This is a genomic window from Paenibacillus senegalensis JC66, from assembly GCF_000285515.1.
Taxonomy (GTDB): Bacteria; Bacillota; Bacilli; order Paenibacillales; family NBRC-103111; genus Paenibacillus_L; species Paenibacillus_L senegalensis.
Genome location: NZ_HE610957.1, coordinates 916,745 through 974,415, shown reverse-complemented (window position 1 = coordinate 974,415; position 57,671 = coordinate 916,745). Strand labels below are relative to the sequence as shown.

At 48.8% G+C, this 57,671-nt stretch carries 53 protein-coding genes, 4 tRNA genes and 1 other annotated feature (1 of these 58 cut by a window edge); of the genes, 47 read left to right on the top strand and 10 right to left on the bottom strand.

The features are described from left to right. The 14 genes from ftsA to PSHG_RS04655 form a co-directional block, all read left to right on the top strand. Positions 1–971: the 3' portion of a cell division protein FtsA gene (gene ftsA / locus PSHG_RS04720; protein ID WP_010270115.1), read on the top strand. It extends 271 nt beyond the left edge of the window; 971 of the gene's 1,242 nt are visible here — the last part of the coding sequence; its start codon lies beyond the left edge, outside the window; the stop codon is at positions 969–971. 73 nt (positions 972–1,044) lie between these two features. Beyond that, positions 1,045–2,184 carry a cell division protein FtsZ gene (ftsZ, locus tag PSHG_RS04715; protein WP_010270112.1) on the top strand — a complete coding sequence of 380 codons (1,140 nt, stop codon included), beginning with the start codon at positions 1,045–1,047 and terminating at the stop codon, positions 2,182–2,184. A gap of 298 nt (positions 2,185–2,482) precedes the next feature. After that, the gene (spoIIGA, locus tag PSHG_RS04710; RefSeq protein WP_010270111.1) at positions 2,483–3,415 is read left to right on the top strand and encodes a sigma-E processing peptidase SpoIIGA; all 933 of its coding nucleotides are present in this window, start codon (positions 2,483–2,485) and stop codon (positions 3,413–3,415) included. 89 nt (positions 3,416–3,504) lie between these two features. Further along, positions 3,505–4,227 carry an RNA polymerase sporulation sigma factor SigE gene (sigE, locus tag PSHG_RS04705; RefSeq protein ID WP_010270110.1) on the top strand — a complete coding sequence of 241 codons (723 nt, stop codon included), beginning with the start codon at positions 3,505–3,507 and terminating at the stop codon, positions 4,225–4,227. 144 nt (positions 4,228–4,371) lie between these two features. Then, complete coding sequence (gene sigG, locus PSHG_RS04700; protein ID WP_010270107.1) at positions 4,372–5,154, top strand: RNA polymerase sporulation sigma factor SigG; 783 nt, start codon at positions 4,372–4,374, stop codon at positions 5,152–5,154. 254 nt (positions 5,155–5,408) lie between these two features. Then, positions 5,409–5,681 (top strand): YlmC/YmxH family sporulation protein, encoded by a 273-nt coding sequence (locus tag PSHG_RS04695; RefSeq protein ID WP_010270105.1) that lies wholly within the window; start codon positions 5,409–5,411, stop codon positions 5,679–5,681. Positions 5,682–5,825: 144 nt separating this feature from the next. Further along, positions 5,826–6,707 carry a peptidoglycan editing factor PgeF gene (gene pgeF, locus PSHG_RS04690; protein ID WP_010270101.1) on the top strand — a complete coding sequence of 294 codons (882 nt, stop codon included), beginning with the start codon at positions 5,826–5,828 and terminating at the stop codon, positions 6,705–6,707. Continuing rightward, on the top strand, positions 6,704–7,402 hold the full coding sequence (locus PSHG_RS04685) for a YggS family pyridoxal phosphate-dependent enzyme (protein ID WP_010270097.1): 699 nt from the start codon (positions 6,704–6,706) through the stop codon (positions 7,400–7,402). The genes pgeF and PSHG_RS04685 overlap by 4 nt, the downstream gene beginning before the upstream one ends. A 37-nt stretch (positions 7,403–7,439) precedes the next feature. Continuing rightward, a complete protein-coding gene (locus PSHG_RS04680; protein WP_010270094.1) occupies positions 7,440–7,883 on the top strand; it encodes a cell division protein SepF in 444 nt (147 codons plus the stop codon). A 5-nt stretch (positions 7,884–7,888) separates the two neighbouring features. Then, positions 7,889–8,176: a YggT family protein gene (locus PSHG_RS04675; RefSeq protein ID WP_010270093.1), complete on the top strand. Its 288-nt coding sequence runs from the start codon at positions 7,889–7,891 to the stop codon at positions 8,174–8,176. Further along, the gene (locus PSHG_RS04670) at positions 8,176–8,955 is read left to right on the top strand and encodes a YlmH family RNA-binding protein (protein ID WP_010270091.1); all 780 of its coding nucleotides are present in this window, start codon (positions 8,176–8,178) and stop codon (positions 8,953–8,955) included. The genes PSHG_RS04675 and PSHG_RS04670 overlap by 1 nt, the downstream gene beginning before the upstream one ends. Before the next feature lie 105 nt (positions 8,956–9,060). Then, entirely contained in the window at positions 9,061–9,540 is a 480-nt protein-coding gene (locus PSHG_RS04665) for a DivIVA domain-containing protein (RefSeq protein WP_010270088.1), read from the top strand. Positions 9,541–9,680: 140 nt separating this feature from the next. Then, positions 9,681–9,919: a binding site (T-box leader), on the top strand. A 172-nt stretch (positions 9,920–10,091) separates the two neighbouring features. Continuing rightward, positions 10,092–12,863 (top strand): isoleucine--tRNA ligase, encoded by a 2,772-nt coding sequence (ileS, locus tag PSHG_RS04660; RefSeq protein WP_010270085.1) that lies wholly within the window; start codon positions 10,092–10,094, stop codon positions 12,861–12,863. A gap of 11 nt (positions 12,864–12,874) precedes the next feature. Then, entirely contained in the window at positions 12,875–13,201 is a 327-nt protein-coding gene (locus tag PSHG_RS04655) for a DUF5665 domain-containing protein (RefSeq protein WP_010270082.1), read from the top strand. 41 nt (positions 13,202–13,242) lie between these two features. Here PSHG_RS04655 and PSHG_RS04650 read toward each other — a convergent pair whose 3' ends face one another. Next, the gene (locus PSHG_RS04650; RefSeq protein WP_010270080.1) at positions 13,243–13,947 is read right to left on the bottom strand and encodes a TraR/DksA C4-type zinc finger protein; all 705 of its coding nucleotides are present in this window, start codon (positions 13,945–13,947) and stop codon (positions 13,243–13,245) included. A gap of 146 nt (positions 13,948–14,093) precedes the next feature. Here PSHG_RS04650 and lspA point away from each other — a divergent pair, with 146 nt between their 5' ends. The 10 genes from lspA (at position 14,094) to pyrE (ending at position 26,074) form a co-directional block, all read left to right on the top strand. After that, positions 14,094–14,636, top strand: coding sequence for a signal peptidase II (gene lspA, locus PSHG_RS04645; RefSeq protein ID WP_010270078.1), 543 nt, complete (start codon positions 14,094–14,096; stop codon positions 14,634–14,636). A gap of 44 nt (positions 14,637–14,680) precedes the next feature. Continuing rightward, a complete protein-coding gene (locus PSHG_RS04640; RefSeq protein WP_081505084.1) occupies positions 14,681–15,586 on the top strand; it encodes an RluA family pseudouridine synthase in 906 nt (301 codons plus the stop codon). A gap of 169 nt (positions 15,587–15,755) precedes the next feature. Then, entirely contained in the window at positions 15,756–16,997 is a 1,242-nt protein-coding gene (locus PSHG_RS04635) for an LL-diaminopimelate aminotransferase (RefSeq protein WP_010270074.1), read from the top strand. 327 nt (positions 16,998–17,324) lie between these two features. After that, positions 17,325–17,849, top strand: a complete 525-nt coding sequence (pyrR, locus tag PSHG_RS04630) for a bifunctional pyr operon transcriptional regulator/uracil phosphoribosyltransferase PyrR (RefSeq protein ID WP_010270073.1) — start codon at positions 17,325–17,327, stop codon at positions 17,847–17,849. Between the two features lie 14 nt (positions 17,850–17,863). Continuing rightward, positions 17,864–18,772, top strand: a complete 909-nt coding sequence (locus PSHG_RS04625; protein ID WP_010270071.1) for an aspartate carbamoyltransferase catalytic subunit — start codon at positions 17,864–17,866, stop codon at positions 18,770–18,772. Between the two features lie 44 nt (positions 18,773–18,816). Continuing rightward, positions 18,817–20,106, top strand: coding sequence for a dihydroorotase (locus PSHG_RS04620; RefSeq protein WP_010270068.1), 1,290 nt, complete (start codon positions 18,817–18,819; stop codon positions 20,104–20,106). Positions 20,107–20,234: 128 nt separating this feature from the next. Beyond that, entirely contained in the window at positions 20,235–21,401 is a 1,167-nt protein-coding gene (locus tag PSHG_RS04615; RefSeq protein WP_010270066.1) for a carbamoyl phosphate synthase small subunit, read from the top strand. Next, positions 21,388–24,609, top strand: a complete 3,222-nt coding sequence (carB, locus tag PSHG_RS04610; RefSeq protein WP_010270063.1) for a carbamoyl-phosphate synthase large subunit — start codon at positions 21,388–21,390, stop codon at positions 24,607–24,609. Before PSHG_RS04615 ends, carB begins: the two co-directional genes overlap by 14 nt. A 107-nt stretch (positions 24,610–24,716) precedes the next feature. After that, complete coding sequence (gene pyrF / locus PSHG_RS04605) at positions 24,717–25,412, top strand: orotidine-5'-phosphate decarboxylase (protein WP_081505083.1); 696 nt, start codon at positions 24,717–24,719, stop codon at positions 25,410–25,412. Continuing rightward, the gene (gene pyrE / locus PSHG_RS04600) at positions 25,409–26,074 is read left to right on the top strand and encodes an orotate phosphoribosyltransferase (protein WP_010270060.1); all 666 of its coding nucleotides are present in this window, start codon (positions 25,409–25,411) and stop codon (positions 26,072–26,074) included. Before pyrF ends, pyrE begins: the two co-directional genes overlap by 4 nt. 286 nt (positions 26,075–26,360) lie before the next feature. On the opposite strand, the gene PSHG_RS30380 is transcribed toward pyrE, so the two are convergent. Continuing rightward, on the bottom strand, positions 26,361–26,522 hold the full coding sequence (locus PSHG_RS30380) for a hypothetical protein (protein ID WP_157213424.1): 162 nt from the start codon (positions 26,520–26,522) through the stop codon (positions 26,361–26,363). 166 nt (positions 26,523–26,688) lie between these two features. Beyond that, a complete protein-coding gene (locus PSHG_RS04590) occupies positions 26,689–27,204 on the bottom strand; it encodes a 2'-5' RNA ligase family protein (RefSeq protein WP_235782007.1) in 516 nt (171 codons plus the stop codon). Positions 27,205–27,374: 170 nt separating this feature from the next. Here PSHG_RS04590 and PSHG_RS04585 point away from each other — a divergent pair, with 170 nt between their 5' ends. The 5 genes from PSHG_RS04585 (at position 27,375) to PSHG_RS04570 (ending at position 29,499) form a co-directional block, all read left to right on the top strand. Continuing rightward, positions 27,375–27,983, top strand: a complete 609-nt coding sequence (locus tag PSHG_RS04585; RefSeq protein WP_010270055.1) for a phosphatidylglycerophosphatase A family protein — start codon at positions 27,375–27,377, stop codon at positions 27,981–27,983. A gap of 982 nt (positions 27,984–28,965) precedes the next feature. After that, entirely contained in the window at positions 28,966–29,130 is a 165-nt protein-coding gene (locus PSHG_RS31010) for a hypothetical protein (RefSeq protein ID WP_162830516.1), read from the top strand. A 78-nt stretch (positions 29,131–29,208) separates the two neighbouring features. Then, positions 29,209–29,285: transfer RNA gene (locus PSHG_RS04580), tRNA-Met, on the top strand. Positions 29,286–29,298: 13 nt separating this feature from the next. Beyond that, a tRNA-Ile gene (locus PSHG_RS04575) sits at positions 29,299–29,375 on the top strand. 35 nt (positions 29,376–29,410) lie between these two features. Beyond that, a tRNA-Leu gene (locus tag PSHG_RS04570) sits at positions 29,411–29,499 on the top strand. Positions 29,500–29,787: 288 nt separating this feature from the next. Here the strand turns inward: PSHG_RS04570 and PSHG_RS26585 are convergent. The 3 genes from PSHG_RS26585 to PSHG_RS04550 all read right to left on the bottom strand — a co-directional run bounded on the left by PSHG_RS26585 (position 29,788) and on the right by PSHG_RS04550 (position 33,049). Further along, on the bottom strand, positions 29,788–30,756 hold the full coding sequence (locus tag PSHG_RS26585; protein ID WP_010270052.1) for an S-layer homology domain-containing protein: 969 nt from the start codon (positions 30,754–30,756) through the stop codon (positions 29,788–29,790). A 501-nt stretch (positions 30,757–31,257) separates the two neighbouring features. Next, the gene (locus PSHG_RS26580) at positions 31,258–32,529 is read right to left on the bottom strand and encodes a hypothetical protein (RefSeq protein WP_148497637.1); all 1,272 of its coding nucleotides are present in this window, start codon (positions 32,527–32,529) and stop codon (positions 31,258–31,260) included. Positions 32,530–32,566: 37 nt separating this feature from the next. Next, entirely contained in the window at positions 32,567–33,049 is a 483-nt protein-coding gene (locus PSHG_RS04550) for a hypothetical protein (protein ID WP_010270048.1), read from the bottom strand. Positions 33,050–33,669: 620 nt separating this feature from the next. On the opposite strand from PSHG_RS04550, the gene PSHG_RS04545 reads away from it, so the two are divergent. The 16 genes from PSHG_RS04545 to PSHG_RS04470 all read left to right on the top strand — a co-directional run bounded on the left by PSHG_RS04545 (position 33,670) and on the right by PSHG_RS04470 (position 52,079). Next, positions 33,670–34,143 carry a hypothetical protein gene (locus PSHG_RS04545; protein ID WP_010270047.1) on the top strand — a complete coding sequence of 158 codons (474 nt, stop codon included), beginning with the start codon at positions 33,670–33,672 and terminating at the stop codon, positions 34,141–34,143. A 221-nt stretch (positions 34,144–34,364) separates the two neighbouring features. Continuing rightward, on the top strand, positions 34,365–35,183 hold the full coding sequence (locus PSHG_RS04540; protein WP_010270046.1) for a YveK family protein: 819 nt from the start codon (positions 34,365–34,367) through the stop codon (positions 35,181–35,183). After that, entirely contained in the window at positions 35,164–35,862 is a 699-nt protein-coding gene (locus PSHG_RS04535) for a CpsD/CapB family tyrosine-protein kinase (protein ID WP_010270045.1), read from the top strand. Before PSHG_RS04540 ends, PSHG_RS04535 begins: the two co-directional genes overlap by 20 nt. A gap of 172 nt (positions 35,863–36,034) precedes the next feature. Further along, positions 36,035–36,943, top strand: coding sequence for a UTP--glucose-1-phosphate uridylyltransferase GalU (gene galU / locus PSHG_RS04530; protein ID WP_042121400.1), 909 nt, complete (start codon positions 36,035–36,037; stop codon positions 36,941–36,943). Next, positions 36,944–37,630 carry a sugar transferase gene (locus tag PSHG_RS04525; RefSeq protein ID WP_010270043.1) on the top strand — a complete coding sequence of 229 codons (687 nt, stop codon included), beginning with the start codon at positions 36,944–36,946 and terminating at the stop codon, positions 37,628–37,630. Continuing rightward, positions 37,630–38,898 carry a glycosyltransferase family protein gene (locus tag PSHG_RS26575; RefSeq protein WP_010270042.1) on the top strand — a complete coding sequence of 423 codons (1,269 nt, stop codon included), beginning with the start codon at positions 37,630–37,632 and terminating at the stop codon, positions 38,896–38,898. Before PSHG_RS04525 ends, PSHG_RS26575 begins: the two co-directional genes overlap by 1 nt. A gap of 16 nt (positions 38,899–38,914) precedes the next feature. Next, the gene (locus tag PSHG_RS04515) at positions 38,915–40,021 is read left to right on the top strand and encodes a glycosyltransferase family 4 protein (protein ID WP_010270039.1); all 1,107 of its coding nucleotides are present in this window, start codon (positions 38,915–38,917) and stop codon (positions 40,019–40,021) included. Beyond that, a complete protein-coding gene (locus PSHG_RS04510; protein WP_010270038.1) occupies positions 40,018–41,202 on the top strand; it encodes a glycosyltransferase family 4 protein in 1,185 nt (394 codons plus the stop codon). Before PSHG_RS04515 ends, PSHG_RS04510 begins: the two co-directional genes overlap by 4 nt. Positions 41,203–41,232: 30 nt before the next feature. Then, positions 41,233–42,114 (top strand): UDP-N-acetylmuramate dehydrogenase, encoded by an 882-nt coding sequence (gene murB / locus PSHG_RS04505; protein ID WP_042121394.1) that lies wholly within the window; start codon positions 41,233–41,235, stop codon positions 42,112–42,114. A gap of 71 nt (positions 42,115–42,185) precedes the next feature. Continuing rightward, a complete protein-coding gene (locus tag PSHG_RS04500) occupies positions 42,186–43,523 on the top strand; it encodes a UDP-N-acetylglucosamine 1-carboxyvinyltransferase (protein WP_010270034.1) in 1,338 nt (445 codons plus the stop codon). A 20-nt stretch (positions 43,524–43,543) separates the two neighbouring features. Continuing rightward, positions 43,544–44,860: an oligosaccharide flippase family protein gene (locus PSHG_RS04495; protein ID WP_010270030.1), complete on the top strand. Its 1,317-nt coding sequence runs from the start codon at positions 43,544–43,546 to the stop codon at positions 44,858–44,860. 35 nt (positions 44,861–44,895) lie between these two features. Continuing rightward, positions 44,896–45,903, top strand: coding sequence for a glycosyltransferase (locus tag PSHG_RS26570; protein WP_010270026.1), 1,008 nt, complete (start codon positions 44,896–44,898; stop codon positions 45,901–45,903). Then, positions 45,824–47,257, top strand: a complete 1,434-nt coding sequence (locus PSHG_RS26565; RefSeq protein WP_010270023.1) for a glycosyltransferase — start codon at positions 45,824–45,826, stop codon at positions 47,255–47,257. Before PSHG_RS26570 ends, PSHG_RS26565 begins: the two co-directional genes overlap by 80 nt. Continuing rightward, entirely contained in the window at positions 47,258–48,643 is a 1,386-nt protein-coding gene (locus tag PSHG_RS04480; protein ID WP_010270021.1) for a sugar phosphate nucleotidyltransferase, read from the top strand. 93 nt (positions 48,644–48,736) lie between these two features. Next, positions 48,737–50,068: a UDP-glucose dehydrogenase family protein gene (locus tag PSHG_RS04475; RefSeq protein WP_010270018.1), complete on the top strand. Its 1,332-nt coding sequence runs from the start codon at positions 48,737–48,739 to the stop codon at positions 50,066–50,068. A gap of 262 nt (positions 50,069–50,330) precedes the next feature. After that, a complete protein-coding gene (locus tag PSHG_RS04470) occupies positions 50,331–52,079 on the top strand; it encodes a hypothetical protein (RefSeq protein WP_010270015.1) in 1,749 nt (582 codons plus the stop codon). Between the two features lie 238 nt (positions 52,080–52,317). On the opposite strand, the gene PSHG_RS04465 is transcribed toward PSHG_RS04470, so the two are convergent. Both PSHG_RS04465 and PSHG_RS04460 read right to left on the bottom strand, forming a co-directional pair. Continuing rightward, positions 52,318–52,674, bottom strand: coding sequence for a helix-turn-helix domain-containing protein (locus PSHG_RS04465; RefSeq protein ID WP_026021188.1), 357 nt, complete (start codon positions 52,672–52,674; stop codon positions 52,318–52,320). 260 nt (positions 52,675–52,934) lie between these two features. Beyond that, the gene (locus PSHG_RS04460) at positions 52,935–54,230 is read right to left on the bottom strand and encodes an adenylosuccinate synthase (protein ID WP_010270009.1); all 1,296 of its coding nucleotides are present in this window, start codon (positions 54,228–54,230) and stop codon (positions 52,935–52,937) included. 142 nt (positions 54,231–54,372) lie between these two features. On the opposite strand from PSHG_RS04460, the gene PSHG_RS04455 reads away from it, so the two are divergent. After that, positions 54,373–55,278, top strand: a complete 906-nt coding sequence (locus PSHG_RS04455) for a LysR family transcriptional regulator (RefSeq protein ID WP_010270006.1) — start codon at positions 54,373–54,375, stop codon at positions 55,276–55,278. 95 nt (positions 55,279–55,373) lie between these two features. Then, positions 55,374–55,446, top strand: a tRNA-Val gene (locus PSHG_RS04450). 215 nt (positions 55,447–55,661) lie between these two features. On the opposite strand, the gene PSHG_RS04445 is transcribed toward PSHG_RS04450, so the two are convergent. After that, on the bottom strand, positions 55,662–56,516 hold the full coding sequence (locus tag PSHG_RS04445; RefSeq protein WP_010270003.1) for a manganese catalase family protein: 855 nt from the start codon (positions 56,514–56,516) through the stop codon (positions 55,662–55,664). A gap of 424 nt (positions 56,517–56,940) precedes the next feature. After that, positions 56,941–57,459, bottom strand: a complete 519-nt coding sequence (locus PSHG_RS04440) for a DUF3231 family protein (protein ID WP_010270002.1) — start codon at positions 57,457–57,459, stop codon at positions 56,941–56,943. Between the last annotated feature and the right edge of the window lie 212 nt (positions 57,460–57,671).

Below are 57,671 nucleotides of genomic sequence, written 5' to 3'. Positions count from 1 at the left end.
GAGTAGTTGCCGTTTCCAATGAAGATAGGGAAATCGGAGAAGAAGATATAGATCGGGTCTTACAAGCTGCAAGAGTAATCGCACTGCCGCCGGAGCGGGAAATTATCGGCATTGTGCCCAAACAGTATTTAGTAGATGGGCTGGAAGGGATCCAGGACCCCAGAGGAATGATTGGAGTTCGTCTGGAGGTGGAGGCCACCATTATTACGGGAGCCAAAACCGCTATACATAATTTACGCCGTGTAGTGGAGAAGGCCGGACTGAATGTGGCCGATCTTGTCCTCATGTCTTTGGGTTCAGGCTATATGACTCTTTCTAAGGATGAGAAGACGATAGGTACGATTCTTGCAGATATTGGCGCCGGAGCGACCACCATCTCCGTTTTTGAGAACGGCAATTTAGCGGCTACTTCGACCTTGCCGATAGGCGGCGAGTTCATAAGCAACGACATTTCCATCGGCCTTCATACCCAGATGGAGAATGCCGAGAAAATCAAGTTGAAGTTTGCTTGCGCCTCGATTAATGATGCTTCTAGCGATCAGGTATTTAAGGTTCCTAGAATTGGCAGCAACTCCGAAAAGGAGTTTAATCAAGTAGATTTGGCGAATATTATCGAGCCAAGAGTCAGGGAGATCTTCCAATTGATTCGTGCTGAGGCGGCCCGCATGGGTTACGAGGATGCACTGGGAGGATACGTATTAACCGGAGGAACGATGACTATGCCGGGTATTTTGAACGTGGCACAAGAAGAGCTATCGGCTTCAGTCCGAATCGCTTCCCCGGATTTTATTGGTGTACGTGACCCTTCCTTTACAGGCGGGGTTGGCATTATTATCTTCCTTACCAAAACTTTGCGCAACCGTAGCGCTGCGGCCCCGGCCAAGAAACTGCCTTCCAAAAAAGCCCAGCCTGCCGATAAGGAGCAGGGATGGTTTGAAAGATTCAAAAACTGGTTAAGCGAATTAATTTAGAGATAGATCACGACATCTCGGTCGAACACATTGCAGATGTGATCACAGTATGGGTGAGGAGGATAACAATCGTATGTTTGAATTCGATTTGGATTTGGAACAAATGGCTACGATAAAAGTCATCGGTGTAGGTGGCGGCGGTAGCAATGCGGTTAACCGTATGATAGAAAACGGAATTCAAGGTGTAGAATTTATTACGGTCAACACGGATGCCCAGGCGCTTAATCTGGCTAAATCCGAGACTAAGCTGAAAATAGGCGAGAAGCTTACAAGAGGGCTTGGCGCCGGTGCAAACCCCGAGGTAGGCAAAAAAGCGGCAGAAGAGTCTCGAGAAGCTATCACTCAAGTGCTGACAGGAGCCGATCTGGTGTTTGTTACGGCTGGTATGGGCGGGGGAACTGGAACAGGTGCTGCCCCGGTCATCGCTGAAATTGCCAAGGAGTGCGGAGCGCTAACCGTAGGTGTCGTCACTCGTCCATTCACATTTGAAGGGCGCAAGCGTCAAGGACAGGCTGAGTATGGAATCAATGCCTTGAAGGAAAAGGTAGATACCTTAATTGTGATTCCAAATGACCGTCTGCTAGAGATTGTCGACAAGAAGACCCCGATGATCGAGGCGTTCCGCGAAGCGGATAACGTTCTGCGTCAAGGGGTTCAAGGCATTTCTGACTTGATCATGGTGCCGGGATTGATCAACCTCGACTTTGCCGATGTCAAGACCATTATGACGGAACGGGGTTCGGCATTGATGGGTATCGGTTGGGGCACAGGCGAGAATCGTGCGGCTGAAGCGGCGAAGAAGGCAATCATGAGCCCGCTTCTGGAAACCTCTATCGAAGGTGCCAGAGGGGTCATCATGAACATTACCGGCGGCTCCAATTTGAGCTTGTACGAGGTAAATGAAGCGGCTGAAATTGTTATCGGCGCTTCTGACCCCGAAGTGAATGTCATTTTTGGTGCGATCATCGATGAAAGCTTGAAAGAGGAGATCAAAGTAACTGTCATTGCAACCGGATTTGAAACCAAACCGGGTGGACAAACCGTGCCTCAGCGAAAGCAGCCGGGTGCTTCTCCGGAAGGTCAGGACAATCGGAACTACCAAAGTCAGAGCCCGTCCAACAACATCCGTCCTTTCGGTAATCAGCCAAGCAATGATCAGCTCGATATTCCTACTTTCCTTAGAAACCGCGGCAAGAACCATTTGAACGAATAGCAGAATTGGCCTTGATTATTCAAGCGTTTTGCAGGCAAGCGTGCCTGCAGAGCGCTTTTTTAATGCTTATACAGCATATAACTCGAAATTAGTGCAAAGCCGCAGCAAGCGGTAACGTTATTCCCGGAAAAATCTGCCCCTCCTTTTTCCAAGACCGGGTCATGAATCCGGATTTTCCGCATATACTTATTTAACTTCGACAAAAAAACAGCGCTTACGTCACCAAGGTTAGACAGACTTTGTAATCCGAAAGCTTTATACTGGACACAACCGTCGCGAAAGCTAGGAGGATAGGAAAATGACCGTTTATGTGGATCTTATTTTCCTATTTAACTTCGTTATTGACGGAATCCTTTTATTGACTACAGCTTGGACAAGGCGGCTGGAAATCAAAGGGGTTCGTTTGGCCGCGTCTGCAGCGGTAGGAGCTTCTTATACTGTGTTTATGCTGTTCCCCGGCCTTTCTGCTCTCTACACGTTTGCGGCCAAATTGGCATTTTCCGTGCTGATGCTGCTCATCGCTTTTCGTTATCGGGGGTGGGTGCCCTTTCTTAAAACGATGGCAGCTTTTTACTTGATCAATTTTGCCGCTGGCGGAGGAATTATTGGAATCCATTATTTTCTTCTCCCTTCCTTGGAGATCTGGAACGGAATCGGCTTTACCCGTTCCGGCGGGCTGCACTATTCTATGCAGATCCATTTAGGAGTAATCATCTTGGGCTTGATTGGGGTTTTATACTTCTATGTACGGTTGAGCCGCAGCCAGCAGAGACAGGATGAATTGAGCGAGTACCTTGCTGATATCCGGATCGTCATAGACGACTTCACTTTGTCGTGCAAGGGGCTTATCGATACGGGCAACCGACTATATGATCCGTTAACGAAAACGCCGGTGATGGTTACCCAGACATCGATTTGGGGGGACCGCTTTCCGCCGCAGTGGATCAAACAGATTCAGCGGGCGGAAGCCGAGCAAATCGTCACGACTATGGAGCATGACAATTTTCCGTGGGCCGATCGGCTGCGATTGATTCCGTACCGCGGAGTAAATAACGGTACGCGCTTCATGCTGGCACTTAAGCCGGATCAAGTCACTGTCGACCATCAGGGCAAACAAATAAACACCCATCGGGTTCTGATAGGACTCGATACCGGCCAGCTAAGTCCGGAAGGCAGTTATGAGGCTATTATTCACCCTGAATTGATCAGAGTACGGGACGCGGCTGTCTAATGCCCGCGCAACGGGTAGGTTGCAGCAGCAATAACGAAGAACACGAAGCCGGGAAGCCACAAAAGCAGTATTTGGAGGAGGATGCGAACATGTTTTACAAATGGAAACTGACCATGCAAATTCACTATTACCGCTTGTTGCTGCTTGTTGGGTTGAAGGCAGACGAAATTTACTATATTGGCGGAAGCGAGGCGCTGCCTCCGCCATTGTCGAGAGAAGAGGAAGAGTTCTTGCTGCAAAAGCTGCCTAGCGGCGATGCGGCCATCCGCGCCATGCTGATCGAGCGGAATTTGCGCCTTGTTGTTTACATTGCCCGCAAGTTCGAGAACACGGGAATCAATATTGAGGATCTGGTGTCCATAGGTGCGATAGGCCTGATCAAGGCCGTGAACACATTTGATCCGGAGAAAAAGATTAAGCTTGCCACTTATGCTTCCAGATGTATCGAAAACGAAATTCTTATGTATTTGCGCAGAAACAGCAAAATTCGTACGGAGGTATCCTTTGATGAACCGCTGAACATCGACTGGGACGGAAATGAATTGCTGCTCTCCGATGTGCTGGGTACCGAGAATGATACCATTTACCGGAATATCGAGGAACAGGTAGACCGCAAGCTCCTGCATAAGGCGCTTGAGAAGCTGTCAGAACGGGAGCGGGTCATCATGGAGCTGAGATTTGGCCTGCAGGATGGGGAGGAAAAAACCCAGAAGGACGTTGCCGACATGCTTGGCATTTCCCAGTCCTATATTTCGCGCTTGGAAAAGCGAATCATCAAGCGATTAAGAAAAGAATTTAATAAAATGGTGTAGGCGTTCTCAATCAGGAAATAACGGGATTTCCGGAACGGATGCAAGCTAAGGTCCATGCCCAGGTGAGCCCGATTTCATACACGCATAAAAAAAAATCCCAAGGAGATAATTAACATTAATGTTGCTCCCTGGGAGGTAATCACGGTGACACGAAATAAAGTCGAAATCTGTGGTGTCGATACTTCAAAGCTTCCGGTGCTGACAAACACCGAGATGCGCGAACTATTCGTTCGCCTTCAGACTAACAACGAGCAATGGTGTAGAGAAAAGCTGGTTAATGGCAATTTAAGACTGGTGCTCAGCGTCATTCAGCGGTTTAATAATCGTGGAGAATTTGTCGATGACCTGTTCCAGGTTGGCTGTATCGGACTGATGAAAGCCATCGATAATTTTGACTTAAGTCAGAATGTTAAGTTTTCGACTTATGCGGTTCCGATGATCATTGGTGAAATCAGACGCTATTTGCGGGATAACAATCCGATTCGGGTTTCCCGGTCGCTGCGCGATATAGCGTACAAGGCTTTACAGGTCCGTGATAACTTGACCAATGCGAATTCGAGAGAACCGACGATAGCGGAAATATCAGAAGTTTTAAATGTTCCTAAGGAAGATGTCGTCTTTGCATTGGATGCTATCCAGGACCCCGTCTCTTTGTTCGAGCCGATTTACCATGATGGTGGAGATCCTATCTATGTGATGGATCAAATCAGCGATGAACGCAACAAGGATGTTTCTTGGATTGAAGGTATCGCTTTAAGGGAAGGGATGAGAAAGCTGAATGATCGGGAGAAGCTGATCCTGTCCATGCGCTTCTATGATGGCAAGACGCAGATGGAGGTAGCTGAAGAAATCGGAATTTCCCAAGCCCAAGTGTCCAGATTGGAGAAGTCTGCAATCGCGCAGATGCAAAAGCATGTTAAGTCATGATATCCTGCTGGGATGATTGCAAAGCCGCAAGCTCTGTATTTCGGAGTCTGCGGCTTTTTCGGCTGCATAATACAGGAAATTAGCCAAAACAGGACATTTTTCACATCGCCCACATATATTTAAAGATAGGGATGACAGATTTTGTGTCGGTTCGACTTGAAAAGGTTTTGAGGCATAGCGCAACACAGCTTGCTGAAGGCGGGAGCAAGTCAGGCTGTGATCAAGGGATGAAAATACAGTGTGGTGGTGACGGCATGAAAATAACCGATTTTCAGTCGAAGGATGTCATAAATATTGTGGACGGAAAAAAGCTGGGAGTGATAACGGACCTGGAGCTCGATTTACGGCAGGGGCGTATTGAATCGATCGTAGTGCCGGCAAGCGGGAAATTTTTTGGTTTTTTTGGGGGCGGGGCGGACATCATCATTCCGTGGCGCAACATAGTAAAAATCGGCATGGATGTGGTTCTGGTTAAGCTGGATGAATCCAGGTCTTATCGACCTGCAGATGAGCATGAACCGGCATAAGGAGAGTGTGTTTTGCGGGGAATTGAACAGCAGGAGGTAACAGTTTGAGCCAATTAACCGAAGTTCTGCAAAAGAGCGTTCGTTTCTTGGCGAATCCTGTGGTAAAATTTACTGTAACGATATAGTTAGTTATCAGGGGGACATATGGAACCATTTCAATATGTAGAAGAACCTAACCGTCCGGCGCTTTTTTATCTCCGCAGCTGGATGGAGCAATTTCCCGGCCTTACAGCGGGGATTACTTCCCGGCATGGAGGGGTGAGCTCCACGCCCTACGCGTCATTGAATATGGGGCTGCATGTTGGGGACCGGCCGGCTGATGTAACGGATAACCGCAACCGCGCTGCCGATTCGGTTGGCCTGTCCTTAAGCAGCTGGGTCTTTGCAGAGCAGGTTCATGGAATCAACGTATCGGCTGTTGGAGCTCATGACCGGGGCAAAGGAACGGTCAGCCGCGAGAATGAGGTGCCGAGCTGTGATGCCTTAATGACGGATCAGCCGCAGTTAGTTCTCGCTGCTTTATTTGCAGATTGTGTTCCGCTGTATTTCGTTGATCCCTCTCGTCAAGCCATTGCCATTGCTCATGCCGGCTGGAAAGGCACCGTAGGCCGGATTGCTATGCAGGTGGTTGATAGCATGCGGAGGCATTACGGTTCAGCGCCCGGCGATCTGTATGCAGCTATAGGGCCATCAATCCGGGCATGCTGCTATGAGGTGGATGAGCGTGTCGCTGAGCCGGTTCGCAGCGTGTTGTCGGAAATTGCGGAGGACTCATCCGCGGGCCGTATCCTTCATTCATGCCTGACCGACCGGAAAAGCGGGGGGAAATACAGTCTTGACTTGCAACTGGTGAACCGACAAATTATGATAAAAGCAGGGATTTCGCCATCTCGCATCGAAATGACTACATGGTGTACTAGCTGTCATGTGGAACAGCTGTATTCTCACCGCAAGGAGTCAGGCCTAACCGGCCGTATGTGCGCATGGATAGGATGGCGTAGACAAGAAGGAGAGAATCGCAATTGAGTCTACAGGACAGAATTACCGAGGTGGAGGAGCGCTTATCCCGCGCCTGCCAACGAAGCGGCCGAAATCGCGATGACGTTGCGGTTATCGCTGTCACGAAGTATGTATCCTTGGAGACGACCCGAGCGGTGGTTGCTTCAGGTTACAAGCGGATTGGCGAGAACCGCTGGCAGGATGTGGAGCCCAAGTGGGAAGCGCTGAGCAATGAACAGCATGATGTAGAGTGGCACTTCATTGGTCATTTGCAAACCAACAAAGTTAAAGACGTTATTGGTAAATTTGCCTATATTCATTCGTTGGACAGACTGTCGCTGGCTAAGGAAATTAATAAACGTGCCTCCGGTATGGAGAATAAGATCAAATGCCTGATTCAACTGAACATATCCGGGGAAGATAGTAAGTATGGGTTAAATCCCGATGAGCTGTTCTCTTTTGCCGAGCAAGTCAGGGAATATCCTGCTATTGAAATATGCGGCTTGATGACGATGGCTCCCTTCGAAAGCGAACCGGAGCAAACCCGTCCCGTCTTTCGGCGCCTGAGAGAGCTGAGAGACGAGCTGAATGAACGAGCCATATTGGACAAGCCGGTAACCGAATTGTCTATGGGCATGTCCAATGATTTCGAAGTAGCGGTTGAGGAAGGCGCTACATGGGTACGTCTCGGCTCGCTGCTTGTAGGCAAGGAGTCTTTGTAAGCCGGGAATCATATACTCTGACGAGGAGGGAACTACTATGGGCGTGATGAACAAACTATTAAATTTTATCGGACTTCAGGAGGAAGAGGAGATCGTTGAGAAAGAGCGTATCGTTGATTCTTCTTCCGAGCAGGAACAGCCTGCGGGTGATTACAGGAAAACTAATAAAAACAATATTGTCAGCATCCACTCACAAAAAAATGTCAGAGTCATCTTAAGTGAACCCCGCTCGTATGATGAAACACAGGATATTGCCGATCATCTCCGTTCCCGGAGGACGGTTGTCGTCAATTTACAGCGCCTGCGTCAGGATCAGGCCGTTCGTATTGTGGACTTTCTAAGCGGTACCGTGTATGCTTTGAATGGTGCAATTTCCAAAGTGGGACCCGGTATTTTCTTATGTACTCCAGATACCGTAGAAATTCAGGGGGCTATCAAGGACCTTGTAGATGAAGAAGCGGATTACTCCAATCAGAGGTGAACAGTTTGAGTTTAGATCAAATTATCGGCTTTATTAGTAATCTTGTAACTATTTACATGTATCTCATTATTGCCTACGTATTGATGTCCTGGCTGCCTAATGCAAGGGAGAGCACTATAGGTGTACTGATTGGCAAGCTGGTGGAGCCTTACCTGTCCCCCTTCCGCAAGCTGATTCCTCCAATCGGCGGCATGCTGGATATTTCTCCTTTTATCGCCTTACTTGCACTTCGTTTTGTCGGTCAAGGCATAATAGCTATCGTCGAAATGATTGCGGGGCTGTTTATTAGCTAATGACTAAAGAATGGTTCCATCATTTTCATAAAGACGAGCACCCGTTTGTGAACAAGGCTTGGGAATGGATCGAAAAAGCAGAGCATCGACATGAGGTGCGGCTCACCGACTTTCTAGATCCGCGCCAGGCTTATGTTGTTTCTACTCTGGTGAATCGAACCACACAAGTCAAGCTGCATCTAAGCGGGGGCAGTGATGAAGCGGAACGGAAGCGGGCATGGATAGCACCGGATTATCTGCATCCTGCAGAAACAGACTTTTCCATGTGCGTGCTTGCGGTCGATGCGGGCGAAGAAGGACGAGCCTTGGATCATGGAGATTACATGGGGGCTGTGTTGGGGCTTGGGCTGAAGCGTGACAAGATTGGCGATATTCACGTTCAGGAGAGCGGCTGTCATTATGTCATAGCACAAGAAGTGGGCGATTATCTAAATCTGCATTTACGGCAAGTTCACCGTATTCATGTACATACGGAGCTGCTTCCTTTGAGTGAACTGAAGCCAACCACCAGCAAGCTGGAGGAGATGAGCTTTACCGTTGCTTCGCTGCGCTTAGATGCGCTCGTAGGCGACGTATTCAAGATGAGCCGGGCCAAAGCGCTGCAGCCGATCAAAGCGGGGCACTGCAAGGTCAACTGGAAGGAAGAGCCTGATCCAAGCACTCTATTGGAGACAGGCGACCTTGTTTCCTTGAAGGGATATGGACGGTTTAAAGTGATGGAGACGGAAGGCATGACAAAAAAAGGCAGAATCCGAATAAAAATCGGTCGCTATTGTTAAATTCTCCTTTATGATTGCAGGAAAATTGCCGGTTCTGTCGAATTATATAGTTCGTTAAACCATACCTGATGGTTAGAGGTAAGAATAGCCGTGGAGGTGCGAGTGATGCCATTAACACCATTGGACATACATAACAAGGAATTTAAGAGAGCTTTCAGAGGCTATGATGAGGATGAGGTTAATGAGTTTCTGGACCTTGTCATCAAAGATTACGAAGCCTTGATTCGCGAGAACAAGGAACTGCTGGATCAAGTGCAAACCCTTCAGGAGCGGCTGGATCATTTCACCAATATTGAAGATTCCTTAAGCAAGACCATCATTGTCGCCCAGGAAGCTGCTGATGAGGTGAAGATTAACTCTAAGAAAGAGGCGGAGTTAATTATTCGCGAGGCTCAGAAGAATGCCGATCGGATTATTAATGAATCGCTAGTCAAATCCGGCAAGGTAGCCCTGGAGATCGAGGAGCTCAAGAAGCAGGCGGCCGTATACCGGACGCGTTTCCGCACTTTGCTCGAAGCTCAGCTGGAGCTGTTGAATGGGGAAAGCTGGGACAAGATTGAAACCCGGACAGGAACGGACTCTTAAGAGCAGGTGAAGGGTCCTCGTTTATCAATCTGCCAAGCCCCTAGGAACAGCGGGTCAACCCCTCAGTTGACGATGTATTGAAATTTCGCTATACTTCCTTATGAAATCGGACGAAATTGATGTCCAGCTATAAATCAAACTGTAAAGCTATGACTGGAACGAGTACGATGCGTGGCATAAGATCAAGAGAGCCGGGGATGGTGGAAGCCTGGCATTATGTGCATCGGAATATCATCCAGGAGTGCCGCTTGAACAGACGCCTTTTACAGGTGTCTCAGTAGAGAGGGCCGGGTAATTCCGTTATCAATAATCAAGTGGGTTCGCTGATCTATCAGCCGGACTTAGCAGGGTGGTACCGCGAGAGCTTCTCGTCCCTTCAGGGATGGGAGCTTTTTTATATTTTATGGCTGAATCCATCTCATCACTGCGGCTGGGGTGTGTATTACAGCTTAAGATAACAACACTCGTGTACAGAATTATAATCGTCCTGAGAAATGAATCGCGTATTACCCCATACAATTTTGAGAAGAACAAAGGAGTGCAGGAAAGCTATGGACTATGGAAAAACGTTAAATTTACCGAAAACGGATTTTCCGATGAGAGGGAATTTGCCCCAGGCTGAACCGAAAGTACAGCAATGGTGGGATGAAATTAACATCTATCAGCAGGTGCAGGCAAAAAATCAAGGGAAGCCGAAGTTCGTCCTCCACGATGGCCCCCCGTACGCTAACGGAGATATTCATATCGGACATGCGTTAAACAAAATTTTGAAGGACATTATTGTCCGTTATAAATCTTTGCGCGGCTATGATGCCCCCTATGTTCCTGGCTGGGACACCCACGGACTGCCTATTGAGCAGGCGATTGCCAACAGCGGTAAAGTAGACCGCAAAAAAATGAGCATTCCCGAATTCCGTGAATACTGCAAGGAATACGCCCTGCAATGGGTTGATAAGCAGCGTGCCCAATTCAAACGCCTGGGGGTAAGAGGAGATTGGGAAAATCCCTATATTACCCTTCAGCCGGAGTACGAAGCGCTGCAAATTCGCGTATTCGGTGAAATGGTAAACAAAGGTTACATTTATAAAGGATTAAAACCGGTCTATTGGTCTCCATCATCCGAAAGCGCACTGGCCGAAGCGGAGATTGAGTATAAAGAAAAAACCTCCCCATCGATCTACGTAGCTTTTCCAGTGAAGGACGGCAAAGGCAAGCTGCCTGAAGATGCGGAAGTCATCATTTGGACAACGACACCATGGACGCTGCCGGCGAATTTGGGCATTAGCGTGCATCCTGAGCTTCCTTACGTTGTCGTGAATGTTGCGGGCCGCAAATTCGTGCTGGCCGAAGGTCTGCTGGAAACAGCGGCTAAGGCTATAGGCTGGGAAGCCTATGAGGTGATCTCTACGGTACAAGGAAGCGAGCTGGAGCATGTGGTCTGCCAGCACCCGTTTTACGACAGGGATTCGCTTGTTATGACGGGCGACCACGTTACCCTGGAAGCCGGTACCGGCTGTGTGCATACGGCTCCGGGTCATGGGGAAGATGACTTTGCTGTCGGCCAAAAATACGGAATAGGAGTTCTTTGTCCGATTGATGACCAAGGCAAGTTTACTTCCGAGGCGCCAGGCTACGAGGGAATGTTCTATGAGAAAGCGAACGCTCCGATTATGGATCTTCTGGAGCAGAAAGGGCGCTTGTTGAAGCAGGGAACGATTCAGCATCAGTATGCACATGATTGGCGGACTAAAAAGCCGGTCATTTACCGCGCTACAGAGCAGTGGTTTGCGTCCATTGATGGCTTCAGAGAGAAGATGCTGGAGGAAATCCGGAATATCAACTGGACCCCGAAATGGGGGGAAGTCCGTCTTCATAATATGATCGCCGACCGTGGAGACTGGTGTATCTCCAGACAGCGTGCCTGGGGAGTGCCGATTCCGATTTTTTACTGCCGCAGCTGTAATCAGCCATTAGTCAATGAGTCAACCATTGACCATATTGCTTCGATTTTTGCTGCAGAAGGCTCCAACGCCTGGTTTGCCCGCGACGAAAGGGAGCTTTTACCGGAAAATACAGCTTGTGAAGGATGCGGCCATCACGAATTCCGTAAAGAAACAGATATTATGGATGTATGGTTCGACTCGGGTTCAAGCCATGCAGCTGTATTGAGAGGCCGCCCTGAGCTGCAGTGGCCGGCAGATCTTTATCTGGAGGGCTCTGATCAGTACAGAGGGTGGTACAACTCCTCGTTGATTACATCGACAGCAGTTAACGGCAAAGCCCCCTACCGCGGTATTCTCAGCCATGGCTTTACGCTGGATGGAGAAGGCCGCAAAATGTCCAAATCACTCGGCAATACCGTTGATCCTTCCAAAGTGTGTGATCGTCTCGGTGCTGATATTTTGCGCTTATGGGTATCGTCAGTGGATTATCAGGCTGATGTGCGGATTTCGGACAATATTCTCTCCCAGATTAGTGAGGTTTACCGTAAAATCCGCAATACCTTAAGATTTTTCCTGGGGAACTTGCACGGGTTTGATCCGCGCAAGGATCAGGTGCCGTTTCAGGAGATGAATGAGCTTGACCGGTTTGCGATCATTCATTTGAACCGTTTAATTGAAAAAGTTTTGAAAGCATACGATGCTTATGAGTTTCATATGGTTTACCAAGCCGTCCATCATTTCTGTGCCGTGGAAATGAGCGCCTTCTATCTTGATATCGTTAAGGACCGCCTGTACACGGAAGCTCCTAACGATCCGGGGCGTAAGGCAGCCCAAACCGTATTATACGAGGCGTTAACGGTAATAACTAAATTAATTGCCCCGATCTTGCCTCATACCTCGGACGAAGTGTGGAAGCATATCCCGGGAATGACAGAGCTCAGTGTACAGCTTACAGAAATGCCTGAGCCGAATGAAGCGGTGTATGATTCTCGTTTGGAACACAAATGGTCCCGCTTTATGGCGGTCAGAGATGAAGTGTTCAAAGCGTTGGAGGAAGCCAGAAATCAGAAAGTGATTGGCAATTCCTTAGGCGCTGCCCTCAAGCTTTATGTCGATAGCGATACAGCCCAGCTGCTGGAGCAATTCGACCGTCTGGACCAATTGTTTATTGTTTCCGATGTTGGGGTCTTTTCAAAAGCCGATTCCGCTGCACAAGATGCCAAGGCCTTCGGTGATTTGCATATCAAGGTGCTTCTGGCGGAAGGAGAAAAGTGTGAGCGCTGCTGGGTGGTAACAACAGAGGTCGGGTCAAAGCAAGCTCATCCTACATTATGCCCGCGTTGCGCGGAAGTAGTGGACGCTCATTACGAAACGCAGTAAGGGGAGATACTATGGCCAAACCGAATGATGATAATAATGAACAGAACCGCATGATTGCCCAATTAATCGATAGAATTGATAAATTGGCTTTCAACCTGGAAAAAGCCCGGTTCGCTGAATACGTACAGCTGATTGAAAATCCAAAACGGCTTTTGTTCAACCATTTAATCGGAGGTGTGGCCAGAGGGGTAGGGATCGCAATCGGCTTTACGCTGCTAACCTCAACTCTCGTCTATGTGCTGCAGGCGCTGGGGGCATTAGACTTGCCGATTATCGGTGATTATATTGCTGAGATTGTGAAGCAAGTTCAAGCTCAGCTAAATGGGCGGCCTTATTAAGATTAAGGCCGGATCCGTATTTTAGAAGAGCAAGGCCGGCATTAAAATTCGCCGGCCGTTGCTTCATCATCGGGCTCAAGAAGCGGATCTCCTTCACCTTGCTCCATATAATGTTTGTACGCCTTATTTCGAACAACGGTTACGTGCCGACCATAAATATCGGTTGCCAGAAAGCTCTCCAGATCTTCAACGTAGCCATCATTTTCTTCGGATTCTATTTCCATATCGTCATAGCTGTCCGGCCTAGGATACTCCGCCATGGCGGGTGTATTCGAGGTGCCCCATTGCTCGACAATTTGCCAGGCATCTTCACCATCAAAGCCATTATAGCTGGACTGTTCGTCCAAGCTGGTGCGGCCGAATGGAGGGTCAAGTTCTTCTTCCTCGACTGGCCGGTAATCGGAAACAGACTTTTGGCTGGCATGAGTTTTACAGTATAATGTAGTAGGGACAGCCATCAGCCTTTCCCAAGGAATGGCCTGCCCGCAGACCGCACATCGGCCATAGCTGTCTGTATCAAGCTTGACCAGTGCTTGTTCGACTTCCATAATAGCTCGCTCAGCATGATCCATTAGAGCCAGGTCTTTTTCACGTTCATACAGTTCGCTGCCGAGGTCTGCAGGATGATTGTCATACGAGGATAATTCGGCTGTTTGTCGGCCAAGCGATTCGGACAAGCCGAACTTTTCGTTATGGTCTAACTGCTGTTTCAGTTCGTTTAATTGGATTTGCAGCTGCTGCCTCAACTCGTTTTTTGTTCAGCCGTTAAGGTTGGCATAAGATATCCCCCTTCTGGATAGGTACTTGGCCTATTGTTTGCGAAAAAGAAGCAGTTTAATGAAGGTAATTCCTTGTAGTTAGACATAAATTTAGGATCGGGAGGACTATCTCGTTGATTTATTATCTTATTGCCATTATTGTCATTGCTCTGGATCAATTCACCAAGCGATTGATTGTAAATAATATGGAGCTTGGCGATACGATTCCCGTTCTGGGTGATTTTTTCCAAATTACATCTCATCGCAATACAGGTGCCGCTTTCGGAATATTGGAGGGGCAGCGCTGGTTCTTCATCGTGACCACTACAGTCGTGGTTGTAGCTATTATCATTTACATGACTCGTTTGCTTAAAGAGAAGAAGAAGTTTTTGCCATTTGCCTTAGCCCTGTTGTTGGGGGGAGCGATTGGTAATTTTATCGACCGTTTGTTGTTTGGCGAAGTTGTGGACTTTTTGAAGTTTCGTTTCCAATTTAATTGGTTCGGCCAGTGGGTTGATTATACGTTTGCAATTTTTAATGTGGCGGATGCGGCTATTGTTGTAGGGGTCTTTTTGGTTATTGCCGAATCTTTCATCTCATGGCGCAGGGAACAAAAAGCATTAAAAGGCGGTGGCCCCCTGGGGGAACAGGCTGAGGAAGAGGGGGGAATGAAGTGAGCGATTCCTATCCAACGCAGACTTATGAGAGTGAAGAACGCACGATGGAATGGCTGGTTGCCGGCAGTGAGGCCGGTGAGCGGATAGACAAATGGATCAGCGGATTTATGGAAGAGGATGTATCCCGTACCCAGATCCAGGACTGGATTCGCAGCGGACATGTGCTGGTCAACGAGAAGCAGGTCAAACCCAATTACAAGCTTCAACTGGACGACCGGTTGCTACTCCAGATCCCCGAGCCCGAGGAGCTTTCTATTGAACCTGAGGACATAGCGCTTGATGTAGTATATGAAGACAGTGATGTGATTGTGGTCAATAAGCCGCGGGGAATGGTTGTGCACCCGGCTCCTGGGCATGCTTCCGGTACTTTAGTCAATGCGCTGCTGTATCACTGCAAGGATTTGTCCGGAATTAACGGAGTGTTAAGGCCGGGGATTGTTCACCGGATCGACAAGGACACGTCAGGCTTGCTGATGGCCGCCAAAAACGACAAGGCACACGCGAGCTTGGCTGCCCAGCTGAAAGAGCATTCCGTAAACAGAAAATACAAAGCTATTGTACACGGGACGGTCAGCCACGAGCAGGGGACGATAGAAGCGCCGATAGGACGGGATCCGTCGGACCGCAAGCTGTTTACGGTTACTGACCGCAACAGTAAGCATGCAGTAACTCATTTTGTGCTATTGGAGCAGATGAAAAATCATTGTTTGTTGGAATTAAAGCTCGAAACCGGAAGGACGCACCAAATTCGCGTTCATATGAAATATATCGGACATCCAATTGTGGGAGATCCGGTGTACAGCCATAGTAAACGAAGCGGTATTACAGGACAAGCACTGCATGCTGGTGTACTCGGATTTGAGCATCCCCGATCCGGGAAATGGCTGGAATTTGAAGCCCCCCTTCCTGATGATATGAACAAGCTCCTGCAAAGATTAAGGCATCAGTAGGCAGATAAGGCAAATTACGGAAGGAAACCTGACATGACTTGTAAGAAAATGGCGATTTATCCGTAAAAATCAAAAAAAAACTTAATTTCTGCGCTATAATGCGTTATTATGATTGGTGGTGGACAAAAGAGTCATTTATTTTTTGAATTCGTAAAAGGAGACATGCCTGATGAGTCAAGAAAGTTACATTCAATCATTGTTCGCTGAAAGAATTGGCGGATCGAATTATGGCAAAGGAACGGCCATTTACAAGTTTGAAAAAATTAAAAGAGCGAAAGCCGCGGCGCGCAAGGAGCATCCCGATGTAGAGCTGCTCGACTTGGGTGTAGGCGAGCCGGATGAAATGGCTGACGAGGGCATCGTAAGAAAGCTGGCAGAGGAAGCGGCGAAGCCGGAGAACCGCGGCTATGCTGACAATGGAATTGCCGAATTCAAAGAAGCGGCAGCCCGTTATCTGAAAAACGTGTTCGGCGTTGAAGGAATCGATGCAGATACGGAAATTTTGCACTCGATCGGTTCGAAGCCTGCATTAGCTATGCTGCCCAGCTGCTTTATCAATCCCGGCGATGTTACGATCATGACTGTGCCCGGTTACCCGGTGCTTGGTACGCATACGAAATATTTAGGCGGCGAAGTGTACAATGTTCAGCTGACTAAAGAAAACAATTTTCTCCCAGACCTCGATTCCATTCCAGCAGACATTTGCCAAAAAGCAAAGCTGCTCTATCTGAATTATCCTAACAATCCGACCGGAGCAAGTGCGACAGAGGCCTTTTTCGCCAAAGTTGTCGAGTTCGCGAAAAAGCATGATATCGTAGTGGTTCACGACGCTCCCTATTCGGCCCTCACTTATGACGGCTTGAAGCCGCTCAGCTTCTTATCCGTACCCGGTGCTAAAGAAGTTGGTGTAGAACTTCACTCCTTATCCAAATCCTACAATATGACTGGCTGGAGAATTGGTTTTATTGCCGGTAATCCGCTCGTAGTCAAAGCGTTTGGTGACGTCAAGGACAACAATGATTCCGGCCAGTTCATCGCTATTCAAAAAGCTGCAGCTTATGGCTTGGACAATCCGCAAATCACCGAAAAAATTGCTGAGAAATATTCCCGCCGTCACGATATGCTGGTAGCTGCCCTTAATGAGATCGGGTTTACGGCGGAAAAGCCGAAAGGCTCATTCTTCCTATATGTGGAAGCGCCGAAAGGGATTGAAGGCGGACAGCGCTTTGAAAGCGGGGAGGACTTCTCGCAATATTTGATCAGAGAAAAGCTCATCTCTACGGTGCCTTGGGATGACGCCGGCCGTTTCGTACGTTTTTCCGTTACCTTCCAAGCAAATGGGGAAGAGGAAGAGAAGCGGGTCATTGACGAAATCAAACGCCGTTTAACTGATGTGAAATTTGAATTTTAATTATAAAAAACATCTATTGACTTCTAATGTCGAAAATGGGATAATTCTGTTAGTCGAATAGCGCCTTTAAAGACAGTCCCGTGAGGCTGGCAAGGTGAACGAACAGATTGAACAAACAGAGTTGTCCCGCAGGAACAACAGACTCTGGTATGTTTTTATGCCTGTGTCTGATGTCTGGACAACTTTGTCTTCAACCCTTGCCTATCGGGCAAGGGTTTTTTTGTTCCCAACCCTAAAGCATATAACTTCCAATATTTTGGCAGGCTGGCGGGAGCGCGAAAAGACGAACAACGGCTAGAAAGCTGGACAGGAGGTTGTCATCTATCCATGAGTAGAGTGCTGCTGGATCAAATGGCGATCAAGAGAGCCTTGACAAGGATTGCCCATGAGATATTGGAAAGAAATCGCGGTGTAGAAAACTGCATACTGGTCGGGATTCGCACCAGAGGCATTTATCTCGCCGAACGAATCGCTCGGCGGATTCATGAGATTGAGCAAGTGCCTGTGCCTACGCTGGAGCTCGATGTCACCCATTACCGTGACGATGTAGCGAAGACGCAGCAGCCTTCTGCAGGCGAGATGGCCGGAACGCTGGACATTAGCAGCAAGAAAGTCATCTTGTTCGATGATGTCCTGTACACCGGGCGGACCGTCAGAGCGGCGATGGATGCCTTGATGGATATGGGGCGGGCCGAGATGATTCAACTGGCTGTGCTCGTAGACAGGGGACACCGGGAGCTGCCAATCCGCCCGGACTATGTCGGCAAGAACATTCCGACATCGAAGGAAGAAGAGATTGTGGTTCATTTGGAAGAAGTGGATGAGTGTGACGAAGTCATTCTGTATAACTGAGGGAGCTGATCACCGTGGCACAATTGAAAACGTGGCAGGACAGGCATTTGCTCGGATTGAAAGGGATGGGAAAAGAGGAGATTGAGTCGATTCTTGACCGGGCCGAGTACTGGGCAAATTATCCTCAAAAGCAAACCAGTCACTTAAGCGGACGGTTTGTCGCCAATATGTTTTTTGAAAACAGCACAAGAACACGGTTTTCCTTTGAAATGGCGCAAAAAAGACTGGGGATGCAGGTGCTGAATTTTACTGCGGCGGTTTCCAGTGTGGAAAAAGGAGAATCAATCTACGATACCGTCAGAACGTTGGAATCGATGGGGATTGACGCCGGTGTCATCCGCTTGAAGCCTAGTGGAGTGCTGGAGCATATCGCCCGCCAGGTAAGCATTCCGCTAATTAACGCCGGTGATGGCAACAACGAGCATCCTACGCAGGCGCTGCTGGACCTTTATACAATGAGACAGCATTTCGGCTCCCTCCAGGGCTTGAGCGTATCGATTATTGGTGACATACAGCACAGCCGGGTGGCCCGCTCGAACCTGTGGGCGCTCAAAGCAGTCGGAGCGAAGGTCCGCTTCTGCGCTCCTGACAACATGCGGGCGCTTGAACTCGCGGATGAAGTCGACTACGTCTCCATGGATGAAGCACTGCAGGCCGATGTGGTCATGATGCTCAGAGTTCAACTGGAGCGCCATGAGCACGGCAAGCTGGCCTCGGCGGAAGAGTACCGCAGCCAATATGGGCTGACCGTGGAGCGGGAAAAGCTGCTTAAGGATCATGCTATTATCATGCATCCGGCTCCGGTGAACCGCAACGTCGAGATCGATGATGAACTGGTTGAGCATCCAAGGGCCAAAATCTTCACGCAAATGCAAAACGGAGTGCCGATCCGCATGGCGGTTACCGAAAGAGCGCTTAGCTAATATTGAGGAGTACCAAGACGGATACCGATTAATGGAGGTAGAAGATGGGAATTTGGATTATTAACAGCAAGCTGCTGAATGAACAAAATGAACAAATCGCCGCAAAGATTTATATAGAAGAAGGAAAGATTGCCCGCATCATCACAGGCGGTTCTGCCGAAGACGGCGGACAGACCGAAGGCCATGAGGTCATAGACGCACAAGGCAAGCTTGCAGCACCGGGATTAATCGATATGCACGTTCATCTTCGCGAGCCGGGATTCGAATATAAGGAAACGATAGCGACGGGGACCCGATCTGCTGCCAGAGGCGGATTTACCACGATTGCCTGCATGCCGAATACGCGTCCGGTAATCGATACACCTAAGACGGTTCACTTTGTTAAGGAAAAAGCGGAGCAGGAAGGTATCGTGAACGTAATAACGTACGCCAGCATTACGAAAAATGAGCTGGGGCGGGAATTAACCGATTTTGCGGCCTTAAGAGACGCCGGGGCTTTCGCCTTTACGGATGACGGAGTGGGTGTACAGAGCGCGCAGATGATGAAGGACGCGATGGCCAAAGCAGCCTCGCTCGGCATGCCGATCATCGCTCACTGTGAAGACAATACCTTGGTCGAGGGGGCGCCGGTAACAGATGGAGCCTTTGCACGCAAGCACGGACTGAAGGGCATTCCCAACGAATCAGAAGCGATACATGTTGGGCGGGACATTTTGCTGGCGGAAGCTACGGGAGTCCATTACCATGTGTGTCATGTAAGTACCGAGCAATCTATCCGCTTAATCCGTCAGGCGAAGCAGCTGGGCATCAAGGTAACAGCAGAGGTTTGCCCGCATCATCTGGTGCTTTCGGATGAAGATATTCCGGGCCTGGATGCTAATTGGAAGATGAATCCGCCGCTTAGAAGCCCGCGTGATGTGCAAGCTTGTATTGAAGCGCTGGAGGATGGCACGATTGACATCATTGTGACCGATCATGCTCCCCATAGCGAGGAGGAGAAAGCTAAAGGGATGCAGGCAGCCCCCTTCGGCATAGTCGGATTCGAAACAGCCTTCCCGCTGCTCTATACGAAGTTTGTATTGACCGGGCGTTGGACGCTGAGTTTTCTCCTGGATAAAATGACACGCAAGCCGGCTGAAGTGTTCGGTCTGGCTCAAGGCACGCTGGCCGAAGGGGCTCCAGCTGATTTGGTGCTGATAGATTTGAACAAGGAGCAGGTTGTAGATCCCGCACAGTTCCTTAGCAAAGGACGCAATACACCGTTTACTGGCTGGAGCTTGCAGGGCTGGCCTGCTGCCACCATCGTTAACGGCAAGGTCGTATGGTCAGAATAAGCTGCAGCAGGAATCGGAATCGGGTTCAGGCAAGGACTGGGTGCTAAGATAGATAAGATCAGCAAAGCTCGGAACACAACCTTTCGAGGGCTAAACGGAAATGCTACACAACTGAAGGAGAGATAAACATGCAGGCGAGATTACTATTGGAAGATGGAACGCTGTTCACCGGCAAAGCCTTCGGAAGCGAAGGCGAATCAACGGGTGAGGTCGTTTTCAATACAGGGATTACCGGTTATCAGGAGGTATTGTCCGATCCTTCCTACTGCGGACAAATTGTGACAATGACTTACCCGCTGATCGGCAACTACGGAATTACGCGGGATGATTTTGAGGCCATCCGTCCTTATGTGCACGGCTTCGTCGTTCGCGAGCATGAGGAAATACCGAGCAACTGGCGAGCGCAGTATACTTTGGATAGCTTGCTCAAGGAGTATGGAATACTGGGGATCAGCGAAGTCGATACACGGATGCTGACCCGCATCCTGCGCCATCACGGAACGATGAAAGGCATTATTACGACCTCCAACAAGCCAGTGGAGGAGCTTAAGGAACAGCTCAATGCGATGGAGCTTATGCGCGATCAAGTCAGCAGAGTATCCACAAACAGCCGCTATGCCTGTCCGGGACCGGGAGAAACCGTTGTTGTAGTAGATTTTGGCTCCAAGAGCGGAATTGTCCGTGATCTGTCCAAGCGCGGCTGCAACATCGTCGTCGTGCCTCATGACACAACCGCGGAACAAATCCGCCGCATACATCCGGACGGAATTATGCTCTCGAACGGTCCTGGGGATCCCAAAGATGTTCCCCATGCCGTTAAGATGATTCAGGACTTGCTCGGCGAATATCCGATTTTTGGAATCTGCCTTGGACATCAGCTGTTTGCCTTGGCTTGTGGAGCCGACACTTCCAAGCTGAAGTTCGGTCACCGCGGCGGTAACCACCCGGTTAAAGATTTGCTGACGAACCGCTGTTATATCACTTCCCAGAATCATGGCTATACCGTTCTTGAAGATTCGATTGAAGGCACGGAGCTGGAAGTTACCCATATCAATAATAATGACGGCACGATAGAAGGATTGAAGCACAAGCAGCATGCTGCATTCTCGGTTCAATACCATCCGGAAGCAGCACCGGGACCTTTTGACTCCAGCTACTTATTCGACCGCTTCCTGGACATGATCCGGGCCTTTAAGCAAGAGCAGCCGGCAGTTCCTCAGCAGGCCAAGATGCTGGCCGCTGCCAAGTCAAATTCCGCTGAGAACAAAGGAGAATTAGCATATGCCGAAAAATAAAGAACTCAAAAAAATTCTCGTCATCGGTTCCGGTCCCATTGTCATCGGACAGGCCGCCGAGTTTGACTATGCTGGTACGCAAGCATGCCAGGCTTTAAAAGAAGAGGGAATGGAAGTTGTTTTGATTAACAGCAACCCCGCCACGATCATGACCGATACCGAAATGGCGGATAAGGTCTATATCGAACCGATAACGCTGGATTTCGTCTCGCAAATTATCCGCCAGGAGTGCCCGGATGGACTGCTTCCTACTCTTGGAGGACAGACAGGGCTGAACATGGCAGTCGAGCTGGCCCGCCATGGCATTCTGGAAAAAGAGAACGTGAAGCTGCTGGGTACCCAGCTGACAGCTATCGAGAAAGCGGAAGACCGGGATTTATTCCGTGAACTGATGAGAGAGCTGGAGCAGCCTGTCCCTGACAGCACGATTGTTACAACCGTGCAGGAAGCGATTGATTTTGCCGAAGAGATCGGTTATCCGATCATTGTTCGCCCCGCTTACACACTCGGCGGAACAGGCGGCGGAATCGCCTCAACACGTGAAGAACTGACTGAGATCGTTCAAGCCGGTATTCGTTACAGTCCGATCGGGCAATGTTTGATCGAGAAAAGCATTGCCGGCATGAAGGAAGTCGAGTATGAGGTTATGCGGGACGCTAATGACAACTGCATCGTTGTCTGTAACATGGAAAACTTCGATCCGGTAGGAGTTCATACTGGCGATAGTATCGTTGTCGCTCCAAGCCAAACGCTGTCTGACCGCGAATACCAAATGCTGCGTTCGGCTTCTTTGAAAATTATCCGCGCCCTGAACATAGAGGGAGGCTGTAACGTACAGTTCGCTTTGGATCCGCATAGCTTCCAATACTATGTCATTGAGGTGAACCCGCGGGTGAGCCGTTCTTCAGCTTTGGCTTCCAAAGCTACGGGCTATCCGATCGCCAAGATGGCGGCCAAAATTGCGATCGGCTATACGCTGGACGAGCTTCGCAATCCGGTAACGGGCCAAACTTACGCTTGCTTTGAGCCGACGCTCGATTATATCGTATCCAAAATTCCGCGTTGGCCTTTCGACAAGTTTACGAGTGCTAACCGCAAGCTTGGAACACAGATGAAAGCAACGGGAGAAGTTATGGCAATCGGCCGCACATTTGAGGAATCGATTCACAAAGCCGTCCGCTCCCTGGAAATCGGCGTGCATCGCTTGTACCTGAAAGAGGCGGAGCATATCGATGAGGAAACGCTGGAATTGAGATTGAGCCGGCCGGACGATGAGCGGATATTCCTGATTGCGGAGGCTTACCGCAGAGGCTACACAGTAGAAAAGCTTCAGGAGCTGACCAAGATTGACTGGTGGTTCCTGACCAAGCTGGAAGGCTTGATCCGCTTCGAGAGCGAGCTTCAGCAAAGTGAATTGACACGTGAAGTACTGTATCAGGCGAAGCGCAAAGGATTCACCGACCGCGCAATTGCAGAGATTCGCTCTTCAGCCAATGCGCAGTTCGCTTACACATCTGAAGCAGAAATTAGAGCGCTGCGCCATGAGCTGGGCATCAAGCCGGTTTATAAGATGGTTGATACCTGTGCTGCCGAGTTTGAAGCGACTACTCCTTACTATTACTCCACCTACGAAGTTGAGGATGAAGTTCAAGATACGGAGAAAGAGAAGGTGGTCGTGCTTGGCTCCGGGCCAATTAGAATCGGTCAAGGAATCGAGTTCGACTACTCCACCGTCCATGCGGTGTGGGCGATTCAAGAAGCGGGTTACGAAGCGGTTATCATTAACAATAATCCAGAGACGGTATCGACGGACTTTAATACCTCTGATCGCTTATATTTCGAGCCTTTATTCTTCGAGGATGTTATGAACGTGATAGAGAGAGAGAAGCCTGTCGGTGTCATCGTCCAGTTTGGCGGTCAAACAGCGATCAATCTCGCCGGGCCGTTGGCTAAAGCCGGTGTCCGCATCCTGGGCACTGATCTGGAAAACATTGATGCCGCTGAAGACCGCAAAAAATTTGAGGCACTGCTGCGTAAGCTGGAGATTGCTCAGCCGCCGGGAGGTACGGTTACCTCGGTCAATGAGGCGGTAGATACAGCTGCGCAATTCGGCTATCCGGTACTGGTTAGACCTTCCTATGTACTAGGCGGCCGCGCTATGGAAATTGTATATTCCGATGCTGAGCTTCTGAACTATATGGAATATGCCGTTAAAATCAATCCGGAGCATCCGGTACTGATCGACCGCTACATGCTAGGAAAAGAAGTGGAGGTTGATGCAATTTGTGATAAGGAAACCGTCCTGATTCCGGGCATCATGGAGCATGTTGAGCGGGCCGGAGTACACTCCGGGGATTCCATTGCGGTCTATCCTCCGCAGACCTTGTCGGAAGACATTAAGCAGCAAATAGTAGAGATCACTACTAAGATCGCACGCGGTCTTGAAGTAGTCGGCCTAGTCAATATTCAATTCGTAATCTTCAACGAACAGGTATATGTCATTGAGGTGAACCCGCGTTCTTCCCGGACAGTGCCTTTCCTGAGCAAAGTGACGAACATTCCGATGGCTAACGTGGCTACCAAGCTGATTATGGGCAAGAAGCTGGCGGATATGGGCTATTCAACCGGATTGTGGCCAGAGGATGATCATGTCTCCGTTAAGGTGCCTGTATTCTCCTTTGCTAAGCTGCGCCGTGTAGACACTACCCTCGGACCGGAAATGAAATCGACGGGTGAAGTCATGGGACGTGATGTTAACTTTGCAAAGGCCCTTTACAAAGGACTAATTGGCTCCGGTATGAAAATTCCGCCAACCGGCTCGATTATTTGCACAGTTGCAGAGAAGGACAAGGCGGAAGTTGTGGATATTATGAAGGGCTACGCACGACTCGGGTACAAAATTGTGGCCACCGGCGGAACAGCCAAGGCGCTCACCGATGCGGGACTTACAGTCGATCGGGTCAATAAGCTGAGTGAAGGCACACCGAACATTCTCGATCTGATCCGCAACGGGGAAGCTCACTTTGTTGTCAATACATTGACCAAAGGGAAAACGCCGGAGCGTGACGGCTTCCGGATTCGCAGAGAAGCTGTTGAGAATGGGGTAGTCTGCATGACCTCCTTGGATACGGTAAAAGCCCTGTTGAATATGCTGGAAACGATCAATTTCTCTTCCAGCGCCATGCCGTCTCATACCTCGACTATTTAACTGAAACTGCGCATGATTAAAGCTTTTAGTCAGCATCCGGCAGGACTATACAGGTACAGAGGGGAGAGCATCAGGTGAAGAGCGCTAACGAATGGGCATCCAAAATTATGGTTGCTCTCGATTATCCGAATGAACAGGCGGCCAATCGGCTTATTGAAGTGCTAAAAGGAATTCCGTGCTTTGTAAAAGTCGGAATGCAGCTGTTTTACGCAGCCGGCCCTTCCTTCGTCTATTCTTTGAAAGAACAAGGGTATCATGTGTTTTTAGATTTAAAAATGCATGATATCCCGAACACCGTCCGCGGGGGGGCGGAAAGCATCACCCGCCTAGGAGTTGATGTGTTTAACGTACACGCTGCCGGTGGAGTCAAAATGATGGAAGCAGCAATGGAAGGGGTGGCCAAGGCCGCCTCCGCTTCCGAATCACAGCCGAAGGTTATAGCGGTGACGCAGCTTACGAGCACGAATGAGCATACTTTGCATCATGAGATTGGAATTGTGAAGCCGATGGCTGATGCCGTCCTGCACTATGCCTCGCTAGCGAAGCAGGCTGGCCTGCACGGAGTGGTGGCTTCCCCGCAGGAAGTGGATTTAATTAAGGGCTCGCTAGGTTCTTCCTTTATAACGGTCACTCCGGGGATTCGCCCGAGCGGAGCGGCCATAGGAGATCAGTCGAGAGTCATGACTCCCAAGCAGGCTTTTGATCAAGGTACGGATTATGTTGTTATTGGCCGCCCCATTACCGGAGCACCTGACCCAAGAAAAGCAATGGAAATGATTATAGAGGAGTTGTTATCAGAATGACGACGGAATGGTCCACCTTATCCAGCCAAATTGCTGCCAGTCTTTTAGAAATTGGTGCCGTAACTTTGAGCCCGGACAAACCATATACTTGGAGCTCCGGGATGCTTTCTCCAATTTACTGCGACAATCGTTTGACGCTTTCGTATCCGGAAATCCGTAATCGCATTGCGGAAGGGTTTGCCAGCTTGATTCGCGAGCACTATCCTGATGCTGAGGTGATTGCAGGTACGGCAACAGGAGCGATTGCTCATGGGGCTTGGGTTGCTGAAAAGCTGAATCTGCCAATGGTATATATCCGCAGTAAAGCGAAGGGCTACGGTCAGCAAAGAATGGTGGAGGGTGTTTTGAAGCCCGGGCAAAAAGTGGTCGTCATTGAAGATTTGATTTCCACCGGGGGAAGCTCTTTGAAGGCAGCTAAGGCGGTGCAGGACGAAGGCGGAGATGTGCAAGCTGTTTTGGCTATATTTACCTATGAATTAAGTCAAGCCGGACAGCAATTTGCCGACAGCGGCATCACAGTGAGAACCTTATCCACTTATTCTGCTCTTCTGGACACGGCAGTGCAGCTGAACAAGATTGATGAGCAGGCACGCGCTCTTCTGCAGTCCTGGAAGGAGAATCCCGCAGCCTATGAGCAATCGGTTAAGTCCGAAATGGGATAGGCCGGTTAATCTTTTAAATTAGCTTAATAAAGGAATTCTGGGAGCGGTAAGCATAACAGGAAAAGGGCATCTGCATGAACGCAGCTTGCCCTTTTTTTGTACACAGAGTTCATCCTTACAATGTTAAAAATTTTGCATAAATTCTCTGCTGGAAATATTCAATCAGATTATAGATCAAAGAATGTTCCTCGTATCTTATCTATGGTTGTCCCGCTTGTGAAGGAGACCGATATGCAAAATGCACCAATCCGTTTAATTTAGTACATAAACGCATGGCACGTGAACGTTAATGGCATTGGGGAATATGGTCGGCAAATACAACCTGGCCGCCCTCGAAGCTAATATAAGGCTCGGGAATTTGCGGCTGCTTTGCACCGTTGGCCTGTAAGGCCACGGTTATGATGCCAACGGAAAGGAATCCCGCAAGCAGTAAGTAACGTTTCTTCATTGGACCTTCCTCCTTGCTGATGACCAATCAGTATCGCTCATAACGAACTCTACAAGGATAAGTATACCATTATTCCTAGTGAAGTTCTAGGGATTATGACAAATTTACACGTTTGCCATCTTTCCGCATCTTATATATAGTAGAAGATGGTGGTGCGATGCCTGAGTCAGTTCTGCAGCAGAAAAGTCTGGTATACCGTCCAAGCTTCGTTATCCGTCTGATATACCAGATGGAAGCGGTCAACGCGAAAGCTGAGATCGACTTCGGTTTTTCTCACACTGGCCAGTACATCATGGAATTCATCGTCTCCGAGTTGTTGCCCGACTGTTAAATGAGGGGTGAAGTGCTGGTCCTTGCTGTTCTGTTCCAGAATATCCCGGCAGATAGCTTCGCGGCAGCGTTCAAACGGGCCATTGTCTTTAAAAGCCAGATAAATGACATTGTTGGTTGGCTTAAAAGAAGAAAACCGGTTAAAAACCGCCTCAAATGACGTCAATTGATTAGCCGCCTCATTCAAGTGATCAACCGCTTTCTCGAGCATTCCCGGATCCCATTCTTCCTTCTCCCTGATCGTGATATGGGGAGGGATTAACAAATAACGAGGATCATATCTTTTGCGGTAGCTATTGGCGAAATCTTGAATCTCCTTCGGGGGAAAGATCACCACTGCATAATTCATCATAAATATCCTCCTTTTCACCTAAAGATCTGTGTAAGTTATTATACCGTATTCTGAGGCATCTAACACTATTAGTCAACGAATTCTATATAGAGCAACTAACCTGGCTTGATGGAAAAGGCATTAACTAAAGCGCAAGCAGAATAAGTCATGCAGAAGAGAGGAAGATGACGATGAGCAGAGTTCACAGTCAGGATGTGAAATTGGCTGTCATGGATAAACTGGCTGAACGGGGAATAAAGATAGAAGATATAGCTAAAATTGTGTTTGAAATGCAGCATCCTTATCAAAGCAGCTTGACGATTCCCCATTGCATAGAGAGTGTTCACGCGGTTCTGAACAAACGGGAGGTTCAGCATGCGGTGCTCGTCGGAATAGAGCTGGATATGCTGGCCGAGCGCGGGAAGCTTTCCGAGCCGCTGCAGTCACTGGTGGCTACTGATGAAGGGCTTTTTGGCTGCGATGAGACCTTGGCGCTTGGCTCGGTCCTTGGCTATGGAAGTATAGCCGTGACCACCTTCGGTCATCTGGATAAGCATAAGGTAGGGATCATCAAGGAATTGGATACTAAAACAGCAAATGGAGTGCATACGTTTCTGGATGATCTTGTAGCCGGCATCGCTGCTTCGGCATCGAGCCGTATCGCCCATAGAGTAAGAGACCTTGAAGAGCAGGAGGAAAGAGAGCAGGAGGAAAGAGAGCGGAAGGAAAGAGAGAGGGCAGCCAAAAGCGTAAACAGCTTCCCGCCCCCGGCTCCTGAGCTTGATGAGAATGCCGGATAAGCATAGATGAGTCGGTAGAACAGATCGATGAATAGGTAAACAGATGACGAGTAGGTAGAACAGTTCGATGAGCAGGTAAACAGATTGACGAGTAGTAGAACAGTTCGATGAGTAGGTAGAAGGGATTTTAATGTGTGTAGGATAGGCCATCCAGTCAACCTGGATGGCCTTGTTTGTTTAAAATGTATGCGAAAAATCGCAATACAATTGCCTTCGCCGCGCGAGCAGAGGCGGAATGCATGCGAATACAGTCATGCCATTGAAATTTCAGGCACAACTCCAGCATGAAAATAGCCAAGGTTGGCGGGGTTCGAGGGTTCGAGGGCTGCGCGGGTTTGTTGCCTGTTGTTGCCTGCGTTTTGTACGAAATGTCGTACAAATTCATGTGGTTGAAGTGCGATTTCCGGAGGTTTGTATGAAACGTCGTACAAATGCTGGGGGGTTAAGGCCAGCGACCAGCGATTTGTATGACAAATCGTACAAATGCAGGGGATTGAGGTGCGATGGCCCGAGATTTGTATGACAAATCGTACAAATTCAAGGGGTTAAAGTGAGTCCATTTAACTATGTAAAAAGGATTCCTAAAATTGATAGGAGCCACAAAATCCTCAGTTAGGCTTTACATGGAGGTGGGCATGATAGGCTGGTTCGCCTGGCGAACTTCGCCGTGTTCGCTCGAAATCATGCCCATAGAGGCTCCATGTCAAGCCCGGCAACTCAGCTTCGCCTTCTAATCGAGATCATTTTACTACACATAATGGACTTCAACTGTGTTTCAGGAGCTGTAGCCAGTGTTCTAGACGAAATTTCGTACAAGTTATGTGATTGAGGTACAATTACAATTACCCGAGATTGCCCATCATGCGGGAGTTTTATTTTCACAGAAAACCGCACTTTTTCTTTAAATGATCGTAACAAACCTGCTAAAAACGGGCATGCTAAAGAAAAAGACATAAGTATTCAAGAACGGGAGTGACCAAGGGTGGCCTGGATTTATTGGTCAAAGCTATACGAAAGTAAATTTCAAGCTGGATGTATCGCTAAGCGTATGGAGGAAGACTGGTGGATATACGGATATGACTGCCCGCAGACAGTAGAAGTATTTCGTTCACGCAAAGGACGTTTTGGTATTCGTTATTTGTTTTGAAAATAATAGTTGACATTTGCTTTGTAAATGGTGTATATTTATTTTTGTCGCTGCTAACCAGTTATCTGATCTTAATGTCGCGGGGTGGAGCAGTCCGGTAGCTCGTCGGGCTCATAACCCGAAGGCCGCAGGTTCAAATCCTGCCCCCGCAACCAATATATAGTTTCCGGGCCTTTAGCTCAGTTGGTTAGAGCGGTCGGCTCATAACCGATTGGTCGGGGGTTCGAGTCCCTCAGGGCCCACCATGAACGGAATAAGTGGATATCTCCAGACAATATATGCCGGGGTGGCGGAATTGGCAGACGCACAGGACTTAAAATCCTGCGATAGGTGACTATCGTACCGGTTCGAGTCCGGTCCTCGGCACCAATAGAATCAATAAACTTTGCAGCAATAAGAACAGTCCATAATGGGAATATACATATTGATGATTTGACAATTCAATAGCTATATTTATAGAATACTCCTTTGTATCGGTTTATAACTGCTGCAAAGGAGTTTTTTATTCAAGGTATTTAGATCTTCCTATTATATGTGGATTACGATTCCATTAAAAAGCCTGTCTCCGCTTGAAGCGGCAGACAGGCTTTCTTGAGCTCGGAAAGCTTATGAGGACTGGTACAACCGATCATCAACAACTTCCCGTGCGTACTTAACTTATGGATGGCTGACCGATTGACTAGGTGCTGTGTTGTCGACTCCAGCTACAGAGGGAGTATGAGTTCCAACCAACTGGGCAGATAAAGAGTAGTTGCTGTCTACATAAGTTGAAGCTGTAACTTCTGTAATAACCTGAGGATACATGAGCTCCGGATCAGGCAGCACGATCTCATAGTTAATTACGGCCTCCATTGTGGTTTGGTTATAATCAATGGCAACAATAGCTAGGCCATAACCAGGATGCGGAGCTTCAGCCCATACGAGCGTAGCTTCGTTAACGCCTTCAGCGGCTTCTGTCGTCTTCAACTCCACCTCGATTGCGGGCAGATCAGGCACCCCAGAAATTTCTTTCATTCTCTCGATAAATTCAATGGCGCCATGAATCCATTTTGCGGCCTCCGCGCGGGTAAGCTGCTCCTGCGGACGGAAGTTGTTGCTATCACCCAGCTTAATCATTTGACCAATGATCAGCTTCTGAATACTGTTCATGTATTCTGGGGTAACTTCATCCTCGTCATCCAGTAAAATGTATTGCTCGGTAAACGCATACTCACCGGTACGGATTACAGCCTCAAACAACAGATGAGCAAATTGCTCGCGGGTGATCGCTTCTTCAGGCTTCACATCGGCTGCTAAAGGCAGTCCGTGATAGGCGGCAGCCTCGAAGGAGTCGGCATACCAGGCTCCGTTTGCTACATTAGCGAAGGACTGGAGCGGTTCTTCTGATTTGCCGGGATTCAACCCAGTCGCTTGAATGACCAAATGAACAGCTTGAGCGTAACTCAATTCAGCTTCAGGACGAAATTCATCATCACTTACTCCGCTAACAATGCCCCTCTCACGAAGCTCCAAAATTTCGCTTTCGGCTGAGTTTCCGGCAATGTCCGAGAAGGCCAGCACGGTTGGACTTAACAGCAGAATCACCGCCAGCAACATACCGAAAGCAAATTTTCCTTTTGTTTTCATGTCTATTTTCACCTCCTGTACAGTTTTAGACGGATTATTTTGCCAAAGGTTGCAAGCCGTTCACCAGTTTTTTATTTAATATTAACGTCAATCCCAAAGTAAGCTGTAAGCTGGCGGTTCGCCTTGGTAAAATCGATTTATTTTAACGCATGACCGAGCTGCCCAATCACCGAGCTGCCCAATCACCGAGCTGCCCGATCGCTGAGCTGCCCAATCGCTGGGCTGCCCAATCGCTGAGCTATCCAGTGCGATGCCGGTGAGGTGAACTACGGGTGTGCTTGCTGCGAGCTTCCAGCAAGGAGTTCAGTGCGAAGAGCCCCGAAGTGCCTTGCGAGCTGCCAGCAGGAGGTTATGCGGGGTGTCCAGAGCCTCAACTTGCAGGGTGTTCTGTGCTAACGCTCGCCCTTGCTCTTATTTGGCCGAAAAAGCAGGGATTTTATTTGTAACGCTCATCCTCGCTTCTATTTGTGACAAAATAGCGGTATACGCCTCGGCAGCGGTTTACACTTTCACAAGCGGTGTACGCCTAGTATCCGCTTGTGAGGAACCCGCTGCCAAACGCCAGTAAGCGACGCCTAAGAATAGCCATGTAGGCAAATAAGCAAATTCCGGTACAGAGGTCATCATACAAACAAAAAGGACAATTAATGCAAATTTTAGACCTTTTCCCATTTCGTCATTACGCAGTTTAAAAACCGGGATCATGAACAGGGCGGTAAAAGCCAGGAGGCCAACCAAGCCCAAATTATTTAAGAGCGTAGTAAACATATCGGAAGAGCGGATATAGCCGAAGCCGACGCCAAACAGCTTGTGCAAAAAGGGCAGCTCCAGATAGAAATTCAAGTGGTTCTGGAACATAGAGCTGCGCATCATAGCAGAATGACTGTCCAGCTTGCTGGCAAACAGCATCTCGTAAATGCGGACAACGATTTGGTAATTCGCAGCGCTGATCAGCGCGAGAGCCCATGCGACGACAAAAGGAGACTTGTCCTTAAACCGGCTGTACAAAAGTCTGAGCATAAAATATAAGAAGATGCCAATATAGGCTGTCGTAGACGTAGACAAAATTAAAGTCAGCAATAACAAAAGATGTACGGCCGTTTTCCTGAGGTGAATGGCAAAAATCCAAAACGGCAAAACCGTAAACGCATACATCGAAGGCTCCCCGGTGAGACTTTTCAATCGCATTACTTCCCAGCCGAACAATTTGGTTGTTTGAAATAAGCTGCCGCTGACGTGGCCGTTGAACACCCGGTTGGTAAGGAAATCGCCATTTCTATGAAAGAGCTGAAAGTAGACCCATTCGTACATTCCGTAAGCCGCCAGCAAGACGGCCCCGGCCAGGATGCAGCGGTTCCAGCTGGGCTGATAAAATGTTTTGACAAAGAAAAAGGTAAAAATAGCGGCAAATAAATAAATGGACTGGGTAAAAAGTGAGTTTTTAAATGCGTATCCGGTATCCCGATCTTCCACCAAACGAACCTGAGTGAAGTCAATTCCGTGGTTAACGAGCAGCCCGGCCTGGGCAATCAAATTGCAAGTGACGTAAGCGAGTAGAAAAAGAAACAGCTGAACAAGCTGCTCGTTCAAGGTATGCCTCAAGTCCATCCGAGTAACCGCGAGAACAAAAACAACGGCTACAGAGAGAAAGGCCATCAGATAACCTATAGTTGTTCCTTGTATGGATGGTATCAGCAAAAAGGACGTAATCGGCAAGGCCAGGGCCCAAATATAGAAATATTTATTTAATAATGAAGGTGTCTGTATCATCATGTCATCCTTTCCATAGACAAGGACTTTTGGAGCAGGACTACTGCTGTGCCAGCTCGGCAAGAGCAACTAATTTTATTGCCTCGAATTCTTCGGGAGTCAGCCTCTCCAGCAGCGCAGTCTTGATCTGTGCTTTCTCCTTTTCCGTAAGTCCGTCTTTAGCAAGATCGACAAATCCGGTCAGCTCTGCCATTGTAAATTTGCTTAGCAGCAGCTTCAGCACCTGTTCCTTATTTTGCAAAGCAGGCTGGGGATTTAAAGTTTCGTCATTTACCGGAACGTTACCTGAATAAGGAGTCTCTTTTATTACAGATTCATTCACAGGGTCATCAGTTGTATCCGCTGGCTGCGGACTAGAAGGCTGCATCGGCTCGGCTGCTTTCTCGGAAAGAGCCGGAGGCATTGCCTCCTGTTGAAGCCTTCCTCCCTGCAGTTCCGCCAAGAGCCGTTGGATTTGCGGATCGCTCTTCCATTCCGCGATTTCCTCTTCTGTGAACACTTCTTGCGTCAGACGCTCCATCATCTTTTCAGATATATAAGCAACGCCTATCCGATAGCTGGATATTCCGAGGATACCGGCAACACATAGAATAAGCGTCCATTTGCCCGCTGTGAACCATTTAGGGTTAACCGCTCGGCGGGCTCCCTTGCCGAATTTGATCCAATGCTTGCCATCAGTGCTTTTGTACCGCTGAATGCCTATAAAACGAAGCGGAGTTTTTAATTTTTTAAGTTTAATCGCTATTCACCTCGCTGAAGAAAATTGGCTGTTTTTCTATCGGAAACTTACTATCATTATAAATATATCATTCAAAAAGAATAGGGTAATTAGTATTATTTATTCAATTAGAATAATTTATATTTAGTTTTTCCGTGCAATTTTCACTAGTTTTATGCAGCTTTAGATTCATGAATGGAGAGGTAAAAATAGGAACAAAGACACAGTAAGCTGCCCTTAACGATCAAATTGAATTCTTCGACATGGATCGACATAATTTTCAAGCTTTCTATTTTATACTAATCAAAACGTATATCATTTTTTTAAAAAATTGTAGAATTCACAAATTAAAAGATGTAGAAATTGAAATCTGCAGGTCAAAAAGTGTAGAATCGACAGAGTTTCCGTAAGATGGAGGGAAATCGATGAGAAAAGATCGGCAAAGTGCGGTTGGAGCGAGATACTCGGTCGCTGGCAAACAGCTTGATCAGATTTCAGATAGTCTGCAAATGCTGCTTGAACGAAAACGACAAGCTCTAAGAGTTAGCGAATTCCTTGCGCGGCTCGCAAATGACCCCGGTTTGTCAGACCAGGAAATTTCCTCGGGCCGGATCAGTATTACCGAATGGATTCATCTTACGAAATATCCGCTCAAAAAAGAAATGGTTTATAACTACGACAAAAAACGCTTTGAAGCTGAAAACGACAAATCGACAATAAATTTTTCATTGCTCCTCACGCTATTACTGCAAAAGCAAGGATTGAACTGCACCTCCGAGGAATTGATGGAGCACGTTCTCCAAGGCGGAAGTGTCGATGAATTTTTACAAAAAAATAAAAGACCCATTACTATAGGAAGATCTGGTCGATTTTTTTGTAAGAAGATTCAGAAAAAATAAAAAAGTCAAAAAAACGGTTTGCAAAAATATTCTTTATGAACTATAATCATCCATGAATCAACCTCGTAACGAATAATTAATTTTTCCTCGACAAAAAAGTATTCGGCAAATTACGAGGTTTACTGCTAATTGACGTCAAACATGTGAATGTGGATGTGTTCAAAGAAGAACGGAGAGAGGGTAGAAGAGACCTCATTTTTTTTAGCAAAAAAGGTCGCGAAATGAATAATATATATCCGTTATTGTTCGCGATTGAAAACAAGACTGAACAAACGGAGGTCAATCCATTGGAGTTAAAACAATACTGGTACATTGTGAGAAAGCGCTTATGGCTAGTCGTCCTGTTGATTATTACCGCTTGCTTGGCAGCCGGGGTTTACTCCTTTTACTTAGTGCAGCCCAAGTACCAAGCTTCGACAAAGCTGATCGTTAATCAAGCACGTGATTCCACGCAAATGGCCGCTCCGGTAGATATGAACAGCATCAGCTCAAACATCCAGCTGGTCAAAACCTATAAAGAAATCATCCGCACTCCGCGAATTATGGATAAAGTCGTTGATCGCTTTCCCGAATTAAAAGCAACGAGCGGGGAGCTGATGGAAAAAGTTAATGTCAGCTCTGTTAATGATACTCAGGTGATGTCCTTAACAGCCGTGGACCATTCGTATGAACGTGCGGCCCAAATAGTGAATGCGGTTTCTGTTGTATTTCAGGAGGAAATTCCTCTGCTATTCGCTATAGATAACGTTTCTCTGCTTAATGAAGCCGATCCATTGCGTACCGCTCCCCCAGTGTCGCCAAATCCGGCATTAAATTTGACAGTTGCTTTTCTGCTGGCGCTCCTGCTCGGTATTGGATGTGCTTTCCTGCTGGAGTACTTAGACGACACAATCAAAACAGAAGAAGATATTGCAGCGGTATTGCAGCTGCCGACTCTTTCCGTGATTCCTAAAATACAGAACAGCGATTTGCTCGAGCCGAAAGCTAAAGCGGCAAGTGAAGCAGTCAGGAGGGGGAAAAATGTCACGATCGAGACTTAAATGGCCACTGATTACCGACTCCAATCCTAAGTCACCGGTTTCAGAAGCCTATAAAATTTTGCGGACAAATATCGAATTCACAAACCTGGAGGATAAAACCCAGTCGATTATGATCACCTCCACCCGAATGAGAGAAGGCAAAAGCACGACTTCCGCTAATCTCGCGGTAGCTTTCTCGCAGGCTGGAAAAAAGGTGCTGCTGATTGATGCCGATATGCGCAAGCCCACTCAGCATCACGTCCTCGGCTTATCCAATCGGACTGGCTTGTCCTCCGCGCTGAGCAACCAGCATGAACTGCTGGAGGCAATTCAAAAAACAACTATTGAAGGGGTCGATGTCCTCTGCTCCGGACCGGTTCCTCCTAATCCATCGGAGATGCTCGCATCCAAAAGAATGGAGGCCTTATTGGAGTCCGCCAGAGAGTCATATGATCTTATCATTTTAGATACGCCACCCGCGCTGGTCGTGGCTGATGCCCAGATTGTCGCTGCCCGATGCGACGGCGTCTTGCTGGTGGTGGATTGTGGAACGATCAAAAAAACAGAAGCTCTAAAAGCGAAGCAAAAGCTGGAGCATGTCAACGCTAGGATGCTTGGCGTTGTGCTTAACAATGTAAAGCGCGGCCGGGATGATCACTATGCCTACTATTACTACGGGGAACGCGAAGCATTGAATTAAGCATTCACAGGTAAAGTCTCCTGCACCTCTATCACTGGAGACACTCGGTCATGCTGTGGGTTTGAGCTCAAACCTTAGACGTTTTATCGTCGAGAGTGTGATGTGAGGGAGGGTTAGATGCCCTAAGTTTCATTAAACGTCAAACCACAATAAAAAGAATGGGTGATAGATGATGAAAAAGGTAAAGAAAGCGATTATTCCAGCTGCCGGGTTAGGTACCCGCTTCTTGCCGGCAACAAAGGCCATGCCAAAAGAGATGCTGCCCATCGTGGACAAACCGACGATTCAGTACATTGTGGAAGAGGCCGTGGAATCAGGCATTGAAGACATCATCATCGTGACCGGCAAGGGGAAGCGGGCCATCGAGGATCATTTCGACCATGCTTTTGAACTGGAGAACAACTTGTTTGGCAAGGGGAAGTTTGAATTGCTGGACGAAGTAAGAAGATCCTCGAATGTCGATATTCATTACATTCGCCAGAAGGAAGCTAAAGGGCTTGGCCATGCGGTATGGTGCGCGCGCAACTTTATTGGCAGCGAACCATTCGCAGTACTGCTGGGAGACGATATCGTGCGAGCCGATACTCCCTGCATCAAGCAGCTGACTCAGCAATATGAGCTTACTCAAAAATCGGTTATCGGCGTTCAACGGGTACCGGAAGAACAAACCCACCGGTATGGTATCGTGGATCCTTCAGACCGTTTCGACCGGCTTTATCAGGTAAGCCGCTTTGTAGAAAAGCCGGCCCCCGGTCAGGCTCCTTCCAACTTGGCTATTATGGGAAGATATGTCCTGACTCCGGAAATATTTGATTACCTGGGGGAGCATGAGATTGGAGCCGGCGGAGAAATTCAACTCACGGATGCCATTCAGAAATTAAATATGTCGCAAGGCGTCTATGCTTACGACTTTGAAGGTACACGCTACGATGTGGGTGAAAAGCTGGGGTTTATTTTTACGACTATCGATTTTGCGCTGAACAACAAAGATTTGCGGTTACCGCTCTTAAGTGCAATGGAGGAAATTTTGGAGAAACAGCATTTCTCGCCTTATTTGGCAGCCAGCAGGGAGAGGATGTGAATGAGCCAGCAGGAGTGGGAAGTGAACCTGAGTTCCAAGATGATGTATGGGAAGCAGGACATAACCCGGGTTAAGGAAAAAGCATCCTATTTGATTATGAAACGAACACTGGATTTGAGCGGTGCTATCGTCGGTTCCCTCGTGCTGATGCCTCTGTTTTTGCTGCTAGCAGTTTTAATCAAGCTTGAGGACCCTAAGGGTGCGGTGTTGTTCAAGCAGGTAAGAATCGGCAAAAACGGCAAACCATTCTATATGTATAAGTTCCGCTCCATGGTATCCAATGCCGAGGAGCTGCTTGCCGAATTGCTGGAAAAGAACGAAATCGAAGGCGCTATGTTCAAAATGAAAAATGACCCTCGTGTCACCCGAATTGGCCGCTTCATGCGCAAAACAAGTCTCGATGAGCTCCCTCAGTTCATTAATGTGCTGCGGGGGGATATGAGTCTCGTTGGGCCGAGGCCGCCGCTTCCCCGTGAAGTTGTCACTTATTCGCTGTATGAGAAGCAGCGGCTCTTGGTCACTCCAGGCTGCACAGGCTTGTGGCAGGTAAGCGGACGCAACCATTTGAGCTTCCATGAAATGGTCGAGCTGGATCTGAAGTACATTCGGGAGCAATCGATCAAGCAGGATATTCACATTTTACTTAAAACATTCTGGGTCGTTATCTCCAATAAGGGTGCTTATTAATGAAGGAACATGATTTTATATGCAACAATCTAGCGCGACAATTAACTGTTGTGTTTGCCAGCCACACGTATATCGGCAGCCCGTTTGTCGTGGGCTCTCATCATCTGGCAAATCAATTCGCAAAAATGGGCCATACGGTATTTCACTTAAGCACACCGATCTCCCCGGCCCATCTATTGAAGGTTAACGGCAGCAGCTGCAGGGTGCGATTTGCCAACTGGCTTAAGGGAGGAGAGCGCAGGAATCGCGTCATCAACTACGTTCCTTTCACCTTCATCCCCTGGAATATTGCGAAATATTATCACCGTAAAAATCTAATGTATTCCGCCTGTTGGCCGCCGCTTCCCAGAAAAATCAAACAGTATGGTATCAGAGAAATCGATTTGCTGCTTATCGATCAATACAGCTTCGTTGGCTTGGAGGAGCTAATTCGACCGAAGGTTTCCATCTATAGGGCAACGGATTTGTACAGTGAAATGGGCAATGACCAGCGCATTGACCAGCTGGAAGAGCAACTGGTTCAGCGGGCTGATGGAATTATTGCTACATCGGCGCCGGTGCTCAAGCAATTAAGAAGATATAATGCAGCCAAGCCGTGGCTGCTGCTGGAAAACGGGGTCGATTTTGCCCACTTCTATCACAAAAGCGATCCTCCTTCGCCATTATCCGGATTGGGGGGGCCTATTGCGATTTATGCAGGTGCGCTGGATGATAGGCTGGATCGTGCGGCTCTGAAATTCCTCGCAACAGCGCTTCCGGAATTGCAGCTTGTCCTGATCGGTCCGTGTAATGCCAAGGATCGAGGTTATTTTCAAGCCTGCTCGAATGTGCATTTATTAGGACAAGTGGATTATGCTGAACTCCCTTACTATTTAAACTATGCGACCTTCGGCTTGCTGCCTCTAAGCGATCATCCGGCTAACGAAGGAAGAAGTCCGATGAAGCTTTATGAGTATGCAGCCTCAGGACTTCCGGTTATAGCCAGGCATACGAAAGAACTGGGGAGAAGAGAAGAGCGTCATGTCCATCTCTACAAGTCGCTGGAGGAACTGATCGGGCAGGCCAGGCAGCTGATGAAGCATGCCGGGAGCGCTGCTCTGGACCGGGAGTCTATTTGCCAATCCGCCCATATCCACTCCTGGGAGAGTAAAGCGGAACAACTGATTGACTTTGCGGAGGGGATTGCAAGGAATACAGGAAGCCCGGACAAGCTGTTATCAGGCTCTGGCGCTCTCCAGGAAAGCCTGGCCTCTTCATCATCCGGCTAGCAAAGGGGGATGTCTGTTGGTCACCGTATATATTAATGGAAGATTTCTGACTCAATCGACAACCGGGGTTCAAAGGGTAGCGATTGAGGTTGTTAAATCACTGGATGATCTTATAGCCGATGGCGTGATTCATCCGGACTGTTCATTTAAGATTTTGGCGCCAAAACATATCAAACAGCAATTGTCATTGCGTCATATCCCGATTATGCAAGTAGGCCGGTTAACCGGTCATGCCTGGGAGCAGATCGAGCTGCCGCTGTATTCCGGGGGAAATCTGCTGCTGAACTTATGCGGGCCGGCGCCGCTATTGAAGCGCAAGCAAATTGTAACCATCCATGACGCTGCAGTTTTTGCAAACAGCGAGAACTTCTCTGCGAAGTTCACGGCTTGGTACCGCTTTTTGTTTCGGAGCTTGAAATATCGCTCCAAAAAATGGATTACCGTATCCCAGTTTTCCAAGGATGAATTGCAAAAATACGTCCGTATCCGCGAGCAAAACATCAGTGTGTACCATTTAGGCGCGGATCATATGGAAAAAACTCAAGCGGACCCGCGCATTTTGCAGAAGCACGAGTTAACAGACGGCGGCTATATCTTGGCTGTGAGCAGCAAAAGTCCCAACAAAAATTTTGGAGCCATTATCCAAAGCCTGGAGCTGCTTCAAGCCGCAGACTTTCAATGCGTCATTGTCGGTGGAGCCCACAATCCGGTGTTTCAGTCGGGTAAAGCCGGCGTCACGGCTTCTAGCCGGGTGAAGTTCATAGGCTATGTTACCGATGAGGAATTAAAGGCGCTGTATGAGCATGCGGCCTGCTTTGTATTTCCTTCCTTTTATGAAGGCTTTGGACTGCCGCCGGTTGAGGCGATGGCCTGCGGCTGTCCGGTTATAGCGGCCGAAAGCGCATCCATTCCCGAGGTGTGCGGCTCGGGTGCGCTGTACTGCAACCCTTATCAGGCCGAGGACATTGCCGATAAAATAAAGCTCCTTTTGCATAATGATCCTCTCCGCCGCCAGTTAAGACAGACGGGACAAGAGCATGCGGCACAATACCGCTGGAGAAAGACTGCGTCAGGCATCTGCACGGAAATCGAGAATCTGCTGTATGGAGGCGGGACTCCATGAGAAAAAAGATCTTGTTCATATGCGAGGCGATGGGCGGCGGTGTCCGCAAGCATGTGCTTGATATTTTGCTAAAGCTAGACTTAAGCCGCTATCAGGCTTTTTTTATTTACAATGATCAGCGCAATTGCGAAGTGTTCCGGGATCATATGGACATTCTCCGCGACCGTGGAATTCAGCTCTACCGGGTGAAGGAACTGGTCCGCTCGATGTCGGTTTCGCAGGACTGGCGTGCTCTGCTTCGGGTGATTCGAATCATTCGCCAAATTCAGCCTGATCTGATCCACTGCCATTCTTCTAAAGCCGGCGGAATCGGAAGATTGGCTGGCAAATGGTGCGGAATCCGAACAATTCTTTACACGCCGCATGCGTATGCGTTCCAAGATGAAAGCTTGAGCCGCTGGAAAAAGCAGGTTTACCTGACCATGGAACGGCTGCTCGGACGAATTACGTCACTAACGATCAATGTGTCGGAGGGCGAGCGCCGCTTTGCGCAGGAGCACCGGCTGGCTGCAGCAGCCAATTCGGTACTCATCTATAACGGAATTGACCCTCCACGACAGCGTGAGCGCCGCGGAGACGAGAAAGTGGTGATCGGGACATCAGCCAGGTTTGACGATCAGAAGGATCCCTGGACCTTTTACAAAATCGCCAAGGCGATCGTTGCGGAATACGATCATGTGGATTTCGTGTATGTCGGTGACGGGGTCTACAAGCAGGACATCGGGCAGGCAATTGCCCGCGAGGGACTTAGCGGCCGCATTCATCTCGCCGGCTTTCAAAAAAATGTGATGGACTGGATCGAATCCTTCGATATTTATATGACCACTTCCCTTTATGAAGGGCTTCCTTATTCCCTGGTGGAGGCGTTGAGCTTCGGAAAGCCTATTGTCGCCACCGATGTGACCGGCAACAATGAGGTCGTAATCGATCACTATAACGGCTTGTTATTTGAGGCCAAACAGGCAGAACAAGGGGTGGACAGACTGAAGCAGCTTTTAGATGACCCGCAGCGGCTGCGGCTGTACGGGGAAAGAAGCCGGCAGCTATTCAAGCAGCATTTTACCTTGGACCATATGATGAGGTCCCTGGAGCTTGCTTATGAAGGCCGGGTTCCCGTCAATGCTCCTGTCACAGCCTCATCAGCTGGAGAATTGTATTTCAAGAGCAAGCGCAATGCTTAAAACGAGAAAGGAGAAGCCGGGGTGAAGGTAATGTTTAGCGACCTGCAGTGCACGGTGACGGAAAACCTTGAATTAAAACGCCTCACTACATTAGGAGTGGGAGGGCCCTGCAAATACTGCGTAACTCCAAACCGTCTGGCTGATTTAAGCGAGGTGTATACCCGTTGTTTAACGGAGCAGCTGCCCGTGCTGATCGTCGGTAATGGCTCCAATCTGCTGCCTGATGATAAAGGCTATGACGGTGTCGTCATTCATGCAGGCAAGCGGCTGAAAACCTTCAAGATTGTCGATAACATCGTGTACGCTGAAGCTGGAGTTCCGCTGCCGAAACTTGCTTTTTCCATGGCCAGGGAAGGACGCAGCGGTTTTGAATTTATGGCGGGAATTCCCGGAACAGTGGGAGGCGCCATTGTTATGAATGCGGGCTGCTTGGGACACGACACCGCGGAGGTGCTGCAATCGGTAACGTTTCTTGATGAGAGAGGACTGATTCAGACTCGCAGCAAGGAAAGTCTCGGCTTCTCGTTCAGGGAAAGCATGCTGCAGCGAATTCCAGGATTAATCTTAAGCGCCTCCTTCTACGCTCCATTGGCGGAGCATCCCGAGGAAGTGATGGCTAAGACGAGGCGGGCGGCAGACATTCGCAAGCAAAAGTTTCCTATCCAGGTTGCAACGGCTGGCAGCACGTTTAAGAGCCCGCCCGAGGGACCGCATCCCGGCCGCTTGATAGAGGAAGTAGGGCTCAAAGGCTTTCAAATCGGTTCAGCACAGATCAGTCCGGTTCATGCGAATTGGATTATTAATCTGGGGGGAGCAACCTCAAGCGATGTTAAGGCGCTTATGGAGGTTATGCAAAATACGGTTGCCCGAAAGCTCGGCATTGTGATGGAGCCCGAGGTGCTAATGGTTTAGGCGGCGAGCTGCCGAAAGGGGCAAGCGAGAAAACAGGGGCCGGGCAGCACAATAGAATGAAGGAGGATGTCATGGAGCGCGCTCTAAGAACAACAGAAGTGAGGAGAACGTTAAATGAACCGTATCTCCTTATAGAGGGAGGAACGCCGATATATGGCGAGGTTCATCTGCCAGGGGCAAAAAACTCTGCCCTGCCCGCAATAGTGGCCGCCTGCTTGTCGGAAGAGGAAGTGACGCTTCATAACGTGCCGCTGGAGCTGAATGATGTGAAGCAGCTGATCCGGCTGCTGACCAATTCAGGCGCCCAAGTCCGGACATGCGGGCAGAGCTTGATTTGCCGCGGAGCCGAATGGACAGGAGGCACGCTGGATGCTGAATTGGCAGGAAAGATCAGACATTCGCTGCTTCTGCTGGGAGCGGCTGCGCATTGGCGCAGCTCTCTTTTTTTACCGCTGCCGGGCGGGTGCAGCATCGGAAACCGCAAGCACGATCTGCATCTGGCTGCCCTGCAGCAAATTGGTTTTGCGATAGAAGAGAGTGAACTGGGCATCCATTTAAGGGCAAGTGAACCACGGCAGGAGGTCACGGTTAAACAGAGCTACCCAACCTTTGGCGGCACACTCAATGTACTATTCGCCTCTGTACGGTCGAATGCTGTCGTGACCCTGCAGAATGCGGCCCGCAATCCCGAGGTGCAGGATGTCATCAGGCTGTTGATGCAGATGGGAGCGAGGATCGAGTGGCTGGCGCCGACAGTTCTTCGCATTACCGGGGTAGAGCGGCTTCATGGGGCCAAGCATACGGTGATGAGTGATAGAATCATCGCTTCCACCGTGATCTCCGCCGTGGCTGCAACGAAGGGACGGGCCACGATTCACAACGCCACAACGAAGGTGCTGGAGTCGGAAGTGGCGGTGTGGCGGCAGGCGGGGCTTACGATTGAGGAAGGAGAGAACCGGATTAGGGCCGAATGGACACGACAGCTTCATGCCGTCGATGTAACGACGTCAGCTTATCCCGGCTTCCATACCGATATTCAGCCGCTGCACACCGTCATGATGATGAATGCCCGCGGAACTTGTTCTTTGAAGGAAACGATTCTTGACGGAAGGTTTGCCTATTGCCGTGAATTGAACAAGCTGGGAGCTCACATTGAAGTCAGGGACGGCGATTTTACATGTGTAAACGGCGCACCCGGACAGATGGCGATAATCCATGGAGTAGAACAGCTGACGGGCCACGATCTTATCGCCACAGATATTCGCGGCGGCGCGGCGGTAGCCGTCGCCGCGCTGGCCGCCCGCGGTGTCAGCAGAATCACGAACCTATATCAGTTGGAGAGAGGCTATGGAAATTTTGTGGAATTGTTCCGTGCACTCGGAGCCAACATCAGGAAGGTTACTCCGTAACAGAACGGAAGGAATAACCCATGAATAAAACTGGCATGCTGTTTCAAGTGATGACGACTATCGGTACACGGATGGTAGTGCTATTCGGAGCCTTTCTCGTTTCCGTCATTCTGGCCAGACTGCTGGGTCCGGAAGGCAAAGGCATCATCACTGCCGTACTGGTTATTCCGACTCTTGTCGTCACAATTGCGGATCTCGGAATCCGTCAGGCATCGGCTTATTTTATCGGAACGAAAGCTTATAGGTACGAGGATATAGTATCTTCCCTGATCTTTCTGTGGATGATGACCTCGCTGATCAGTATTGCTGTGGTAAGCGTTATTTTAGCGCTGCAGTACGGGGGAAAATATGATTGGAAAATCCTTGCTGCCTGTATCATGACCATTCCGGTTAATCTCGGCATTCAATATTTGAGGGGCATCATGCAGGGCAGGGGGCGGATAGGCAGCATTAATAAGGTAGAGATCATTAAGACTTTTTTGAACTTCACCATTTTGCTGCTGCTGGTCTGGCTGTTTGGCATGGGTGTGCTTGGTGCTGCCTTGACTCAGTTGCTTATGGCCCTGTTTACGTTAGGGTATTCCATCAAGCTGCTGATTGGCGAAGTGAAGATAAAGCTCAGGTACATACATCCCCTCCCCTTGCAACTGATACGCAAAGGATTTTCCTTTGCTTTTGCCTTATTTATCATTCAGATGAACTACCGGGTCGATATCGTTATCCTCGAGTATTTTACGAACATTAGCGAGGTTGGCATTTACTCGGTAGGCACGAATCTGTCAGAGCTCATCTGGCAGCTTCCGGCGGCGGTCGGCCTGATTTTATTTTCACGCAGCGCTAATTCTGATTCAGCCCAAGCGGCAGTGGAAAGCACGGCCCGCCTGATCCGCATGGTCATACCGTTTTTAATCGTATTTGGCTTGTTTTTCTGGCTGTTGGCGCCCTTGCTTATCGGACTTTTATATGGTGCTGATTTTGCCGCTTCAGGCATTGTAATTCGCTATCTGCTGCCGGGTATTCTCGTCATGGTCATCTTCAAGCTGATCCACTCTGACTTATCCGGACGGGGTGCCCCGCTTGTCTCATTAAACGTTTCCCTAATCGCGCTTGCTGTCAATCTTGTCCTCAATCTCCTGCTGATTCCCCGCATGGGCGCTATTGGCTCCGCTATTGCATCAAGCGTCAGCTATTCGATAGCCGGGCTTTCCTTTGTGTGGATTTATGCCCGCCGGGAATCCATTCGCGTACGCGATGTGCTTGTGCTTAACCGCGAGGACTGGGAGCTGATCAAGCAGAAGCTGGCGATCCGCCGTTTTGGTATTAACAAAATAAGCTAAATGCGTCTAAGCAGACATGATGGAGATGAAAAACTATGCTCGTATCGATACTTACCGTGTATTATAACCGGGCGGATCAGGTTGAGGAGTCGATTCAAAGCTTGTTGAGTCAAACTTATCGGAATATGGAGATCATCGTGGTAGATGATGGCTCTACGGACCGAACCTTGGAGAAGCTGAGCCAGTATAACGATCCCAGGCTCCGGATTATCACCCACAGCAACCGCGGCTTTACCCGCTCGATTATCGAAGCGGTCAGGCAGAGCAGAGGGGAATTGATTGCTATACATGGCTCGGGGGACTACTCCTATCCGGACAGAATTGAAAAGCAGGTTCGGCTGCTTCAAGCCCGTCCGCAGGTAGGAGTCGTGGGCTGCCATGTGGAGAATGCGAACAAAGTAACGGGAACGAGCGCTTTGTTTCACAAGTTCAACCCTAATGAATCTGCTGTGGATCAACTGCTTCGCTACAATATTTTTACCCATGGCGAGGTCATGTTCCGGCGATCGGTTTATAACCAGGCCGGGGGTTACCGGGAGCTGTTCAAGTTTACCCAGGACTACGATTTGTGGCTGAGGATGGCGTTATGCACACAGTTTGCCACAATAGATGAAGTGCTGTATCGCAGATATACGCTTCCGGATGGAGTCAGCGCTTCTACCGAGAAAATGCTTGTTCAAAGGTATTTGGCGGAATTCGCCAGGCAATGTCTGGAGCAGCGCAGGAAATCGGGTGAAGACTGGATAGATCGTTACGGGGAGCACAGCATGTTTTTTATGGAGAAAAGCAAGCGCTTAGCCCGCAGCCTGAGGGACTTGGCAAGAATAGCTGCGCTTCAGGATAAAGACTTGCCCAAAGCTCAAAGGCTGATCCGTTTAAGCTTGCAGGAGCAAAGCCATTTGCTTGGGGTTATTTGTTCTTGGGGATTAAGCATTATGATTAAGCATTCTGCCATCAAGCGGCTTGGCTTCTCGGCGCTGGAAAACTGGCGAGGGGCTAGGCGGAAGCTGGCTGGAGGCAAATCCAGAGTCCCGGAACGATAAATCGCAGTATAGAGAGGGGGAGAATGAACTGAGGATTGCTTTTCTGGTCGGTTATTTTCCGGCGCTGTCCGAGACCTTTGTGCTGAATCAAATGACCGGTTTGCTCGATAGGGGCCATCAGGTAGATATTTATGCTTCTTCCGCCCGCAAGGAATCAGCCGTGCACCCGGATGTGGAGCGGTACGAATTGCTTAAGCATTGCCATTACCGGGATATTCCCGCTTCCAAGGTTATGCGCTATTTAAAGATGATCTGGTTATTTCTCCTTTACTTCCCGCGGCATCCCCGCGCTTTGATTCAGTCGCTCAATGTGTTCAAGTATTCTCGGGAGGCCTTATCGCTGCAGCTGTTTTATAGTGTTATTTCTATCCTGCGCACCGGCTGCAGAGATTACGACATGATCTACTGTCATTTTGGTCCTTATGGAAACCTGGCGGTTTATTTAAGAGAAATTGGCGCGCTGAGTGGCAAGGTGGTGACGACCTTTCACGGCTATGATGTTACTTCCTACCTGCAGGAAAGAGGAGACAAGGTGTATTCTGGTTTATTTGCCAAAGGCGATTTATTTCTGCCAATCAGCAAACGCTGGAAGGAGCGGCTGATCGAGCTGGGCTGTCCCGAACATAAAATTGTCATTCACCGCATGGGAATTGACACGTCATTGATCCCCTGTTCTAGCGGTTCCGGGCTGCCAAACACGCCAAAGACGCCAGTTCGTTTAATCGCTATCGCCCGCTTGGTAGAAAAGAAGGGCATCGAGTACGGGATCCGGGCTGTCGCTCAGCTGATCGTCAGACATTATCGGATTCGCTTTACGATCGTAGGCGAGGGGCCGCTTCGCACGGAACTGCAGAAGCTTATTGAAGACTTGAATATGGAAGAGGAGATTCAGCTTGTCGGCTCCAAAACTCAAGAAGAGATTACGCAATTATTAACCGAATCGGATTTGTTCATAGCCCCAAGTGTGACAGCGGCAAATGGAGATCAGGAGGGCATTCCTGTCGTATTGATGGAAGCAATGGCTGCGGGCCTGCCAATTATTTCTACCTGGCACAGCGGAATTCCGGAGCTGGTGCGCGACGGCGTAAACGGGTATTTGGTACCGGAGAAAAACGTGCTGCTGCTGGCCCATAAGCTTAAGGAGCTGATCGATAATCGCTGGCAATGGGGGGCGATGCGAGCCGCCGGCAGGCAAATCGTAGAAGAGGAATATGATATCCGCCGCTTAAATCAGCGTTTGGAACGTATTTTGCTGGAAGCCGCGGAATTGACGGCAGAAGGAGAACATGGAGAACAAGGAGAAAGCCCCGCTTTTAAGAAGCGGAGCATAAGGGAACAGGAGGGAGCTTTTTAGATGAAACTGATTATGCTTTCGGGAGGCTCCGGCAAGCGGCTATGGCCGTTATCCAATGAGGTTAGATCCAAGCAGTTTTTGCGGATTCTGCCCGCTCCTGACGGAGACAAAGAATCGATGCTGGAAAGAATATGGCGCCAGCTCAGGCAAGCGGGGTTAAGCTCTGATGTTCATATCGCAACTGGCAAAGCACAGGTAGACATGGTACAGAGTCAGCTCGGCAGCTCCGTTCCGTTAATTATTGAACCGGAGCGCAAGGATACATTTCCCGCCATCGCATTGGCCGCTGTTTACCTTTATTCCATGAGAGGGGTCGGTCTTGATGAGGTCATTACCGTCTTCCCTGGTGATCCTTATGTAGAGGATGCTTTTTTTCGCGAGTTCAAGAAGCTTGGACAGGTGCTTGCCGAATCGGGGGCGGATCTCGCTCTGATCGGGGTGCAGCCTACTTATCCTTCCGAGAAATACGGCTACATTGTGCCCGATATGAGCCATGCCAGGCACAATATGGCTGCAAGTTCTATTAAGGTCAAGCGTTTTACAGAAAAGCCCTGCAAAGCCGAGGCCAGTGAACTGCTCAAGCAGTCGGCGCTTTGGAACTGCGGGGTTTTTGCTTTTCGTCTGGGGTATTTGATCCAGCTGCTGATCGATGCCCGGCTGCCCATACAATATGAGGAAATGCTGAAGCAGTATGGAGCGATGGAAGCAATAAGCTTTGATTACAAGGTGGTCGAGCAGGCGCAAAAGGTTGTTGTCTGCCCTTATGATGGCTGCTGGAAGGACCTGGGGACCTGGAATACGTTAACCGAAGAAATGAGCGATTCAACGCTTGGGGCGGTCCGGATGACGGAGGACTCGCGCAATACCCATGTAATAAACGAGCTGGGCATCCCCGTCGTAGTTCTTGGCATATCCGATGCGGTAATTGCTGCCAGTCCTGATGGAATTTTAGTGTCGGAAAAAGGAGCAAGCCCGCGTTTAAAGGATATGTTAAGTCCGGATAAGCAAAGGCCCATGTACGAGGAACGCCGCTGGGGTTACTATCACGTCCTTGATTCGGCCGTTTATCCCGATGGCAAAAAAGTGATGACCAAACGGGTACATCTGCGGACGGGTCAAAATTTCAGCTATCATTACCACAATTTTCGCTCCGAAGTATGGACTGTGCTGTCGGGTGAAGGTCATCTGATCCAGGATGGCCATTTCCGCAAAGTGGAAGCCGGAGACGTGGTATACATCCCCGCCGGCAGTCGGCACAGTCTGTTTGCTCTTCAAACCATGGAAATTGTGGAAGTGATGAGAGGCACGCGGCTGGACGAGGAAGATAGTGTCCGCTTGGATTTGCTGTGGGAAACGATTAGGCAGCTTAGCATTAGCGGTTCATAAGCTGGGAAGCGATATCGGGCGCGGATTGAGACTTAAAAAGCGGTGGAAAAATGTCCAGAGCCGTGTAATCAATGAAAACGGGAGATGAGCGGGATGAATATTACCGTAATAGGCACTGGCTATGTGGGTCTCGTATCCGGTGTTTGCTACGCCGAGCGAGGGCACAAGGTCATTTGTGTGGATAAAGATATTGATAAAATCGCTAAGCTTCGAGCTGGAGAAATCCCGATCTATGAGCCGGGCTTGAAGGAAATCGCCGACCGCAACCGGGAAGCCGGGCGGCTCGCTTACACCAGCGAGCTTGGCGAAGCGATAAAGGACGCCGAGATCGTCATGATCGCGGTTGGAACCCCACCGCTTCCTAATGGGGAAGCAGATATGCAATATGTGGAAAAAGCAGCGGAGGAAATAGGTTCGCTGTTGAACGGCTACAAAGTTATTTGCATAAAAAGCACGGTACCGGTAGGGACGAACGAGAGAGTTCAAGCGATCATAGCTTCTAACACGCGGCAACCGTTCGATATAGCATCGGTGCCGGAATTTTTAAGAGAAGGCACTGCCATACAGGATACCCTGTTTCCAGACCGTATCGTCATTGGAGCGGAAAGCGTACTTGCCATCGATCGGCTAGTTCAGCTTCACGATTCCTTGTCGAGTCACTTCGTGGTGACGGATATTCGCAGTGCCGAGATGATTAAGTATGCCTCCAACGCTTTCTTGGCGACCAAAATCTCATTTATAAACGAGATTGCCAACATTTGCGAAAAAGTAGGCGCCGATGTGTCCGAGGTTTCATATGGCATGGGGCTGGACCAGCGGATCGGCCCGTCCTTTCTAAGAGCCGGAATCGGCTATGGCGGCTCCTGCTTCCCCAAGGATACGAAAGCGCTCATCCAAATTGCCGGAAACGTGGAGTACGATTTCAAGCTGCTAAAGTCGGTTGTGGAAGTTAACCAGCATCAACGCTACGGGATCATTGATAAGCTGCGGAGCGCATTAGGAAACCTTACCGGGAAAAAAATCGCCATATGGGGGCTGGCCTTCAAGCCGGAAACCGATGATGTGAGGGAAGCCCCGGCATTGGAAATTGTTCAGCGTCTCATTTCTCTTGGCGCTGTCATTCGGGTCACCGATCCGATTGCGATGGACAACTTTCGCAGGCAGATGGACCACCCGTCAATTGTCTGGTGCGATTCAGCGTTAGAAGCAGCTGCGGATAGCGATGCTGTCTGCTTGTTAACGGAATGGGACTGCTTCGTGCAGGCAGATTTGCATGAGGTGGAGATGGTTATGGCCAGACCCGTGCTCATCGATGGGCGCAACGTGTTTACCCGTCAGCAGTTGGAGGGAACTCATTTTGCCTATTATCCGATCGGGCGCCCGGCTCTTCTTATGGAGGATTTGGCCGTACAGCAGCTTCTTTGATCCTCGCGTAATCAAAGGGGCTGCGGCACCAGGGGAGGCGAAGGTGTCCTGGCTACCGCTTCAGCTATCAACCAGCAATTCGCTTCAGCTGTTAACCAGCACTTAGAGTGGAGGGATTGAAGAATGGGCAGACGTTCTCGTTCGCCGCCTGCGGACTGAGCTGTTAAAAGCAAGCAGTTTCACATTCCGATTCCCTATTACCCTTTTTTCCTCATTCCAATTTCCAACCAAGTACCAGACTAAAACTACTGAGGTGAGGCTATTGAAAGTCAAGCAGAAAACGGTTGCCGCGGTTTTGGCCTTTAGTATGGCTGGAACCATGATCAGCGCTCTTCCTTTAAGCGGACAAGGCCTTGCCGCTAAGTGGGGCATTGTTCAAACCGCTTATGCGGCAGAAGATTCCTTTTATAACGAACGATTTATTGAACGTATGCGTGAGTTCCACAGCGCTCTTCATCAAGGAACGGATGACGAGGTCCAGTCCGTTCGTAATTTACGCGATGAGATTAAAGGCTTGACTTACAAACGTCATGGTCATTTAATTGATCCGGTGTGGAACAAGCTTCGGGGCAAGGTCGATCCATCCTCGAAGGAGATTTTGTTTAACTTTATTGTGGCAGTCGGGGGCATGCAGTATGATCCCGATTTTGCCAACCTGGAGGAAATTCGCACAGATCCGGCATTCCATGCCGCCATTCAAGGGATTGCAACAGCCGGTGGGCAAGAGGATTTGACGATCGAGCATATTATGGAATTTATATTTGGCAGCGAGGATGGAAGCAAGCCGGGAATGGAAGGTACGATCCAAAGCCTGATTGCGCGGAGGAGCATGACTCAGTTGATCCCGCTTCTTGCCAGCGAGACTCAACAAAACGCTCTGCTCAGAGAGGCTCTGAGTGAAATGCTTGAGCAGACCGACACCTATGAGGTGAGTGCCATTCTGGCCAATCTCGGCATCACGGAGCAAAATCTGATGGATACCTTAATGCGATTCCGCAAGCAATTAAGACATGATTCGGCAGCTCAAAACGCGTTGATACTGGCCTATGTTCGTTCAGAAATTCAGGAGCGTGTCGTCATATCTGAAGATGGGCGCCAGCATCGCTATTCACTTGAGTTGTTTGGCTTTGACATTCCGAACAATCTCGTTCGCTGGAGAAAGAGCGGCGGCAGTCCGGATGTTACGGTGACGAATCAAGGTGTGGTTAGCATCCCTGAACAGGTGGCCACGGCAACGGCTACCATTGAAGCCTTGATTTTGAATCGGGTCATTTTTAGCAAAGAAGTAACTCTAATTGCGGAAGAAAATCCTTCGGACGATTTCCTGCAGGATTATATCGCGCAAATGAACAGCATTATTTCCCAACTTGCGAATGCCAGTGATGCGGAAAAAAGGCGGCTCGTGCAGGAGGCAGTCTGGCTGTCCCAGCAAACGTGGGGCTCCTTGACGACAGTGGAAGCGGATGAGATGGTACGCGTTATTGCGGGCAACGCCATTTTCCGACCGGAAACGAGTGATGTGCTCGAAGCCGTGGAGGAGATGGTGAATGGGGAAGCTGTCATTCGTGATTATATGCAAAGAGTTGAAGCTGCTGCTGAGGTAAGCTTGAATGACCGGTTCCTCACGAGAACCTTCGGCTTTAACTTAAGCAGTGTGGAAGAGGACCGTCTTGACATTATTATTCCAAAGGCAGTGCTGGATGAAGTTCTGGAAGCCAATATTACGGACATCTACTTCCAAGCCTACGGGATGAGAATGTTCGCTCCGATCGGCCAGTTCAACGGCGACCTTCTGCTTTCGATTCAGAAGCCGGCGTATGAATGGAACCGCTTGTTTAGTTCCGCCGCGTTCATGCAGGAAGTATACGAGATAGAAGTGCAGGAAAGCGGACAAACGGTAACCGAGCTGGAGGAGCCGATCCGGGTGGAGGTATCAGCGGAATCAGGCGGCACGACCGTGGAGTTTAAGGGCGGGGAAAAGGAAGGCAATCTCATAATTGAACAGAAATAAGATTTACCCCTATGTACGCACAAACAGCCCGGGTGGAACGGATTTTTCGTTCCTCCGGCTTGTTTTGTTAAGTCCAGTTAGATCCGATTGAGCAAATCAAGCACGGAATAAAGCCTGGAATAACGCTGTGATGGAATTGAAATAAAGCTGGATAAAAGCTTGGAATAAAACTAGATAAAAGCATGGAATAAACCGGAAACCATGTCTAACAGATTTACAGATGTTTTAGTAGGTTATATTAAGCATCTTCGGGCTTGGCATGACGATCACGAACGACACGCTCCAGAAGCTTTCGGACAAGCTCGATATCCTCCGGTTCCAATGGCACGCCGTCCCAATGAAGCTGATCGTGGTTAAGCAGCTCTCTCGCATTGTTACTAGGCTCTTGAGGCTCGGTGTACTCGGTGAGACCCAGCAAATAGTCCGCCGAAGTGTTCAATTTCTTGGCGATATTTTGAATCGTCTCCAATGTCGGCTGTCTATACCCGGATTCATATCCGGCGTAAGTGCTTTTAGCAACTCCGACCGAATCGGCGAGATCCTGCATAGTATATTTTCTCTTCTTTCTGAGCTGCTTAAGTCTCTTAGAGAACATAACCGGCTCCCCTTTCCGTACCCCATTAATCTTATTGGCAATGCAAATGTTTATTTGTTATTAATTAACCAATTATTTACATTCGCAAGACAAGTCGAGCGTGCCTAATAGAAGGCCCCGCTCAGCCCGCTGTATTAGACCTCGAATGGAAAACTTTATATAAAATAGATTAAGTAGTGTCACTCATTGTCATGTTCCATTCTCATTATACCATGATGAATCGAAATAAAGCATATAAACATAAAAACAACGATGGATTTTTATGACCTAATTGAACCGCGGGGCACGATTTCCTCACGCCCAGGCCCGCAGGAAATCCAGGAAAAGCGAATGCCAATTTCTTCCTCCAGCCGTTCGACATAGCACTGAGCATTGCGGGGAAGCTGTGAGTAGGAACGCACCCCGGAAATCGGGCATTTCCAGCCTGGCATTACCTCTAAGTCTGGCTCAGCATTATTCAATTTCGGCGTTTCCGGAAACTCGGTGACTCGCTTGCCGTCAATCTTGTAGGCCGTGCATATAGGGATTTCCTCCAGATAACCGAGCACATCCAAATTGGTCAGAATAGCCTCTGTGCTGCCCTGAATCTGACAACCGTAGCGCGTTGCCACTGCGTCAAACCATCCTACCCTGCGGGGACGGCCGGTTCTTGCCCCGAATTCCCCCGCATCACCGCCATGGACGCGCAGCTGTTCAGCCGTCTCTCCTTGTAATTCCGTCACAAAGGGTCCTGCTCCTACACAGCTGGAGTAAGCCTTAACTACGGAAATAATGCGGGTTACTGCATGTGGCGGCAGACCGGCTCCTACTGAAGCGAAACCAGCTAAAGTAGAGGAAGAAGTAGAATAAGGATAGATTCCGTGATCCGGATCCCGCAAGGCTCCGAGCTGCCCTTCCAGCAATATCTTTTGCCCGGATTCCCGGGCCTCGCGAAGCAGAACAGTAGTGTCGCATACGAACGGCCTCAGCCGCTCGGCCAGCTCCATCAGACCGGTCCATGCATCCTGCCAATTCCAAGGCGCTTTGCGGTATAGATGCCGGGCCAGGACGGTCTTCCCCGCCAGCGCCTGCTCCAGCTTGCGGATAAGCTGATCTCGCTCCCCGTAAAGATCCGCTACTTGGATTCCGACTTTCAAATATTTATCTGCGTAAAAGGGGGCGATCCCTTGTTTCGTGGAGCCGAACTGGCGACTAGCCAACCGCTCTTCCTCCCACTCGTCCATCAAGAGATGATAGGGCAGAACAAGCTGCGCCCGAGAGGATACCTTTAGCCGGGGTTCAGGCACACCTCGCGCGATTAATTGGTCCCATTCCTTGAACAGCTCGGTTAAGTTAAGAGCAACCCCGGGGCCAATTACATTGGTTGTGTGGGGATGAAACACGCCAGAGGGCAGCAGATTCAAAACTACCTTCCCATATTCATTAATAATGGTGTGCCCGGCATTGCTTCCACCCTGGAAGCGAACAATATAGTCAGCCTCCTTGGCCATCCAGTCTGTTATTTTACCTTTACCCTCGTCTCCCCAATTCGCACCGACAATAGCTGTTACACTCATGCTTAGCCACTCCTTGTTCTTAGTAGTTTTTGTTTAGTTTCCTTGCTGGTTTCTTGCGTGCTTGCTTAGCTTTAGAGTATACTGAATAAAGTTATAAATAAAATTGATGTTATTTATATTTCATATAAAATGAGTTGATACAATGAAAGTCGAAAATTTAGAGTGGTATAAGGTTTTTTATACGGTTGCCCATTCCGGAAGCTTGTCCAGAGCGGCTGAGGAAATGTATATTACCCAGCCGGCAGTCAGCTATATTGTTAAACAGCTTGAAGATCATCTGGCGGTACGGTTATTTTTTCGGACAGCCAAGGGAGTCACCTTAACTGCCGAGGGCGAAGCTCTCTATGCTTATATAGAAAAAGCGCTCCATCTTGTAGATGCTGGTGAGAAACATGTGGACCGGATGAAAAATCTCGAAACCGGAGAAATCATAATCGGAGCCAGTGATATGCTGTGCAAGCATTATTTGCTCCCGCATCTTGAGCTATTTCACCGGCGATATCCTGAAGTTTCTTTGCGGGTGACAAACCGGACCTCCCTGGAGTCTGTGGAGCTTTTGAAGCAGGGAAAAGTCGACTTCGCGGTTGTACATCTCCCTTTGAATGATGAGAAAGGGCTTATTGTATATGAGGGAGAGAGCTTGCAGGACAGCTTCGTGGCGGGTGCCAGCTATAAGCATTTGGCGGAGAACGGTGCTTTGGAATTGCGGGAATTGCTGAGCTACCCGTTATTATTGCTGGAGCAAGGAAGTAATTCCCGGCGCTTCGTCGACGAATTTGCAGGAAATGAAGGGGTGACGCTTGTCCCGGAAATTGAATTGGGGAGTCACGATTTGCTGGTTCAATTCGCAAGAATTGGCTTGGGGATAGCTTATGTAGTCAAAGATTTCGTGCAGGATGAGCTGAACAGCGGCGAGCTTTATGAAATCAAGCTGAAGCCGCAGCTTCCAGCTAGACGTATAGGTATCGTATCCTTGGCTGGGGTCCCTTTATCCGCAGCGGCCAAGCAATTCGTGGAGCTGCTTTGGCAGGAGAAAGAGAAGATATGAAATCTTACGGAAATCTTACTGACGATTAAAGTGAAAAAAAGAGTTTGACAATCGTATGTAAACTTGCTATTATACTATTTGTCTCCAAAAAATAAGACCTGATAGCTCAGCTGGGAGAGCACCATCTTGACAGGGTGGGGGTCGGCGGTTCGAGCCCGTCTCAGGTCATATCCGAGAAGCCTTGCTGCATAAGGCTTCTTTTTCATTCGTTTAACCGCAGATGGTCTTCAGGGCCGCTGCGGTTTTTCTTTTTTTATTGGGGCAAAACCTCTGGCAAAATGATTCCGGGGACAAATTGGGGACGAGTAAGCAACCATGCATAAAGTGTTTTTAGTTAATGGTTCTGGGAAAAAATGTATTGTTAGCTGTGGCGGCTCTGATTTTTAACAGGGGGGCATTGTATGACCTTTGCCTTTAATAACTCCTGGAGGCGTATTAAAAATATAAGGAGGAGCGGGAGAAAGATGGGGGGCTGGAGCTAACGGCTGCGGGTTCCCTACATACTGGAAGGTCCCGCATCCATCCATGCTAGGACCGCTAGCCCAGCGGCCAGACGCACTCTCGTCACCGCGTGAGAAATTAAAGAGTACGTGTTCAACCTCTCTTTTCTGCAAATCTCTTGGGAAAGTGCTAGGAACTACTACTCCTTCTTTAGCTTCCAGCTCTGCTATCGCTGCCAGCCATTGATTTTGATGCATAGTGTCTCTAGCTATCAGCCAAGCAAGCATATCTTTTACACCCCGGTCAGAAGTCTCTTCGTATAATCTTGCGACCTGAAGTCTTCCCTGAGATTCGGCATTTAGATTTGCCCGAAAGTCAGCTAATAAATTACCGCTAGCAATTGTGTACCTGGAGTTCCATGGATATCCAACGCTGTCGGTAGGGGTGGCACCCAAACCGGACACAATAGCATGCTGCGGGTTCATCCCTCCAAGTACAGCTGCCATCACAGGATTTTTGGCTGCGCTTTCCAAATCACCCACTGGAGCGCCATCTAACAAACGGGCAATCATCGTACACAACATTTCAATGTGGGCAAGTTCTTCTGTCCCTGTATCCATTAGTAGATCCTTATACTTGCCGTTACCGCGTAAATTCCAGCCTTGAAAAAGGTACTGCATAGCTACCGTGATTTCCCCGAATTGTCCTCCCAGAACTTCCTGCAATTTTTTGGCGTATAGAGGGTCAGGTTTCTCTGGTTTGGCATGGTATTGTAACTCCTTAATATGAAAAAACATAATCATAAGCCTCCAGTACTCGCAGTTTACGTCATTCTATGCCGGATTCAAGTTGTACTATTCTTTTTGATTGGAAAATTAACGATGGATTGGTAGGTGTTGTAAATATGGCTCGTGCATCATGTTTCATATCTGATAGCTCATCTGGAGAGCACCATCTTGACGTCAGGTCACTGTGATTGCACGTGGGAGAGACTACCAAGACCAAGAGGGTGACGGGTCGGCGGTTTCGATGCGGCGGCGAATTCAAGGCGGGAGGTATCGAGGTGGCGGAAACGATGCGGGAGGGGTATCGAGGTGGCTCAGGTCAAAAGCAAGGAAGCCCTTATTAGCAAGGGCTTCCTGACGTTCATGAACATATAGGCTTGAAGTGCTTGCAGCTATCGCTCAAAACGAGCTGATTAGACGCAGTGGATCGTGCTGATTAAACTTCAGCGTGCTCCGGTCTTTTCATATGCAGAGGGGGAGGGACCAACCAGCCCTTTTCCTTATTCATCTTGAGAATTCTTAGTCCTAATGCTGCTTTGGTCGCATGGTATTTGGCAAACAATGCTCCGATATCTTCCCTTATCGATTTGCCCATAATTTGGCTGCATGCCACCATGCCTGCCGATGTATCGATCGAAATAAGCGATGCTATTTCCGGATCGCTAATCCTTGCGCCGGGAGGAATATCAGCAGGTTTTGTTTCTGGTCTGTCTGGGAGAGCAGGAGAAGGTAAAATTCCATTACTAATAAGTATGGAATCACACTCCTTGGCTTCCAGCTCTGCCTGATCAATCAGATCATTCAAAATTTCTTTCAGATCATCGTCCCCAGCGTGAAAATTGTAAGCACGATAAATCGAAACACTTCCCTTTGCTTTCATGGAGAAACTCCAAACATCGAACATTTCGCCGTAGTGAAGAGGCTCGTCCTTTGGATTTCCGCTTAAAATACCCATATCCAACAGCTCCTTAATGGTTGTAAATTCAAGTTTATATTCCCCTTTTTTTGATCGTTATTCGTCAAATGAATTAGAACCATCGACTAAATGGATGTAAGAAGTCCATAAATTAGAACCTTTGCCAGATTGAAAATAAACTAAACCCGCCTGGCCTTAAGGAGATGGTCGGGCGGGTTAAAATTTAATTTGAATTTTTGTTTGAGCATTTT

Excerpts from the sequence above, each read along its gene's own strand:
- PSHG_RS04495 (WP_010270030.1), top strand. The coding sequence starts at position 43,544 with ATGAATAAAACTGGCATGCTGTTTCAAGTGATGACGACTATCGGTACA.
- PSHG_RS04455 (WP_010270006.1), top strand. The coding sequence starts at position 54,373 with ATGAAAGTCGAAAATTTAGAGTGGTATAAGGTTTTTTATACGGTTGCC.
- PSHG_RS04475 (WP_010270018.1), top strand. The coding sequence starts at position 48,737 with ATGAATATTACCGTAATAGGCACTGGCTATGTGGGTCTCGTATCCGGT.
- PSHG_RS04500 (WP_010270034.1), top strand. The coding sequence starts at position 42,186 with ATGGAGCGCGCTCTAAGAACAACAGAAGTGAGGAGAACGTTAAATGAA.
- PSHG_RS04635 (WP_010270074.1), top strand. The coding sequence starts at position 15,756 with ATGAGTCAAGAAAGTTACATTCAATCATTGTTCGCTGAAAGAATTGGC.
- pyrE (WP_010270060.1), top strand. The coding sequence starts at position 25,409 with ATGACGACGGAATGGTCCACCTTATCCAGCCAAATTGCTGCCAGTCTT.
- PSHG_RS04655 (WP_010270082.1), top strand. The coding sequence starts at position 12,875 with ATGGCCAAACCGAATGATGATAATAATGAACAGAACCGCATGATTGCC.
- PSHG_RS04445 (WP_010270003.1), bottom strand. The coding sequence starts at position 56,516 with ATGTTTTTTCATATTAAGGAGTTACAATACCATGCCAAACCAGAGAAA.
- PSHG_RS04640 (WP_081505084.1), top strand. The coding sequence starts at position 14,681 with ATGGAATGGCTGGTTGCCGGCAGTGAGGCCGGTGAGCGGATAGACAAA.
- pyrR (WP_010270073.1), top strand. The coding sequence starts at position 17,325 with ATGAGTAGAGTGCTGCTGGATCAAATGGCGATCAAGAGAGCCTTGACA.
- PSHG_RS30380 (WP_157213424.1), bottom strand. The coding sequence starts at position 26,522 with ATGAAGAAACGTTACTTACTGCTTGCGGGATTCCTTTCCGTTGGCATC.
- PSHG_RS04615 (WP_010270066.1), top strand. The coding sequence starts at position 20,235 with ATGCAGGCGAGATTACTATTGGAAGATGGAACGCTGTTCACCGGCAAA.
- PSHG_RS26585 (WP_010270052.1), bottom strand. The coding sequence starts at position 30,756 with ATGAAAACAAAAGGAAAATTTGCTTTCGGTATGTTGCTGGCGGTGATT.
- PSHG_RS04525 (WP_010270043.1), top strand. The coding sequence starts at position 36,944 with ATGAGCCAGCAGGAGTGGGAAGTGAACCTGAGTTCCAAGATGATGTAT.
- PSHG_RS04665 (WP_010270088.1), top strand. The coding sequence starts at position 9,061 with ATGCCATTAACACCATTGGACATACATAACAAGGAATTTAAGAGAGCT.
- carB (WP_010270063.1), top strand. The coding sequence starts at position 21,388 with ATGCCGAAAAATAAAGAACTCAAAAAAATTCTCGTCATCGGTTCCGGT.
- PSHG_RS04680 (WP_010270094.1), top strand. The coding sequence starts at position 7,440 with ATGGGCGTGATGAACAAACTATTAAATTTTATCGGACTTCAGGAGGAA.
- PSHG_RS04670 (WP_010270091.1), top strand. The coding sequence starts at position 8,176 with ATGACTAAAGAATGGTTCCATCATTTTCATAAAGACGAGCACCCGTTT.
- ftsZ (WP_010270112.1), top strand. The coding sequence starts at position 1,045 with ATGTTTGAATTCGATTTGGATTTGGAACAAATGGCTACGATAAAAGTC.
- spoIIGA (WP_010270111.1), top strand. The coding sequence starts at position 2,483 with ATGACCGTTTATGTGGATCTTATTTTCCTATTTAACTTCGTTATTGAC.
- PSHG_RS04550 (WP_010270048.1), bottom strand. The coding sequence starts at position 33,049 with ATGATGGAGCGTCTGACGCAAGAAGTGTTCACAGAAGAGGAAATCGCG.
- ileS (WP_010270085.1), top strand. The coding sequence starts at position 10,092 with ATGGACTATGGAAAAACGTTAAATTTACCGAAAACGGATTTTCCGATG.
- PSHG_RS04460 (WP_010270009.1), bottom strand. The coding sequence starts at position 54,230 with ATGAGTGTAACAGCTATTGTCGGTGCGAATTGGGGAGACGAGGGTAAA.
- PSHG_RS04510 (WP_010270038.1), top strand. The coding sequence starts at position 40,018 with ATGAGAAAAAAGATCTTGTTCATATGCGAGGCGATGGGCGGCGGTGTC.
- PSHG_RS04440 (WP_010270002.1), bottom strand. The coding sequence starts at position 57,459 with ATGGGTATTTTAAGCGGAAATCCAAAGGACGAGCCTCTTCACTACGGC.
- PSHG_RS04540 (WP_010270046.1), top strand. The coding sequence starts at position 34,365 with ATGAATAATATATATCCGTTATTGTTCGCGATTGAAAACAAGACTGAA.
- PSHG_RS26570 (WP_010270026.1), top strand. The coding sequence starts at position 44,896 with ATGCTCGTATCGATACTTACCGTGTATTATAACCGGGCGGATCAGGTT.
- galU (WP_042121400.1), top strand. The coding sequence starts at position 36,035 with ATGAAAAAGGTAAAGAAAGCGATTATTCCAGCTGCCGGGTTAGGTACC.
- PSHG_RS04585 (WP_010270055.1), top strand. The coding sequence starts at position 27,375 with ATGAGCAGAGTTCACAGTCAGGATGTGAAATTGGCTGTCATGGATAAA.
- murB (WP_042121394.1), top strand. The coding sequence starts at position 41,233 with ATGTTTAGCGACCTGCAGTGCACGGTGACGGAAAACCTTGAATTAAAA.
- sigE (WP_010270110.1), top strand. The coding sequence starts at position 3,505 with ATGTTTTACAAATGGAAACTGACCATGCAAATTCACTATTACCGCTTG.
- pyrF (WP_081505083.1), top strand. The coding sequence starts at position 24,717 with ATGGTTGCTCTCGATTATCCGAATGAACAGGCGGCCAATCGGCTTATT.
- PSHG_RS04590 (WP_235782007.1), bottom strand. The coding sequence starts at position 27,204 with ATGATGAATTATGCAGTGGTGATCTTTCCCCCGAAGGAGATTCAAGAT.
- PSHG_RS26575 (WP_010270042.1), top strand. The coding sequence starts at position 37,630 with ATGAAGGAACATGATTTTATATGCAACAATCTAGCGCGACAATTAACT.
- PSHG_RS04480 (WP_010270021.1), top strand. The coding sequence starts at position 47,258 with ATGAAACTGATTATGCTTTCGGGAGGCTCCGGCAAGCGGCTATGGCCG.
- PSHG_RS04695 (WP_010270105.1), top strand. The coding sequence starts at position 5,409 with ATGAAAATAACCGATTTTCAGTCGAAGGATGTCATAAATATTGTGGAC.
- PSHG_RS04465 (WP_026021188.1), bottom strand. The coding sequence starts at position 52,674 with ATGTTCTCTAAGAGACTTAAGCAGCTCAGAAAGAAGAGAAAATATACT.
- PSHG_RS26580 (WP_148497637.1), bottom strand. The coding sequence starts at position 32,529 with ATGATGATACAGACACCTTCATTATTAAATAAATATTTCTATATTTGG.
- PSHG_RS04545 (WP_010270047.1), top strand. The coding sequence starts at position 33,670 with ATGAGAAAAGATCGGCAAAGTGCGGTTGGAGCGAGATACTCGGTCGCT.
- pgeF (WP_010270101.1), top strand. The coding sequence starts at position 5,826 with ATGGAACCATTTCAATATGTAGAAGAACCTAACCGTCCGGCGCTTTTT.
- PSHG_RS04620 (WP_010270068.1), top strand. The coding sequence starts at position 18,817 with ATGGGAATTTGGATTATTAACAGCAAGCTGCTGAATGAACAAAATGAA.
- PSHG_RS04535 (WP_010270045.1), top strand. The coding sequence starts at position 35,164 with ATGTCACGATCGAGACTTAAATGGCCACTGATTACCGACTCCAATCCT.